Source organism: Streptomyces sp. NPDC051677 (genome assembly GCF_044453465.1).
GTDB lineage: Bacteria > Actinomycetota > Actinomycetes > Streptomycetales > Streptomycetaceae > Streptomyces.
The window spans coordinates 1-57,671 of record NZ_JBITCT010000028.1 but is presented as its reverse complement, the minus strand read 5'-3'; the positions used below and the strand labels follow the sequence as shown (position 1 = coordinate 57,671).

At 69.7% G+C, this 57,671-nt stretch carries 41 protein-coding genes and 1 pseudogene (1 of these 42 running past the window's edge); 18 read left to right on the top strand and 24 right to left on the bottom strand.

Going from position 1 to position 57,671, the window contains the following annotated elements:
• From ACIBAF_RS29175 to ACIBAF_RS29120, 12 genes are all read right to left on the bottom strand, one after another.
• Positions 1 to 411, bottom strand: the 5' portion of a protein-coding gene (locus ACIBAF_RS29175; protein ID WP_399466954.1) for an acyl-CoA dehydrogenase family protein. 732 nt of this gene lie to the left of the window's left edge; the window shows 411 of its 1,143 coding nt (coding positions 1-411); it begins with the start codon at positions 409 to 411; the stop codon falls past the left edge of the window.
• Complete coding sequence (locus ACIBAF_RS29170) at positions 404 to 898, bottom strand: PaaI family thioesterase (protein ID WP_399466952.1); 495 nt, start codon at positions 896 to 898, stop codon at positions 404 to 406. Before ACIBAF_RS29170 ends, ACIBAF_RS29175 begins: the two co-directional genes overlap by 8 nt.
• A 294-nt stretch (positions 899 to 1,192) precedes the next feature.
• Positions 1,193 to 2,347 (bottom strand): ferritin-like domain-containing protein, encoded by a 1,155-nt coding sequence (locus ACIBAF_RS29165; RefSeq protein WP_399466951.1) that lies wholly within the window; start codon positions 2,345 to 2,347, stop codon positions 1,193 to 1,195.
• Complete coding sequence (locus ACIBAF_RS29160) at positions 2,344 to 3,861, bottom strand: class I adenylate-forming enzyme family protein (RefSeq protein ID WP_399466949.1); 1,518 nt, start codon at positions 3,859 to 3,861, stop codon at positions 2,344 to 2,346. Before ACIBAF_RS29160 ends, ACIBAF_RS29165 begins: the two co-directional genes overlap by 4 nt.
• Before the next feature lies 1 nt (position 3,862).
• Positions 3,863 to 4,099 (bottom strand): acyl carrier protein, encoded by a 237-nt coding sequence (locus ACIBAF_RS29155; RefSeq protein ID WP_399466947.1) that lies wholly within the window; start codon positions 4,097 to 4,099, stop codon positions 3,863 to 3,865.
• Complete coding sequence (locus ACIBAF_RS29150; protein ID WP_399466945.1) at positions 4,096 to 5,139, bottom strand: hypothetical protein; 1,044 nt, start codon at positions 5,137 to 5,139, stop codon at positions 4,096 to 4,098. The genes ACIBAF_RS29155 and ACIBAF_RS29150 overlap by 4 nt, the downstream gene beginning before the upstream one ends.
• A gap of 2 nt (positions 5,140 to 5,141) precedes the next feature.
• Positions 5,142 to 5,417: an acyl carrier protein gene (locus ACIBAF_RS29145; protein WP_399466943.1), complete on the bottom strand. Its 276-nt coding sequence runs from the start codon at positions 5,415 to 5,417 to the stop codon at positions 5,142 to 5,144.
• Positions 5,414 to 7,108 (bottom strand): AMP-binding protein, encoded by a 1,695-nt coding sequence (locus ACIBAF_RS29140; RefSeq protein WP_399466941.1) that lies wholly within the window; start codon positions 7,106 to 7,108, stop codon positions 5,414 to 5,416. The genes ACIBAF_RS29145 and ACIBAF_RS29140 overlap by 4 nt, the downstream gene beginning before the upstream one ends.
• A 5-nt stretch (positions 7,109 to 7,113) precedes the next feature.
• Positions 7,114 to 8,712 (bottom strand): class I adenylate-forming enzyme family protein, encoded by a 1,599-nt coding sequence (locus ACIBAF_RS29135; RefSeq protein WP_399466940.1) that lies wholly within the window; start codon positions 8,710 to 8,712, stop codon positions 7,114 to 7,116.
• 257 nt (positions 8,713 to 8,969) lie between these two features.
• Positions 8,970 to 9,872, bottom strand: coding sequence for an alpha/beta fold hydrolase (locus ACIBAF_RS29130; RefSeq protein WP_399466938.1), 903 nt, complete (start codon positions 9,870 to 9,872; stop codon positions 8,970 to 8,972).
• A 102-nt stretch (positions 9,873 to 9,974) separates the two neighbouring features.
• Positions 9,975 to 11,231: a 3-deoxy-7-phosphoheptulonate synthase gene (locus tag ACIBAF_RS29125; RefSeq protein ID WP_399466936.1), complete on the bottom strand. Its 1,257-nt coding sequence runs from the start codon at positions 11,229 to 11,231 to the stop codon at positions 9,975 to 9,977.
• Positions 11,232 to 11,529: 298 nt separating this feature from the next.
• Positions 11,530 to 12,108, bottom strand: a complete 579-nt coding sequence (locus tag ACIBAF_RS29120) for a 4'-phosphopantetheinyl transferase superfamily protein (protein ID WP_399466934.1) — start codon at positions 12,106 to 12,108, stop codon at positions 11,530 to 11,532.
• Positions 12,109 to 12,420: 312 nt separating this feature from the next.
• On the opposite strand from ACIBAF_RS29120, the gene ACIBAF_RS29115 reads away from it, so the two are divergent.
• On the top strand, positions 12,421 to 12,948 hold the full coding sequence (locus tag ACIBAF_RS29115; protein WP_399466932.1) for a hypothetical protein: 528 nt from the start codon (positions 12,421 to 12,423) through the stop codon (positions 12,946 to 12,948).
• On the opposite strand, the gene ACIBAF_RS29110 is transcribed toward ACIBAF_RS29115, so the two are convergent.
• Positions 12,901 to 13,437, bottom strand: a complete 537-nt coding sequence (locus ACIBAF_RS29110; RefSeq protein ID WP_399466931.1) for an RNA polymerase sigma factor — start codon at positions 13,435 to 13,437, stop codon at positions 12,901 to 12,903. The genes ACIBAF_RS29115 and ACIBAF_RS29110 overlap by 48 nt on opposite strands.
• Before the next feature lie 522 nt (positions 13,438 to 13,959).
• On the opposite strand from ACIBAF_RS29110, the gene ACIBAF_RS29105 reads away from it, so the two are divergent.
• A complete protein-coding gene (locus ACIBAF_RS29105; protein ID WP_399466930.1) occupies positions 13,960 to 14,541 on the top strand; it encodes an RNA polymerase sigma factor in 582 nt (193 codons plus the stop codon).
• A complete protein-coding gene (locus ACIBAF_RS29100) occupies positions 14,538 to 15,044 on the top strand; it encodes a hypothetical protein (protein ID WP_399466929.1) in 507 nt (168 codons plus the stop codon). The genes ACIBAF_RS29105 and ACIBAF_RS29100 overlap by 4 nt, the downstream gene beginning before the upstream one ends.
• 165 nt (positions 15,045 to 15,209) lie before the next feature.
• Here ACIBAF_RS29100 and ACIBAF_RS29095 read toward each other — a convergent pair whose 3' ends face one another.
• Positions 15,210 to 16,199, bottom strand: coding sequence for a helix-turn-helix transcriptional regulator (locus ACIBAF_RS29095; protein ID WP_399466928.1), 990 nt, complete (start codon positions 16,197 to 16,199; stop codon positions 15,210 to 15,212).
• Positions 16,200 to 16,292: 93 nt separating this feature from the next.
• Here ACIBAF_RS29095 and ACIBAF_RS29090 point away from each other — a divergent pair, with 93 nt between their 5' ends.
• Positions 16,293 to 16,691: a VOC family protein gene (locus tag ACIBAF_RS29090; protein ID WP_399466927.1), complete on the top strand. Its 399-nt coding sequence runs from the start codon at positions 16,293 to 16,295 to the stop codon at positions 16,689 to 16,691.
• Positions 16,692 to 16,708: 17 nt separating this feature from the next.
• Here the strand turns inward: ACIBAF_RS29090 and ACIBAF_RS29085 are convergent, their stop codons facing one another.
• Positions 16,709 to 17,503, bottom strand: a complete 795-nt coding sequence (locus ACIBAF_RS29085) for a lysostaphin resistance A-like protein (protein WP_399466926.1) — start codon at positions 17,501 to 17,503, stop codon at positions 16,709 to 16,711.
• 347 nt (positions 17,504 to 17,850) lie between these two features.
• On the opposite strand from ACIBAF_RS29085, the gene ACIBAF_RS29080 reads away from it, so the two are divergent.
• Both ACIBAF_RS29080 and ACIBAF_RS29075 read left to right on the top strand, forming a co-directional pair.
• Complete coding sequence (locus ACIBAF_RS29080; RefSeq protein WP_399466925.1) at positions 17,851 to 18,456, top strand: RNA polymerase sigma factor; 606 nt, start codon at positions 17,851 to 17,853, stop codon at positions 18,454 to 18,456.
• An 82-nt stretch (positions 18,457 to 18,538) separates the two neighbouring features.
• A complete protein-coding gene (locus tag ACIBAF_RS29075) occupies positions 18,539 to 19,297 on the top strand; it encodes a hypothetical protein (protein ID WP_399466924.1) in 759 nt (252 codons plus the stop codon).
• 18 nt (positions 19,298 to 19,315) lie between these two features.
• Here the strand turns inward: ACIBAF_RS29075 and ACIBAF_RS29070 are convergent.
• Positions 19,316 to 19,456 (bottom strand): annotated as a pseudogene (locus ACIBAF_RS29070) (FMN-binding protein); the annotation flags it as partial.
• 18 nt (positions 19,457 to 19,474) lie between these two features.
• Positions 19,475 to 22,531 (bottom strand): ATP-binding protein, encoded by a 3,057-nt coding sequence (locus tag ACIBAF_RS29065; protein ID WP_399466922.1) that lies wholly within the window; start codon positions 22,529 to 22,531, stop codon positions 19,475 to 19,477.
• Positions 22,532 to 23,453: 922 nt separating this feature from the next.
• Here ACIBAF_RS29065 and ACIBAF_RS29060 point away from each other — a divergent pair.
• The 7 genes from ACIBAF_RS29060 (at position 23,454) to ACIBAF_RS29030 (ending at position 38,682) form a co-directional block, all read left to right on the top strand.
• On the top strand, positions 23,454 to 26,987 hold the full coding sequence (locus tag ACIBAF_RS29060; protein ID WP_399466920.1) for a hypothetical protein: 3,534 nt from the start codon (positions 23,454 to 23,456) through the stop codon (positions 26,985 to 26,987).
• Entirely contained in the window at positions 26,984 to 27,133 is a 150-nt protein-coding gene (locus tag ACIBAF_RS29055; protein ID WP_399466918.1) for a hypothetical protein, read from the top strand. Before ACIBAF_RS29060 ends, ACIBAF_RS29055 begins: the two co-directional genes overlap by 4 nt.
• Positions 27,130 to 29,724, top strand: a complete 2,595-nt coding sequence (locus ACIBAF_RS29050) for a LamG-like jellyroll fold domain-containing protein (protein ID WP_399466917.1) — start codon at positions 27,130 to 27,132, stop codon at positions 29,722 to 29,724. The genes ACIBAF_RS29055 and ACIBAF_RS29050 overlap by 4 nt, the downstream gene beginning before the upstream one ends.
• An 8-nt stretch (positions 29,725 to 29,732) precedes the next feature.
• Entirely contained in the window at positions 29,733 to 31,004 is a 1,272-nt protein-coding gene (locus ACIBAF_RS29045; protein WP_399466915.1) for a ComEC/Rec2 family competence protein, read from the top strand.
• Positions 31,004 to 35,362 (top strand): DUF6603 domain-containing protein, encoded by a 4,359-nt coding sequence (locus ACIBAF_RS29040; RefSeq protein WP_399466914.1) that lies wholly within the window; start codon positions 31,004 to 31,006, stop codon positions 35,360 to 35,362. Before ACIBAF_RS29045 ends, ACIBAF_RS29040 begins: the two co-directional genes overlap by 1 nt.
• A complete protein-coding gene (locus ACIBAF_RS29035; RefSeq protein ID WP_399466913.1) occupies positions 35,355 to 37,127 on the top strand; it encodes a hypothetical protein in 1,773 nt (590 codons plus the stop codon). The genes ACIBAF_RS29040 and ACIBAF_RS29035 overlap by 8 nt, the downstream gene beginning before the upstream one ends.
• A gap of 184 nt (positions 37,128 to 37,311) precedes the next feature.
• Complete coding sequence (locus ACIBAF_RS29030; RefSeq protein WP_399466912.1) at positions 37,312 to 38,682, top strand: peptidoglycan-binding protein; 1,371 nt, start codon at positions 37,312 to 37,314, stop codon at positions 38,680 to 38,682.
• Between the two features lie 1,292 nt (positions 38,683 to 39,974).
• Here the strand turns inward: ACIBAF_RS29030 and ACIBAF_RS29025 are convergent.
• On the bottom strand, positions 39,975 to 40,133 hold the full coding sequence (locus ACIBAF_RS29025) for a hypothetical protein (RefSeq protein ID WP_399466910.1): 159 nt from the start codon (positions 40,131 to 40,133) through the stop codon (positions 39,975 to 39,977).
• 1 nt (position 40,134) lies between these two features.
• On the opposite strand from ACIBAF_RS29025, the gene ACIBAF_RS29020 reads away from it, so the two are divergent.
• Complete coding sequence (locus ACIBAF_RS29020) at positions 40,135 to 40,455, top strand: hypothetical protein (protein ID WP_399466908.1); 321 nt, start codon at positions 40,135 to 40,137, stop codon at positions 40,453 to 40,455.
• A gap of 137 nt (positions 40,456 to 40,592) precedes the next feature.
• On the opposite strand, the gene ACIBAF_RS29015 is transcribed toward ACIBAF_RS29020, so the two are convergent.
• The 4 genes from ACIBAF_RS29015 to ACIBAF_RS29000 all read right to left on the bottom strand — a co-directional run bounded on the left by ACIBAF_RS29015 (position 40,593) and on the right by ACIBAF_RS29000 (position 46,093).
• Positions 40,593 to 40,949, bottom strand: coding sequence for an ankyrin repeat domain-containing protein (locus tag ACIBAF_RS29015; RefSeq protein ID WP_399466907.1), 357 nt, complete (start codon positions 40,947 to 40,949; stop codon positions 40,593 to 40,595).
• Between the two features lie 138 nt (positions 40,950 to 41,087).
• Positions 41,088 to 45,476 carry a DUF6531 domain-containing protein gene (locus tag ACIBAF_RS29010; RefSeq protein ID WP_399466905.1) on the bottom strand — a complete coding sequence of 1,463 codons (4,389 nt, stop codon included), beginning with the start codon at positions 45,474 to 45,476 and terminating at the stop codon, positions 41,088 to 41,090.
• Positions 45,477 to 45,495: 19 nt separating this feature from the next.
• Positions 45,496 to 45,792: a WXG100 family type VII secretion target gene (locus tag ACIBAF_RS29005; RefSeq protein WP_383009129.1), complete on the bottom strand. Its 297-nt coding sequence runs from the start codon at positions 45,790 to 45,792 to the stop codon at positions 45,496 to 45,498.
• A 10-nt stretch (positions 45,793 to 45,802) separates the two neighbouring features.
• Complete coding sequence (locus tag ACIBAF_RS29000; protein ID WP_399466903.1) at positions 45,803 to 46,093, bottom strand: hypothetical protein; 291 nt, start codon at positions 46,091 to 46,093, stop codon at positions 45,803 to 45,805.
• Positions 46,094 to 46,203: 110 nt separating this feature from the next.
• Between ACIBAF_RS29000 and ACIBAF_RS28995 the strand changes: the two genes are divergently transcribed.
• The 4 genes from ACIBAF_RS28995 (at position 46,204) to ACIBAF_RS28980 (ending at position 55,328) form a co-directional block, all read left to right on the top strand.
• Positions 46,204 to 48,939, top strand: coding sequence for a protein kinase (locus ACIBAF_RS28995; protein ID WP_399466901.1), 2,736 nt, complete (start codon positions 46,204 to 46,206; stop codon positions 48,937 to 48,939).
• 239 nt (positions 48,940 to 49,178) lie between these two features.
• Positions 49,179 to 53,453 carry an FtsK/SpoIIIE domain-containing protein gene (locus ACIBAF_RS28990; RefSeq protein WP_399466899.1) on the top strand — a complete coding sequence of 1,425 codons (4,275 nt, stop codon included), beginning with the start codon at positions 49,179 to 49,181 and terminating at the stop codon, positions 53,451 to 53,453.
• A gap of 80 nt (positions 53,454 to 53,533) precedes the next feature.
• Positions 53,534 to 53,821, top strand: coding sequence for a phospholipase D-like domain-containing protein (locus ACIBAF_RS28985; RefSeq protein WP_399466898.1), 288 nt, complete (start codon positions 53,534 to 53,536; stop codon positions 53,819 to 53,821).
• Between the two features lie 568 nt (positions 53,822 to 54,389).
• Entirely contained in the window at positions 54,390 to 55,328 is a 939-nt protein-coding gene (locus ACIBAF_RS28980) for a hypothetical protein (protein WP_399466897.1), read from the top strand.
• 308 nt (positions 55,329 to 55,636) lie between these two features.
• Here the strand turns inward: ACIBAF_RS28980 and ACIBAF_RS28975 are convergent, their stop codons facing one another.
• Entirely contained in the window at positions 55,637 to 56,725 is a 1,089-nt protein-coding gene (locus ACIBAF_RS28975) for a tyrosine-type recombinase/integrase (RefSeq protein WP_399466896.1), read from the bottom strand.
• 61 nt (positions 56,726 to 56,786) lie between these two features.
• Positions 56,787 to 56,993: a helix-turn-helix domain-containing protein gene (locus tag ACIBAF_RS28970; RefSeq protein WP_399466894.1), complete on the bottom strand. Its 207-nt coding sequence runs from the start codon at positions 56,991 to 56,993 to the stop codon at positions 56,787 to 56,789.
• Positions 56,994 to 57,671 lie beyond the last annotated feature (678 nt).

Here is a 57,671-nt window from a genome sequence, read left to right as displayed (position 1 = left end):
CGCCTGGAGGTCGCTGCCGGCCTCGGGCTCGGTCATCGCGATGGCGGTGACGGTCTCGCCCGAGCAGAAGCCGGGCAGCCAGCGCTGTCGCTGCTCCTCGGTGGCGAGGTCGAGCAGGTAGGGGGCGACGACGTCGTTGTGCAGGGCGAAGCCGATGCCGGTGGCGCCGACCCGCATGATCTCCTCGCTGATGAGGACCTGGTAGCGGAAGTCGCGGACGCCTCCGCCGCCGTACTGCTCGGGCACGTCGATGCCGAGCAGGCCGTGCTTGCCCGCGGTGCGCCAGACCTGACGGTCGACGAGGCCCGCGCGCTCCCAGGCATCGTGGTGCGGGACGATCTCCCGCTCCACGAACTCCCGCACCATGACCTGGAAGTCCCGGTGTTCCTGGGTCAGTTCGCTGTCACGCATCGCGCTCTCCCGTGCGGTGGATGATCTGCTCGACGGTGCCGGTGCAGACCCGGCGGCCTCCCTGCGTGAAGCGGACCTCGGCGACGGCCCGCCGGGTCGAGCAGCGGACCAGCTCGGTCTCGACGGTGCCGGGGCCCGGCACCAGCGGGGCGTGGTACTCGACGCCCAGACCGGCCGTGAGGAAGCCGGTTCCGTCCGGCAGCGCAGAGAGCATCACCAGGCCCGCGAAGTGGTCGACGAGACAGGCGATCCAGCCGCCGAAGACGACCCCGGGGGTGAGGGTGACAGCCTCGTCGAACTCCGTCTCGCAGGTGACCAGGCCCGGCAGCCAGGAGGTCAGGGGCGGCAGCGCGAGCGTACGGGCGGCCGCCGGCCCCGGATCCGTGCCGTCCGCGAGACCGTCCAGCATCCGACGCCCGCGCGTGACCGCCCCGACCGGGGCGAGCCCGCGCAGCCGGGGGGCGGCGGCCGGTGTGGTGTCCAGCATCTGCTTCTCCGTGCTTCGGTGAGGTGCGGGTGGCGGGGCGGGTGCGGTGGGAGCAGGTCGGGTCCCGTCGGTGTGCCCCGGCCTTGTGGGCCGGGACACACCGACCGGCGCGCCCTGACGTCGTGCGCAGGACACTCCGACGGGACGGACCCGTCGCCGCGTCTGGAGCCGGGGGACGTACTCCGACACGGCAACGGCTCCGCTCCTCGGCGGCGCCCCCGATTCAAAGAACCGAGAACACCCCGCACAGGGGCCCGGGGCGCGCTCGGGGGGCGGCCGCGGGGGTGTGCCGGTTCAGGAGGCCTGGGGACCGTCCAGAGGAGTTCCGCCCAGGTCGACGACCGACTGGATGTCGCGTCTGCGGAGTTCCATCTCGTGGCGGGTCAGGGCGTCTACGGCCGCCTGGTCGTCGAGTTCGCGCAGGGCGGCCTCGTCGACCTCCTGGAAGCCCAGGACGCCCATCTTGGCCAGGGCCTCCTGGACCCTCGGTCCGAACATGCCGATCTCCTTGAGGCCCGGCACGATCCGCATGAAGACCAGGCGGCGGAACTCCCGCTTGGCGGGCGAGCGCCGGGACGCCTTGATCGCCTCCTCGCCGTAGCCGAGGGTCTGCCAGATGTCGTCGTCGACGTACCGGTCGCGCAGCGCCCAGCACCCCTCGACGACGAAGTCCTCGCGCTCGGTCAACTCCGCCTCGGACAGCTGCGGGTAGTAGTTCCGCAGCAGCAGCCGGCCGAAGGCGACGTGGCGGGCCTCGTCCCGGGCGACGTACGCGCTGAACGCCTTCGCGAGAGGGTCCTTCAGCCGTTCCCGGTGCACGCCGAACGTCGCCAGGCCCATGTTCTCGACGAGGATGTGGGCGGCCAGCACACCGAAGTCCCACCTCGGCTCGCGCATCGCGTGCTCGAACATCGCGGCGATGGACGGGGAAAGGCCGTACCGCATGCCGATCTTGGTGTGCAGGAAGCGGTTGAAGCCCTCCACGTGGCGCGCCTCGTCCATCAGCTGGGTGGCCGCGTACAGCTTGGAGTCCAGGTCCTCGACGGTGAGCAGGATCTTGCCGACGGCGATCAGCGCGGCCTGCTCGGAGTGCAGGAACTGCGAGTACAGCCAGCCGCTGCTGTGCCGGCGCACGATGCGCCGCTCGCTCTCCGGCAGCCGGTCCCAGAGCTTGGAGCCGGCGATGGAGATGAAGTCGTCGGGCAGCCCGAGCGGGTCGTCGGGATCGACCTCGTGGTCCCAGTCGAGCCGCTCGTCCATGTCCCACTGCCGCTGCTTGCCCTGCTTGTACAGCCGGACCATCTTGTCGTTGCGCTGGTCGTAGTCCCACTGGATGACGGCCCTGCCGTGCACCGGGACGGCCCACTCGCCGGCCAGCGCGGTGAGGATCTCCGGGCGCGTGTAGTCGGCGGCGCCCGTCCGTCCGGCGCTCACGTTCTCGGCGCTCATGCGGTCTGCTCCCTGCCGGATTCGAGCAACTGACGGGCCGTCTCGCGCAGTTGGGTGCGCAGCGCCTTGCCCGCGGGGTTGCGCGGCACGCGCTCCACGGACACGAAGTGGCTGGGCCTCTTGTAGGGGGCGAGTGCTCCGACGCAGAGCAGGAGCAGCTCGGCCTCGTCGAACGCCTCCGGGGACACCGGCTGGACGAACGCCACCGGGGTCTGCCCCCACAGCTGCGACTCCAGCGGTACGACGACGACGTCCACGACGTGCGGGGACTGCCGCAGGACGTGCTCGATCTCGGCCGGGTAGACGTTCTGGCCGCCGCGCAGGATGAGGTCGTTGCGCCGGTCGACGACCCAGACCCGGCCCTCCTCGTCGAGGCAGCCCAGGTCACGGGTGCCGAGCCAGCCGTCGCGCAGCACGTCGGCGGCGGCCTCCGGGTTCTTCCAGTACGTCTGCATCAGCCCGTCGCCGCTGACCTGGATCTCGCCGATGACACCGGCCGGTACGACCTGCCCCTCCCCGTCGACGATCCTGAGCCCCGCGCCGAGCATCGGCACGCCGACGCAGACCGCTCCGGGGACCGGGGGCCGTCCTTGGGGGGCGCCGGGGCGCAGGGTGAGGACGGGGCCGCCGCCCTCGGTGATCCCGAAGATCGTCTGCAGCTCGACGCCGAGTTCCCGCCGGGCCCGCGCGGCGAGCTCCGCCGGCATGGGCGCGGCGCCGTGCAGCAGCAGCCGCAGCCGGCCGAGGTCGGTGTCGGCCAGGCTCCTGGTCTCCAGCAGGAGGCGGACCATGGACGGGACGAGGAAGGCGTGCTCGATCTCCCAGCGTTCCAGGGCCGCGAGGCAGCCCTGCGGGGTGAAGCGGTCGAGGACGCAGACGGTGCCGCCCGCGGCGAGGTGGTCGAGCGCGATGACGACGCTGCCGTGGAACAGCGGCCCCGCGTTGAGGAACGCGGTGTCCGCGGTGGGGCGTACGTCGGCGAGCCAGGACAGCGCGTTGATCTGCAGGGAGCGCTGGTCGACCACGACTCCCTTGGCGCGGCCGGTCGTCGCGGACGTGTGCAGGATGAGGACCGGGTCGGTCATGCCGGCGGCGTCGGAGTCGGTGATCTCCGCGCCCGCGTCCGGCAGTTCGGCCAGTTCGGCGATGTCGGTGCACGGCAGTCCCGGGTAGAGGTCGCCCAGCCGCGCCAGGCATCCGGCCTCCGCGACGGCGGCGGACGGCTCCACCGACTCCATGATCGCGCCGAGTTCGGGGTCGGTGAGCGCCGGGTTGACCGGGACCGCGACCAGTCCGGCGGCGGCGCAGGCGAGATACGTCTCCAGTACCTCGACCCGGTTGCCGCTCAGGACGAGGATGCGGCTGCCGGGCAGGGTGTCGTGCCGCAGCCGGGCCGCGAGGGCGCGGACGTCGCGGTGCAGCGCGCGCCAGGTGACGTCGCGGTGCGCGTCCCGCAGGGCGAGGGCGTCCGGGTTCCGGTCGAGCCCGCGACGCACAACGTGGTTGAGCCACATGTCAGTTCACCTCCGCGAGCAGCTGCGCGACGGCGCGTACGGAGGTCAGAGCGAGCAGCTCCTCGTCGCCCAGGGCCCTGCCGAGGCGCTCCTCCAGGCTGAGCGCGAGCCGGATGAGCTCGCCCGAGCTGATGCCGGCGGCGGCGAAGTCGTCCTCGTCGCCGACGCGGTCCAGCAGCGCCGGGTGCTCCAGGCTCTGCCTCACCAGGGTGCGTACGGCCAGGTCGTCGCTGTTCATGAGCTCCTCCTCGGCCGGGCGCCGACGCCGACCATGGCCCAGTAGGGGGCGGGCTCGCCGTCGAAGTACACGAGGGGTTCGGCGCTGTCCGTGCGGCACGGCAACAGGCGGTTGAAGCGGCTGCCGAAGCAGGCGGCGGCGAAGTCCGGCGCCTTGGCCACGCCGCGTTCGTCGCCGACGGTGGCGACGAACGCGAAGACCGGGTCGAGGGACTTGTGCACGCCGTCCTCGACGACGTCGCACCAGGCGTGGTCGCTGCCGAACAGGCCCAGCAGGTAGCCGCGCCGTGCGGTCGCCTCCAGGCCCGCGGCGCGCAGCCGGTCGGCGAGCAGCCGCGAGGCGACGACGCAGTCGGCGACGCCCAGGTCCCAGGCGCGGCGGTGGTCGGCGCGCAGCGGCTCGGGCACGGTCTGGTAGGTGACACGGCGCGAGGCGAGAGCGTCGACGACGTCGTTCCACACCTCGTGGATCCGCGGGTCGCGCACCGTGTTCTCGGCGCCGGTCAGCCGGACGGCGGCCTCGTAGCCGGAGTGGCGCAGCGGCGCGGTGAAGTCGTCACCGGATCCGGATCCATGCCCGGGTGCGGGTCCGGGTCCGTCGAGGAGCTCCACGCCGGGGGCGCTCAGGTCGGGCACCCGGACCGTGATCCGCGGTCCGCCCACGTCGTCGGTGCCCTCGCGCCGCCCGCCGGCCGTCGTGGAGGGGTGCACACCGATCTCCCACTCGCGCGGCGCGTACCAGCTGGCCGGCGGGGAGACGGCGAAGCGCATCAGGAAACGCAGGCCGAGTTCCGGGACGGTCTGGCCGGTGCCGCAGAACATGCCGACGTTCATCAGGTCGTCGTAGTCGAAGAGCGGCCCGCGCTCGCGGTCCACCACGTGCGGCAGACCGGTGTCTGCCAGGCGGGCCACCTGCGCGGAGCTGGCCCTCAGCGCCTGCGCCGCGGTCTCGGTGTCGGTGTCGTAGCGCCCGACGTCGATCGGGACGACGGTGAACCGGTCGAGTGCCGCGAGCAGGGCGCCGGCGGCTGCTGTCTCCACCGTCACAGGGAGCTGCCCTCCCGTGCCAGACCGGCCACGAACGCGGCGAGTTCCCGCACGGTCGCGGTCTCGAAGAGGAAGTCGTCCGGGATGACGACGTCGCACTCGTCCTCGATCTCGGTGATCGCCCGCAGCGCCTTCACGGACTCGATGCCGGGCACGGCCGACAGGGGCTTGTCGACGTCGATGCCGGTGGGCGCGACGGAGCCTTGCGCGGCGAGGGCCCGTACGACGATGTCCAGGGTCTTGGCGTCGTCCATGGTCTTGTCGTCGCTCACTGGTGCTGTCCTTCCGATGCGGATGCGGATGCGGTGGGTGCGGCAGACGTGGCGGCGGTCTGCTCCCGGTAGAGGTCGGCGGCGCCGGAGCGCTTGACCTTGCCGGAGCTGGTGAACGGCAGGCTCTGCGGGGAGACGGCGACCGTCTCCACGGCGCCCAGGCCGAGGTGCTGTGCCAGACGGGTGCGGATCGCCTCGCCCACGGCGGCGGCCGCGTCCGCGTCGAGTTTGGTTTCCCAGATCACGACCATGCGTTCCTCTCCGTCCGTGTCCCAGGCGAAGGCCGCGCAGTGCCTGCGGTCGACTCCGGGCGTGGATTTGACGATCTCCTCGACGTCCTCCGCGTAGTAGTTCTGGCCGCGCACGACGATCATGGCCTTGAGCCGGCCCATGACGTAGAGCTCGCCGTCGTGCAGGAAGCCGATGTCGCCGGTGCGCAGCATCCCGTCGGGGGTGAAGGGCTGTTCGTGGGCGGGCAGTCCGAGGTAGCCGCCGGTGACGGGGGCGCCCCCGATCTGCACCTCCCCCACGACGCCGGCCGGCTGCGGGGCGCCGGCCGCGTCGCCGATCCTGACGTCGACGCCCTCGACGGGCGGGCCGCAGGAGACGACGGTGCGGGTGGTGGGTCCGGCGTGCTCCGCCTCGGTGACCCGGCTGCCGACGGACAGGTCGGAGCGGTCGAGCAGCAGACTGCGGTAGGGCGACTGCGGCACGCCGGAGGTGACGATCAGCGTGGCTTCGGCGAGGCCGTAGTTGGGCTGGACGACCTGGGGCCGCAGACCGTAGGGCTCGAAGGTCCGCTGGAACGCCTCGAGGCTGCTGCGGCGCACGGGCTCCGAGCCGTTGCCCGCGTAGCGCCAGGCTGACAGGTCCAGTTCGGCGGGGACGCCCTTGGCGGCGGCGCCGACCAGGTAGTCGTAGAAGAAGTTCGGGGCGGGCAGGATCGTCGAGCGGGAGGCCGCGAACTCGGTGAGCCACTGCATGGGGCGCCGCACGAAGTCGCCGGGCTGCCACAGGGTGGTGGTGGTGCCCTGCCGGAGGGAGGCGAGCAGGGTGAACAGGCCCATGTCGTGGAAGAGCGGCAGCCACTGACCGAGCCGGTCCGCGCCGCTCCAGCGGGTGCCGGCGTCGATGGCGTCGAGGCCCGCGGACACGTTGTCGTGGGTGACGACGACGCCCTTGGGCGCCGAGGTGCTGCCCGAGGTGTACTGGATGACCGCGGGGGCCCGTCCGCCGGCCCCGACGGGCGGCAACTCCGCTTTCCGGTCCGGGGGTTCGGCGACGTCGACGAACGGCAGCAGCGGTACGGCCCCGGCGACGCGGGCGACGATACGGCTGCCCACGCTGCCGTCGACGAGCATGGCGTCGAGGCCGGCGTCGGCGGCGATCCTCCGGAGGTGCGCGGCGTAGGCGTCGGCTCCGCCGAAGGCCACCGGCAGCGCCAGCGGCACGGCGGCCGCGTCGAGCCGCAGCAGGGCGAGCAGGCCGCGCACCCAGGGCTCGCCGTTGGCCATGAGCAGGCCCACTCTGCGCGGGGCGACGCCGCCGCAGGCGTCGAGTATCGCGCCCGCGGTGCGCTCGGCCCGGGCGAACAGGGCGGCGCCGGAGACCGGTTCGTCGCTGCGGGTGGGGGTGTGCAGCCGGGTGTCCTCGTGGACGGCGCGGGAGAGTTCGTGCCAGAGCTGGGCCACGGGTCTCAGCGCTCCTTCGGAGACGCGGCGGCGCGCTGGATCCGGCCGGCGAGCTTGCGGCGCAGGACGGACCTGCGGACCTTGTACGAGCCGGTGACGGGCATGGCCTCCCACTCCCAGAAGCGCACCTGGAGGTCGGGCAGTCCGGCCTCGGCGGCGACGGCCGCGAAGCGGGCCGGGTCGGGGGTGACACCGGGGCGGGGGCAGGCGACGGCGAAGACGGAGGCGTCGTCCTCGTCCTTGACCAGGACCAGTTCGACGAGCTCGGGCAGGGCCTCCAGCAGGTGGTCCTCCTTCTCCAGGAGGCTGCCGACGCCGTCGACGTGCTCGACGATGCGGTCGAGGAGTTCGAGGGAGCCGTCCTCCAGCTGTCGTCCGATGTCGCCCATGGGCCACCAGGCGTCGTCGGCCGGCATCGGGCCGCCGCCGACGTAGCCGCGCATGCGGCCGGGCGAGCGGGTCTCGATGAGACCGGGCGTGTTGGCCGGCTGGGGCGCGCCGTGCTCGTCGACGATGCGGATCTCCATGCCGCCGCCGGGGTGTCCGACGTTGCGCGGCGAGTAGTCGGCGGACTCCTCGCGGGTGACGATGCGCAGGCAGATCGGCCCGGACTCGGTCTGGCCGTAGGCCTGGAAGTAGTGGGCGCCGGGGTGCTCGGAGGAGGTCAGCAGGGCGCGCACGGTGCGCGGGTGCATCGCGTCGAAGGTGGAGATGAACCGCTCGACGTGCTGGAAGGGCCGGTCGGGGTCGGTGGCGAGGGACTCCCACTGGATGTAGACGTTCGGGTGCGTCTCCAGGGAGGTCGGGCGGTGCCGGAGCATCAGCCGCTTGACGTTGGCGGGATCCGGGTCGGCGATGGCCAGGGCGGGCATCGCGGTCTCCAGGGAGGCGAGCGTGCCGGCGCAGGTGCGGGCGTGCACGAAGGAGAGGTGCTTGGCGTTGAGGTCGTTCGACGAGTACTGGTCCCGGAAGATCATGATCATCGGTGCGACCATGCCGAACAGGGACCGGGTCGAGTGGGCGGCCATCTTCGGGGCGCCGGTGGTGCCCGACGAGTGGGTGATGACGAACCACTCGTCCTCGTCCCTCGGGTTCACGGTGTGCGGCAGCCGCTCCTGCATCGGCACCGTCCACGTCTCGTCCGACTCCTCGAGGCACAGGACGTTTCGCGTCAGCAGGCGAAGCGCGTGCCGGTGCTCCACCAGCCGGGACAGGCCGAAGGAGTCGACAAGGAGGTAAGGATTTTCCAGCCGTGCGAAACACTCGAGGAGTTCGCCGCTTTCCATCGCGGAGGAAAGCAGCGCGGGCAGCGCGCCGATTTTCCCGAGCGCGCACATCACCGCCTCGACCTCGATGTGGTTGCGCTGTACGACGGCCACGACGTCCCCGTGGCGAATGCCCGCGGCCCACATCCGGTCAGCGTAGTCGTCGATGGCCAGCGCGAAGCCCGCGAAGTCGCGCACCTCACCGTCGTACGTACGCCAGGGCGTATCGGAGAGGAACGGCGTTTCGGGGTGTTTTTCCGCGGCGACCGACGGAAGGATTCCGAGGGATGCGGTGGGCTGGGGTATCGCGTCGAGATTCAGTGCGGATACGTCTGGCATACAAATTCCCTCTGTGCGTAACGATGACGAGGAAACGTTCAACGGGTGCTCGTCGCCAGTTGGCCTGAAGCAGCCGACACCAGATAAGAGTCGCCGCCCCGCTCGCACACTCCACCGAGTTTCGAGAATTTTTTCGGAGCGGGACGTTCCGGGATTCCGGGATTCCGGGGGCGATTCCGGAGTGTGTGATTCATATAAGGCCGTTCGTCGGGTACGGGCTCCCGCGCCGCAAGGCCGGCGCGGGAGCCCGGGTGACCTCACCGCCCGAACAGCTCGCGCGCCGCCTTCGCCACCAGGTCGGGCCGTTCCTCGTGGACGTAGTGCCCGCACCCGGCCAGCACCTCGACCGTCAGGTCGCTCGCGTGCCCGCCGGCCCCCGTGAGGACGGCCGGCGGCAGCATGAAGTCCCGCTCCCCCGCCAGGATCACCGTCGGCGTGCTGAGCCGGAGTTTCTTGTAGTGGCCCAGGACCAGGCGGGCGATGTCGCGCAGCGCGAAGGCCCGGTGCAGAGCCTCCCCCGCCCGCGCCCGGTCCGGTTCCCGGCTGGAGCGGACGAACTCGTCCATCGCGTCGGGCGTCCACACCCGGCCGTCCACCACCCCCTTGCGCATGAGGTAGCGGGTGAACGCGGGCCTGCGGCGCAGCATCCACCGCCCCAACAGGGGCTGTTCGAGCAGCGCCGTGTACCAGAAGCGCCAGGCCTGCGGCATCAGACGGCGGTGCAGAGGCCAGGGATGCAGCATGTTCAGCGCCAGGTAGTGCGTGAACCGCTCGGGCGCGCGCAGACACAGCTGGAAGCCGGTCCAGGCGCCCCAGTCGTGTCCGACGAGGCGGACCCGGTCCAGGCCGAGCGCGTCCATGAGGGCGAGCACATCGCTCACCCGGCTGTCGGTGTCGTAGCCCTTGGCCGGGGCGTCGGACCAGCCGAAGCCCCGCTGGTCCACGCAGATCAGCCGGTACTCCCCCGCCAGCAGGGGGATCAGCCGCCGCCAGCCGTACCAGTGCTGCGGGAAGCCGTGCAGCAGCACCACGGGCTCCCCGCTGCCGGCCTCCGCGACATGCAGCCGCACCCCCCTGACCTCGACGAAGCGGTGTTGGACGCCCGCCAGTTCGGGCAGCGGCGGGGGACGGTTCTCCACGGGTTCCACGTCGGGTTCCACGGCGACTCCTGATCGGTCCGGCTTGTTGGTCGTTCTGTCAGGAGGAAGACGATCGTCAAAACGTTCCCAGGGATTCACCGTGGTCTGCGCGAACGGGGGCCGTCATGGCCGATCCGCGCACAACCGCGCGGTGAGGGCGGCCAGTTCGGCCGTCTGGGACGCGTTGAGCCGTGGGTCGCAGGCTGTCTCGTACCGCAACGGCAGGTCCTGCTCCGTGACGCCGGCGACGCCGCCCACGCACTCGGTGACATCCTCCGGGGCGGCCTCCAGATGGATGCCGCCGGGTGAGCCGCCCGCCGCACGGACCGCCGCGAAGAACCCACTGATCTCGGCGCCCACCGTGTCCACGTGCCGGGTCTTGTGCCCGCTGCCGCTGGTGTACGTGTTGCCGTGCACGGGGTCGCAGACCCACACCACCGGATGTCCCAGGGCCGCCACCCGCTCGACGAGGGGCGGCAGCGCGGCGCGCACCCGAGCCGCGCCCATCCGCGAGATCAGCACCAGCCGCCCCGGCTGCCGGTCCGGGTCGAGCCGTGCGCACAGCCGGGCCAGCCGCGCCGGATCCGTGCCGGGCCCGACCTTCAGGCCCACCGGATTGGCCACACCGGACAGGAACCGCACGTGCGCACCGTCGGGTTCGCAGGTGCGCGCGCCGATCCAGGGCAGGTGGGTCGAGGTCAGACACACCACGCCGCTCACCGGGTCGCGGCGCACGAGGGGTTCCTCGTAGTCGAGCAGCAGGGCTTCATGGCTGGTCCACACGGCCGGGGCGCCGGCGGACGTCCCCGGGCCCGGCAACGGCATCCCGGACTGGGCGAGTTCACGCAGCAGCGCGAGGACGTCGCGGGCGTGGGCCTGCCCTTCGAGCAGCCGCATCGCGTCCGGCACACGGGCCGCCGGGGTGGGCGCGGGATCGTTCACGAGGTGGCCGCGGAACGAGGGCAGGACGAGGTCCCCGACCTGCTCGGTGGGCGAGGAGCGGGGCTTGGCGTACTGACCCGCGATCCGGCCGATCGGGATCACGGGATGCCCCAGGGCCTGCGAGACGGTCCGGGCGGTGGTGTGCAGCAGCCCGGCCCTGGCCGCGATCCCGGCGAACGTCGGCGTGTCGAACGTCTCGGCGCAGTCGCCGAGTTGGACCACGAACGCCTCCCCGTGCGCGGCCGCGGACAGCGCCCTGCGCAGATCGAGGATCTCGTGGGGGCGGACGAGCGGCGCCGTGCCCGCCAGCCGCGCCCGGACCCGGCGCAGCGCCGCGAGATCGGGCCAGTCGGGCTGTTGGGCGGCAACCCGGCGACGCCAGTCCGAGGGCGTCCAGTCCGGCGGCGCGACGGGCGCGAGCAGGGAGACGGGCAACATGAGGGATCAGCCTCCATCTGTACGGCGGGGTACGGGCAGGACGGGGGGTACGGGCGGGACGGGCGGGATGGGGGGGACGAGGGGACCGGGGGGACGGGGGGCGAGGGGACCGGGGGGCGAGCGGACCGGGGGACGGGGAGGGACCGGGAGGGACGGCGGACCGAGAGGGACGGTGAGGAACCGGAGGGACGGGGAGGGACGGCGGACCGAGAGGGACGGCGGACCGAGAGGGACGGGGAGGGACGGCGGACCGAGAGGGAAGGTGAGGGACCGGAGGGACGGGGGTGGTCGGGCGGGGTCAGAAAGGTCGGTCCGCGGCGTGCGCCCAGCACAGGACGCCGCGCCGGAGGCGTCGTACGCTCACCCGCACTCGGGGCGCACCCGGCAGGGAACCGACGAGGTAGCCGTCGGCGTGCGCCTGGAGGCTCAGGGCGCGCAGGCCCGGCAGTTCGGCGCCCAGCACAGGACTGAGCGCCTTGAAGGCGGCCTCCTTGGCGGAGTACATGGCGCACAGTCGGCGCCGCGCCTCGGCTCCGCCGCCGAGCAGCCCCTCCTCTCGGGCGCTGAGCACCAGATGGCTCGCCTCCAGGGGCAGTCCGGCCAGTTCCAGGTCGACGCCGAGGAGGGGGAAGCGGTCCGACGGCCCGGCCACGGCGACGGCGACGCCCTCGGAGTGGCTGAGGGACGCCGAGACGCCCTCGGGCAGCCGGGGCCGCGGCCCGTCGTGCAGCACGGCGCCCGCCCTCAGACCCGCGGCGCGCACCGCGCGGTGCAGGGCGCTGCGGCCGACGAGGAAGTCGGCCCGGCGTCGCTGTGGCATTCCGTCGGCCAGTCGGCGCTCCTCCTCGGCGACCGCCACGGGCGGCCCTTCGTGCACGGAGGCCGATGCGAAACCGAGCCCCGGTGTCCTCGGCCCGATCTGTGTGAGGGCGCGCGGCAGCACATGGAGCGTCCCACTCGAATACACGATGTTCTTTCCCCATCCCCGGATATGACGTCGTCCCCGCGTATGACGTCGCAACTCTTCGGGCCGAAACTTTCGGGCCGAGTCGTAATTCAGCGAAGTCTTGGGAAGCCTCGTGAAGTAAGAGGCGGCAGCGGCCGCGTACACTCCATGTTTTTGCCTGGACTTGACCGCTCAGTACGATGGTGCGAATCTCTCGCATACGACACAGAGGGAGAGCGAACCATGACGGGTGCCGCACACAGTGGCTGGCCGACGGCCGATCTCGATCCGCTGCGGCGGCTGCGGGTGCTCGCCTCGACCACCAAGCACCCCACCTACGCCGAGCGCCACTTCGACGTCCCGTTCGCCGAGCTGTGGTCCGTGGCGTCCGATCTGGAGCACGAACTGCCGTACATCATCCCCGGGTTGCGCTCCTTCACCGTCATCGCCTCCGAGGGCGAGCGTCTCGAGGGCGAGGCGGTCAGCGCCCTCGGGCACCGGGAGCGCTTCGAGGTGGTGCTGCGCCCTGGGTGGTGCCTGATGCAGAGCCGGATCCTGGTCAGCGGAATGGCCGCCGCACCGGACGAGAACGGGTGCGCGTTCGCCTTCTTCAGCAGCCCGCGCTTCCCCGGGGGCGAGTTGGTCGGCCGGCTGCGCGGTCCCGGAGCCGAGCGGCGGTCGGCCCGGCTCCTCGACCGGCTTGAGCAGCGCTTGGCGGACCGGTCAGTCCCAGGCGGTCCGGAAGGACTTCCGGGCCCGGAACAGTCGTGATCTGACCGTGCCGACAGGTATCTCGAGCGCCTGCGCGACCTCCTGCTCACTCAGCCCCTCGACATGACGTAACGTCAGAACGGCGCGGTGCTCCGGCGCGAGACGCCCCATGGCGTCAGCGATGTCGGAGGCCAGCAGTACGTCCTCGGGGACGGGTTTTTCCTCCCATTCCACCGGCACGGTGTGCTGACCCTGCCTGCGCTTGGCGAACTTCACCGCCTCGCGCACCGCGATCACCCGCACCCAACCGAACAGTGCCGCCGGGGACTTGAGCTGCCGGATGCTGCAGAAGACGGCGATGAGCGCTTCCTGCGCCGCGTCCGGCCCGTCCTGCAGCGCGACCGGTCCGCAGATGCGGCCCACATACGGTTCGAGTACGCCGAGCAGCTCGTCCATCGCCAGCACGTCGCCGTGCTGCGCACCCTCCACCAGCCGGGCCAGGACCTCCGGGTCCCGGTCCGTCGCGTACGACCCGCCCGCTTCGGTCACAGCGCCCCCATCGCCCTCTTACCAGGACGCACGGGGAGAACAGCGGTAATGGGCGGAAGAGCAGCTTTCTTACGGAACTCGCGAGTTATGAAATCGCGAGGAGACCTTTGCTCCACGATTAATCGACCCCCGTCGATGGCGAATTCATCTCGATACACGCCCGCACAACCCTAGCAGGATGTGAAGAATCCCGGGAGTTTCGTGCGCGGGGATCAGGACGCGACCGGCATCGTCAAAGGATCAATTGTCAACCACCCTTCCTGTCGTCCGTGCGCGCCCGACGCCGTCCACCGTCCACCGGCCGGCGCCCGGTCGGCCCACGACGGTGGCGAAGCTGTCTCCTCATGCCATAGAGAGACCACCCGAGGCCGGAACACTCCCTCGGAACCATCATTTGAAGCCAGTTGCGGTCCGCAAGGAGTACCAGCCCACTGCCTCACCTCTGTCCATCTGAGACTCGGCATCGACCTCAGGATGCCGAGGACACCCCCAAGCAGGGCAGTTGAGGGAGGAGAACCGTGGATGAACCCGACCGACATCGGCACGCTCAGGCGTGAACCGGTCCCCCGGCCGCCGTCCCAGGAGGAGGACCCGTGGAACGCCGCGGCCCCCCTCGTACGGGCCGCGCAGTCGGGCGACCTGATGGCCCTCAATGATCTGCTCGACCTGCTCACGCCCTACGTCAGCAGGCTCTGCCGCCCCATCGCGCTGACCGACAGCGCCGACGCGGTGCAGGAGTCGCTCATCGCGGTCTTCCAGGGACTGCCCCGGCTGAAGGACCCGCGTGCCCTGTACGCGTGGGTCCGCACCATCACCGTCCGGGAGGCGGTCCGTATCGCCCGGCGCACCGAACACGAGACGCCGGTCGGCGAGTTCGCCGACCTCGCCTTCTCCGGCGGCCGCGACAGCGGTCCCGAGATCGCCGCCGACGTACGCGACGTGCTGCGCCGCCTGCCGAGCGAGCACCGCGCGGTGCTGGTCCTGCGCGAGCTGGAAGGACTCGACGAGAGTTCGGCGAGCCGGCTGCTGAACGTTTCCCGTGGCACGGTGAAGTCCCGGCTGCACCGTGCCCGTCACAACTTCCGAAAGGCGTGGGCACGATGACCGACGACTGGCCTGTCACCGAGCTCGACCCCGTACGCCGACTGCGCGTCCTGGCCGCGGGCCTGAACGCCGCCATGTACGCCGACGCCCACCTGGACCTGCCCTTCGCCGACGTGTGGGCGGTGGTGAGCGACCTCGAGGGCGAACTCCCCCACCTGCTTCCGACCTTGCGCGCGTTCCGCACGTCGCCCACGACGCCGACCCGAAGCAGCGCCTGGGCCTACGGCCCGTTCGGGCACAGCGCCCGGTTCGACGTCCTGCTGCAACCGGGCTGGTGCCTGATGCAGAGCGGGTGCGTGGTCGGCGGCATGGCGGCCGTCCCGGAGGGCGCCGGCACCCGCTTCGCGGTCCTCGGCGGACTGCGCCAGGGCTGGGCGGGCCCGGCCCAACGCGCCCTGCGCCCCCTCGGCACGGCCCGCGGCCACCGCATGATCGCCCGAGCCCAGCACCGCACCGCCCTCCGCTACCCACCGGACCGCCGGCCCATGGAACCGACGGGTTGACCACCGACGCCACAGGAGGGCGACCCCCACCACACCACTAGAGACGGGACCCCGACGCCCTGTCGAGGGCGCCGGGGGCGCCGGGGGCGCCGGGGGCGCCGGGGGCTGCCGAGGCCCTGGGATCAACCGCTAGGTGTGCCGTCTCATGACAGTGGTTCCTCACTGTCAGGCTTGGCGGGCGTGGGACGTGAGGCGATCGGCGAGCGCGATGACGAGCTCGCGCAGCTCAGCGGGGCGCTCGATGACGAACGGCCGGTCGAGTGAGGCGAGTGTCCGAGGCAACCAGTCGAGCCGCTGCGCCCGCAGCTCGACGCGCAGCCAGTGCTCGGCCGCCGGGTCCTGGCCGGCCGCGGGCTCGTGCTCCGCCAGGCTCGCGACGCCGGCGGGGAGGTGGGCGCGGATCTGCTCGGCTGTCCCGTGGATCCGCAAGGTCACCTCATGCCGGTACTCGGCCGTGGCGAATCCCGACAACACGCGCTGTGCCGGACCGGGTCCTGCGGGCGCTTCGAATGAGCCGGGCAGGGTCCGCGCGTCCGCGATGCGGTCGAGCCGAAAGGTTCGGTCCTCGCCGACCTGGGCGTCCTTGCCCGTGACGTACCACCGGCCCGCATGGGCGACGATCCCGTACGCGTGCAGTGTGCGCTCGCTGCGCCGGCCGTCGCGGTCGGTGTAGCGGATCGAGACCGGCCGACGGTGGCGCACCGCGTCGGCGAGGGTGAGCAGGAGCCCGGCGTCCGGGTGATCCGACTCGCCGGGCTGATCCGTGAAGGCGAGAGCTTCCAGGAGGCTGTCGAGCCGGCGGGCGATGTGCTGGGGCAGCACCCGCCGGATCTTTGCCGACGCCGTCTCGTTTGCCGTGCGCTCCGTCGTCGTCAGCCCTGCCCGGCGGCCGGCGACCAGGCCGAGCAGCACGGCCAGCGCCTCGTCGTCGGTGAGCATGAGCGGAGGCAGGCGGTACCCGGGAGCCAGCCGGTAGCCGCCGTAGCGGCCGCGCACCGACTCCACGGGCACGTCCAGGTCGATCAGCTGGTCCACATACCGCCGCACCGTGCGCCCTTCGACGCCGAGACGGTCGGCGAGCTCGGCCACAGTCCGGGTGCCGCCCGACTGCAGCAGCTCCAGGAGTGTCAGCACGCGGCCGGTGGGTCGAGGCATGTTCGCAGCCTAACGCGAATACAGGACCGATTCTGTCCACTATTTCTCCTAGCCTGCGACGTGCACGCCTCCAGCACAGCCAAGGAGATCCCCATGGACTTCGTCTCGATCCGCATCATCACCAGCGACGTCGCACGCCTCGTCGAGTTCTACGAGCGCGCCACCGGGGCGCGGGCGACGTGGGCCACCGAGGACTTCGCCGAACTCAGGACCGCGGGCGCCACCCTCGCGATCGCCGGCACCCGCACCGTCCCGCTGTTCGCCCCGGGCTCTGCCCGCCCGGCGGACAACCACAGCGTGATCACCGAGTTCCTCGTCGACGACGTGGACCGCGTTCACCAGAACCTGACCGGCTTCGTCACCGACTTCGTCGCCGGGCCCACCACGATGCCCTGGGGCAACCGGTCGCTGCTGTTCCGCGACCCCGACGGCAACCTCGTCAACTTCTTCACCCCCGTCACCTCGGCGGCCATCGAAAAGTTCGCACGCTGACGCCACGCGGCTGGTTGTCAGTCGAGCGCTCCGGCCTGTTCGGGGCGCTCGCCGGGGTCCGCGCGGACGACGCCCCGCGTCGGCAGGGCGCCCCCCGTGCCGTAGTGGCGCAGCAGCCACGCGCCGTATGCGGCGTGGAAGACGTACACGGACACCTGCCACCAGTCCGGGGCCGAGCCCGGCGAGCGGATCTGGAAGAAGTCGTCCAGCCCGTGGACGGCGACCATCGGCCAGACCGAGCCGATCGCGTACCGCAGCCCCACGCAGGTGAAGCCGAACAGGCCGGCGGACAGCATCTGCCACAGCGTGTCATCCAACGGGGCGCCGAGGAACAGGTAGTTCTGGACGTGGCCGGCGCCGAACAGGAAACCGACGCCGATCGCCGCCCGCATCGGGCCGAGCGGGGTGAGGACCTGCTGTACGAGGCCGCGACTGTAGATCTCCTCGTCGATGCTCACCCACAGCAGCGAGACCATGCCGCTGACCAGCAAGGTCGTACTTCCCTCAAGGCCTGCCACGGCGTACGCGCAGGCCACGACGAGCATCGGCAGGGCCAGCCACCAACGCCGCAGTTCTCCGAGCACGGCGACCCCACTCGCGCGCAGCCATCCCCACCGCCGCAGGACGAACCAGACGCCCGCGAAGCAAAGCGCGTTGACCACGGTGGCTCCCAGGTCGGGAAACCAGGACGGGGCCAGGGGAGGAAGGATCACCTTGGCGAGCAGCACCAGCACCACATGCCAGCCGAGCGTGAACTCGACGGCACCCCACAGGGGATGGCGGCCTACGTGGCTTTTCCACCGGGGTATCACGCGGCGAGCGTAGCCGCGGACGCCCTCTCACCGCCCTGCGCCTTCACAAACACGGCGGGTTCTGTTCCTTGAGCGCCTCGGCTGCCAGTAGTCGGCGGTGGCCACGACGGCGAGCCCGATGACCAGGCTCATGTGCGCCGGCCGGGATCCCGGCCGGCCGGCCCCTCTCCGTACCGCTCACGGGGGGGGGAGAACAAGAACGGTACGGAGAGTGGCCCTGGCCGGGCTGTGGTGCCGACGTCGGCGGACGGTCGCCTCCGCCTGCGGCGGTACCGAGCCCGGCCTACTCCTCCAGCGCGCGACCTCCGGGAAACGTCACCCCGGGCCAGGTACGGCAACCCCGGCGTGTGCAGGAGTACGACGGGGAACTGGGCGCGGCGGTCGCGCGGGCCCAGGAGGGCGACGAGGCCGCCTTCGCGGTCGCCTACCGGATCGTGCAGCCGGGCCTGCTCGGCTACCTCCACGGCATCGTCGGCGCCGACGCGGAGGACGTGGCATCCGACGCCTGGTTGGAGATAGCCCGCGACATCGGACGTTTCCAGGGCGACGGGCCCGGCTTCCGCGGCTGGACCGCGACCATCGCCCGGCACCGGGCGCTGGACCATCTGCGCCGACGGCGCGTGCGGCCGCAGGCGGGCGGGATCGTCCAGGACGCACTGAGTCTTGCCGGCCCGCACGACAGCCATGAGGAGGCCCTGGAGTCCATCTCCACCGAGCGGGCCCTGGACCTGGTCCGTGGCCTGCCGCGGGACCAGGCCGAGGCCGTGCTCCTGCGGGTCGTCGTCGGCCTGGACGGACCCGCCGCCGCACGAGTCCTGGGCAAGCGCCCGGGAGCGGTGCGCACGGCCGCCCACCGGGGCCTGAAACGCCTCGCCGCTCAGCTCGGCATCGGCGGCGAGGCGGAGGCGAGAGTGACGGATGAGGCCTCCCGCACGCTGGGGGAGTCGAAATGAACGACAGTTGTGGCAGTTGTCGACGGAAATTCATCAGATCCAGCACACCGAACCAAACGGTCGGACAGGGACGGAAACGGACATGGGCGAGCGGCTGAGCGGCGAAGGAGTACCAGGCCGTCAGCATGTGCCGTCCGGTGGTGTCCTGTCCGGCCCTACCGGCGTGCGGCACACGGACGCCCTGGAAACACTCCTCGCCGCCGCGCTACGCGCCGACGAGCTCGCGCCCGGGGCCGAACAGCAGGCCGTGGACGCCTTCCGGACCGCTCGCACCGCAGGCGCGCACCGGGCACGCACCCGGCGCGGGGACGACTGGCGATCGGCGGCGCAGCGGCGGCGCAGACGCCCGCTGAAGCTGACGTTCGGCGTGGCGTTCGCCGGTGTCGCCCTGGGCGGTGTGGCGGTCGCGGCCATCGGTTCCACCGGCTCCTCCACCGACGACGCCGGCGGCGGCCCGGTCAGCACGCACCCCTCGGCGGTCGCCCCTGACCGGTCGGACGGCGCCACCTCGTCGCCGTCCGTCGGCAGTGCACGGCCGACAGCCGGACCCAGCCGCGCCCAGGACACCGAAGCCCACTGCCGCGCCTACGAGCAGGTCCAGGGCCACGGCAAGGCGCTCGACGCGACGGCGTGGCGGCAACTCGTCGCGGCCGCCGGGGGCGAGGACAGGGTCACCGCCTACTGCGCCGAGCAACTGGCCGCCGCGACGGCCACACCGAGCAGGTCGACCGGCGCGGGCAACTCCGGCAAGGCTGCCGCGAACTCCAACGGCCCCTCCGGCGCAAGCACGTCCGGAAACGGCCAGGCGAACGCCGGCCAGGACAACGGCAAGCGCAGGTAGTGCCTCAGGTTGATGTGTTCAGACGCCGGCCTGGTCCAGGGCGCTCTGCAGGGACTGTCTGTAGCCCGCGCTGGTGTATGTGGCGCCGGACACCGTGTCGATGCGCGCGCTCTGCGCTTGCAGCGTCTCCTGGTTGAGCTCGGGGACGGCCGTCGAGTTCCACTTTCACGGCAGACCCTAGGCCGGGGACGCCAGCTCCGCCCTGCTGGTCACCCCCAGTTTGCGGCCTGCTTGCTCGATCAGTCCGGTCACGTCGTGCGGGGTCAGGAGCAGGGCCTGGGCGATCTGACGGTCACTGTGACCTGCGCGGAGCAGCTCGACCAGCCGGTGTTCGGTCGGGGAGACGCTCGGGGGCGCCGGGGGTGCCGGTTTCGGGCGCACTCCTGCCGTGGCGAGTGCTCCGCGTACCTGGCCGGCCAGCAGGACGCTGCCGCAGGTGTCCGCGAGGTGGAGCGCCTGGGTGAGGGCCTGGCGGGCCTCGTCGGCCTCGCCGCCGCGCATGAGGGCGGTTCCCAGCCCGTAGTGGGCGCGGGCCAGTTCCAGTCGGGCGGGGGACCGTTTCAGCAGGGCCACGGCCTCGCGCAGGAGGGCCTGTCCTCTGCGTCCGCCGTGGATGACGCCCAGACAGCGTGAGGCCATCCCGATCGCTCGCTCGGTGCCCCACTGGTGGGCCAGCTCCAGTTCCTCGGTGGCCAGTTGGAGCGCGTCCGTCCGCTGGCCGAGCGTGAGGTGCAGCAAGGCCGCCCGCGACCGCCACGGCACCCCGGTCAGGTTCATGACCCGTGCCCGGTTCTCCTCCGCGCCGTACTCATGCAGGACGGCGAGGGCGGCGGACGGATTGCCCCGCGCCGCGTGCAGGCGGCTGCGCGCGAGGAGCGCCGGGCCCTGCCAGGTCCAGCCCACCCGGTCGAAGTCGGCGTCCGCGGTGAGCACCGCCGTCGCCGAGGTCAGGTCGCACCGCTCGATGAACGACTCGCCCACCTGGGTTGTCATCGCCAGCCTGACCCGAGGCTCCAAGCCCTGGTCGGCCGTGGTGGCGGGGTGTCCGAAGTCAGCGGTGAGCGGGAGCAGTCGGCCACGGCGGGCCTGAACGAGCAGCTGCCAGGTCATCGCGGACGAGACCATCAAGAACGAGCCCCATCGACCGCCCATGTCGCCGATGCGGTCGAACAGCGCGACCGCGTCGTCGAGCCGGTCGGTGGTCACGAAGGCCAGCCCGGCGAGGGCCACGAGCATGTGGGACGCGTCCGCCGCGACCAGGCCGCCTCGCAGGGCCCGGTCCAGGAGGTCGTTGGCCACCTGGGCATTGGCCTCCCCTGTGGTGGCCGAGGCGGACAGCGCGGCCAGGACCATGCACTCACCAGGGGTGTCACCAGCCAGCTTGTGGTCCCACAGCCGTCGCGCGTGCCGGCGTGCGGCGGGGAGCGTGGACAGCTGGTCGTAACCGATCAACAGCATCTGCGCCTGAAGGAACCACGACACCTCACGAGCGAGGCCGATGCCGTCGTCGGTCTGCCCCAGATCGTCCACCGCACGGGCGAGGACATCGACGGCGCGCTCGTGCTCATGGCTGAGGAACAGCGCGCTGGCCAGCAGAGAGGCCGCCTCGGCCAGCGCGTAGGGGTCGGCTAACGCCTTCGAGGCCTGCGTCAGGTGGTGCCTGGCCGCGCCGACATCGATCTGTATCTCGTCCTTGCCCAACTCCAGCAGCAAGGGACCACGCTCTTCGACGGACACCGGCTCGCGCAGAGCCCGGCGCACATAGGCGGCGGTGACCTCCGGAGCCCCTCGGCCACGAGTCGCGCGCGCCGCCTCCCGCAGGGTGTCCACCCACCAGCTCTCACCGCCCGGTTCGGCCAGCAGCAGATGGGCCGCCACCAGATCGTCGGCCGCGCCGTCGCTCCGCAGCAGTTCGGCTGCCCGCGCGTGACCGGCGGCCAGTTCCACCGGCCCCAGGACGGCTTCGGCGACAGCAGTGCGGACCAGCGCATGCCCGAACCGCACCGGCTCACCCGGCGCCAGCACACCGATCTGCCGCAGCCTGCCGCCGAGCTCCCGTGCCGTCGACTCGCCCAGCCCCGCCAGCTCGGCCGCGACCTTCCAGGGGGCCTCGTCCCCCAGCACCACCAGGGCCCGCGCCAGGCAAAGGACCGGCTCCGGCTCGTCGGCCAGCCGCTTGACCACGGTTCCGGCCAGGATCCGGCCCCGGAACTCCTCCACCAGATGGGCCTGATCGTCGGTGGCCCCGACCTGGTTGTCGGCCAGGGTCCGCAGCAACTCGTGCAGCAGCAGCGGGTTGCTCTCGGTGGCCGAGGCACACGCGGCGACGAACCGTGGTTCGCCGGGCCCCAGGCTCGCCCGCACCAGGTGGGTCACACTGTCGATGTCCAGCCCGGGCAGGTCGACCGGACGGCAGTACGGCTGTCCGACGATCCGCTCCAGCATCGGCTCGACCCCGGCCCCGTTGTCCGGCCGCCCCGCCAGCACCAGCAGCAGCGGCAGACCCCGCAGACGTCGCGCCAGGTACTCGATCCACCGCACCGACGGGGCATCCGCCCAGTGCACGTCATCGACCACCAGGGCGACCGGCCCCTCGTCGGCGACATGCACCATCAGCCAGTACAGACTGTGCAGAAGGCCCACAGACGCCTCGGGCGACAACTCACCGGTCCCCTCCACCCGCAGCGCGTGCGACGCCAACTCCGCCGGACCCGACAACAACCGCGCCCGCTCCTCGTCACCGGCTCGGGCCAGCAAAGGCTCGACCAGCTGCCGCAGCACCGCGAAGGCGAAGCCCTGCTCCAGCTCCGCCCCGCTCGCGGACAGCACCAGGATCTCCCGTGGCTGCTGGGCGCCCGCCCACGTATCCAGCAGCGCGGTCTTCCCCATCCCCGCGCCCGCCCGTACCAGCACCACGCCGCCCCGGCCCGCCCGTGCCTCGCCGGCCGCACGCTCCAGGACCAGCAGCTGGTCCTGACGACCGAGCAGGCCGGACGGCGCCGTGCCGTCGTCGGCAGGAGGAATCGTCCGCCGGCCGGGGCGGCCCGCCGCGAGCAACGCGGCGGCGTCGGCGTCACCCAGCCCCAGCGCCGACACCAGCAGCTGCGCCGTGCGGCGCTGCGGACGCGCCCGCCGGCCGCGCTCCAGATCCCGGATGGACCGGGCCGCCATCCCGGCGGCCTCGGCCAGCTCCTCCTGTGTCAACCCCGCGGCCCGGCGAAAGACCAACAGCATCTCACCGAACGTCGCCAACTCCCCCGCCCCCCACCGCCCCGCCTCACGGGACGATCCCCTTCGGGGTCTGCCCGAAGCATCCGGGCGAGGACTTCTACGCCTCGCCGTTCAGCGGATGGTACTCACAGTCGATCACTGCTTGCAGGCAGTCCTCCCTTTCGACCGGGCGGGTCGACGAGGTGCTGGTGGGGTGGACGTGGGCGACGCTGCTGCCGTCCGCCGGCCGGAACCCGGACGGGGAGTGCGGCCGACAGGCGCCTCGCCGGAAGAACACGGGTGATCCGCCGACGAACGCCTCGGCGCCCCCGGACCGCCTCCAAGGCGGTCGGCGGTCGGTCTGAAGAGCACGGAGGCGGACGGGGGCACCAGGAAGAACAACGGGACGGATCACCGGAAGGACCGCGCGGGAACCTTCCGGTGCCGGAGCCGGTCCCCATCGCCCACGCCGGCCGGAGCGGAGGCGGCGGTCCGCCCGAGGGACAGGGATCGGACCGCCCTCGTTGTGCGAAGGGGGAACTTCACCACGCCAGGAACGACGGCCCTGCCCATGGTCCCGCCCAAGGCCCTGTCCAAGGCTCTCGTCGCGCTCGATCGCGTCGGCGTTCACGAGGAACTCACGTGGTGATCCCGCTGCTGGAGCAGCTGCGGCGAGCTGCCGGCTCTCGTCCCGACAGCAGCCTCCAGCGAGCCGGACAGCCCCTTTTCCTACGGTCGTTGCGGTCGCACAGTCGTGAAGGCACGCGTCGGCCCGAGTTCCCGTGGGGAGGCCCGGAACACGCCGTCTCCAGTACTGCCGCTTCCCGTCAACTGCGCTCTAAACACGGCTGCTTGCCGATTACGGTGACGCTCGCTGAGCTGGGAGAGACACCGTTCGACCAGCAGCTGGACTTGGGGGAACCGTGTCGCAAGGGATAGCCGTCGCATGTCCGACCTCATCGGCGGAAGACCGGTGAGCGTTGGCGGATCGTTGGTCGTACCGGTCCACCTCGACGCGCTGTGCCTGACCGACGATCTTGACGTGCGGGGACCGGACAACGACTTCAGCCGGCTCCCCTACCGCGACACGGCCACCGGTCTGGATCAGAACGGGGATCTCCCGTACGTCAGCGAGATCATGGTGCGGACCCCCTTCCAGGACGAGGACTTCCGGCTCAGGGCCGGCGTCCATCTTCACTGGGCGCTGCCCGACGGCCTGACCCGGATGGTCCAGCGCGCGGACGGCACCACCGCCGTCCCGGCGGTGCCGAACCGCTGGCTGGTGACCCGGAGCAGGGACGGGAAGGTGGAGGAGGAGTGGGTCGTCGAGAGCGACTACCTGTCCGACGACAATCCCGCCGCCATCCTCTATCCGGTACCCGGAGCGGGCCGGCCGTACAAGCGGCTCGGCCGGAGGTTGCCGCTCGACGTCTGGAGCCGCTCCACCGACCGCTCGCGGTATCTCCCCGAGCTGACCGCGGTCGGATACGGGGAGCCCACCTTCGCGGCGCAGTACGCCAACTGCCACAGCGTCTTCGGCTTCCACGACCCGGACTACCCGGGCGCCCCGCCGAAGGGCCTGCGCTACGAGGTGCTCGGCTGGTTCGACGACCACGGCCAGGATCCCGCCGCCGCGCTGGGTGACGGCTCAGCGGCGCCGGACGCGCGGAGTTGGCAGGAGGCGGCCCGACTGCGGTTCGGCTGGACGGCGTCCTCGGCCGGCCCCGACGCCCCGCCGCCGGGCCGGGTGGTCTGCTACGCACAACTGACCTTCGCGGCCACCGGCATCGAGCCGAGTCCACTGCTGTCCGACGCGGACGACGAGACCGGCGTCTGCGTGGGGAACACCGCCACCGAGGCGCTGTCCGCACACCTCGGAAGCGTCCTGCCCGCTGTGCCTGCCGACCAGGTGGAAGAACTCCTGGAGGCGCTGGCCTTCGCGGACGAACTGGAGTCGAAGCCGCTCGACCTCGGCTTCGGCCTGAGCGAGTCCCGGCACTCCGCCACCTTCCACGACGTGCCCTCCGGCATCCTGTGGACACTCCGGCGGCAGGACGACACCGAGAAGATCAGCGCCGAGGACAAGCAGGCACGCGAACGGCTCACCGTGCCCCACGCGTTGAGCGACCTGCTGAATCTGCTGAACGTCGCCCAGGCCGAGGTGGACCGGACGCGCCACCAACTGACCTCGGCACGGGAGCAGTTGTTCGCGGACTGGTACAAGTACCAGCTCTGCGCCTATCCGTACGACGCCCTGGTGGACTCGTATCCGAACCAGGACCAGGTGGCGTTCTTTCTCCGACGCACGATGGGCCTGCTCGACCAGGACTCCGGCAGGGCCGAGCTCCTGGCCCAGCGGCTGCGCGACGCGCGCAAGGCCGTCGACATCTCTCTGAAGGATTTCAACGCCGTCGCCCTGCGCGCCCGCAGCACCTTCGTCCTGCACGAGATTCCCGCACCGTCGTACCAACTCCCCAATGATCCCGTGGTGCTGCTCACCGGGCAGGCGGCCACTCCCGGTGACCGCCACGGCCAGGACGGGGCGCTGCACCCGCAGGGGCTGCTGGAGTGCGCCCTGTCCGCCGAGGGCCACCCGGACCTGAGCACGCCGAAAGCCGTGCGGGCCCTGCGGGCGAGTGCCGTCGCCGCGGTGGCGGAGCTGCCGGTGCCGAACTTCGCGGTCACCGAGTGGACCGGCGCGCCCTGGCATCCCACGGTGCTGGAGTGGGAAGTGGAGTTCTTCCCCGCGACGGTCGGCAACAACAACGACCCGCGTGACCGCAGCTACAGCGAGGACTTCGTCACCGGCAACTACGTCCTGCCGCCCCGTGACGTGGAACTTCAGCCGATCCGGCAGATACCGGACAAGGGCGCCAACGTCTACACCGGTACGACGATCCTCTCACCGGGGGCCCGGCCCCTGCTGTCCTCCCGGGTGCTGCGCTACCTGCAGGGCGCCCTGCTGCCGCTGTACAACGCGTCGGGGCAGCCGAAGGTGACCCGTGAGGCGTTCCTTTCCGACCCTGCCCCCGTGCTCGACTGGTCCGACTCCCACGGGACGGACCAGCGGCTGGCCCTGCTGGTCCGTGTCTACCGGCATCTCGCGGAGCACGAGGACAGCAACCTGTCAGCCGTCCTGAGCGGATTCAACGACGCCCTGCTGATGCGCAAGCTCACCCGGCAGCTTCCCGTGGCCGATCCGCTGGGCTTCCCCGACCACCAGCGGTTCGCCGCCGACCTCGCGCAGGCGGTGGGAGCGGAGACCCGGCACGCGCCACAGCCGCTCAGCGGCTTCAACCCGATCCGCGCCGGTGCGCTGCGGGTACTGCGGCTGCGGATGCTGGACAACTTCGGCACCGCCCAGGACGTCGATGTCAGCCGGATCCGGACCACCACACAGTTGCGGATGCCCGAGCACCCGGACTGGGTGGCGCTGCCGCCCCGGCTGGCCCAGCCCGCACAGCTGTCGTTCGAGTGGCTCGACGCGGAGGACGACGTCCGGCAGACCAACGGTCTGCCGGACACCTCCCCGATCTGCGGCTGGCTGGTACCCGACCACCTCGACGCCGGTCTCGCGGTGTACGCCGCCGACGGTTCGGCACTCGGCAAACTGCTCGCCCTGCCGGACCCCGAGCAGCCGCAGTTCGCCCAGTGGCGGGAACTTCCCGGAGGCGCCTCCGGCCCGATCGAGGCGATCGCCAACTCCCGTCTGCGGGCGGTGGTGCAGCGTCTGCGCGACACCAGGCTGACGGTTCTGGGCACGTTCCTGGAGGACCTGGACACCACCCTTGAGTACATCGAGCCGGAGGACTACGCCCAGCACCGGGGCCGGTCCGTGCTGATGGGCCGGCCGCTGGCGGTGGTCCGCGCGCGGGTGTCGCTGGAGCTGATGGGCCGTCCGGCCACCCACCAGGACTGGAACGTCTTCCGGCAGGACATGGGCCGCACCCACCGGGAGACCAACGACTTCCCGTCGGTCCGCTTCCCGGTCAGGATCGGCGAGCACCAGGTCCTCGACGACGGAGTCCTCGGGTTCTGGCTGGAGGACTCGGCGCAGCGCCTCGGCCCCCTCTGGCACGACGTACGTTCCGACGCGGACCCGCTGGTCCAGGCACTCGACGCGCCTCCGCAGCACCTGACCATGCTGATCGACCCGCGGGGCACGGTGCACGCGACGGCGGGGATCCTGCCGACCCGTTCGCTGCGGATCCCGTCCGGGATGTTCCGGGACGCGCTGGAAGGCATGGCCATCAGCTTCCGCACCGCGCCGGTCCTCACCGACGCGGACCGGATCGCCGTACCGCTGCCGGACGAGCCCGGTTACGCCTGGTCCTGGCAGGAGCGGGGACAGACCGGCGAGGTGGAACAGGCCGATCCGCCGCGCCCCGACGCACGGTTCCCGGCCCGGGCGACCCTGCGCGAAGGCTGGCTGACGCTGCGTCCCGTGTCCGACCCACAGACCGACCAAGGAGCCCGATGATCACCCTTGAGCTGACGCTCGCCGAGACGAACCTCCTTCTGGAGGCGCTCGGCAACCAGCCGTACGCGCAGGTGTACGAACTGATAACCAAGATCCACCAGCAGGCGGAGAAGTCCGCCGAGTCCCAGGACGGAACCGCGGAATGACGGCCAACCTGGTGCTGCACTGGCACCTGGACGCCCTGACCTCGAAGAACCAGGTCACGGACAGCTCCGACAACCATCTGGCCGGTACCGTCTCCGGGCAACCGGGGACACGCCCCGACGACCGGTTCGGCAGCGTGCTGGCGTTCGACGGCACCACCGTCCAGGTCAGCGGCGCCGACACACCGCTGCTGCGACTCGGCTCGTACACGGTCGAGGCATGGGTCAACCCGTCGGCCAAGAGGGCCAAACAGGTGGGCATCGTGGCGAAGGCGAAGGGCGACTTCGCCGTCGCACTCGACGCGGACGGCACCCTCAGGCACCGGTTCGACACCACGGCGAAGGCCGGCGACGGTCACGCCACCGCGCCCGGGGCCGTACCGACGGACACGTGGCACCACGTGGCATGCGTCAACGACGGGCACACCGCCCGTATCTACGTCGACGGGGTCAAGGCGAGCGAGTACGCGTTCGCCGGCGACCGGGCCGCCGCCCAGAGCCCGCTGCTGGTCGGCACGGACGGGACGGGCCGGTACACCGGGCTGCTGGCCCACGTACGGATCTACGACAACGCGCTCAGCCAGGCCGAGATCCAGCGGGACATGGCCGACGACGAGGCGTCGCTGGCCGCGTTCGTACGGGCGCATCCGCTGGACTTCGCCCTGCTCGACGTGGACCAGCAGCCGGTGCTGTTCATCGACGACGCCCCCGCAGGGCAGCCGATGACCCTGCGGCTCACCAACACCTCCCGCCAGGACATTGAACTCCGGACCCTGACGGGCCCCGTGTCGGCCACCGAGTACCACGTCGCGCTGCGGCTGCGCCCGGGAACCATCACGGTCCCGCCCGAACCGGCCGTCGCCACCTCCGGGTGGGCGCTGCTACGGGCCCCGGACCCGGCGACCGGCGGAACGGTGCTGTACCTGGGGGCGCCCAAGTCCATGGTCATCGGGCGGGGCGCGTCCTTCGACCTGTCGCTGCAGGGGCTGACGGCCGACGGGAGCCGCGGAACCCGAGGCACCCGGGTCGAGCTGACGCACCAGCGGATGCGGTACGCGGGTGAGCAGAGCGAACTGACCGGGCAGCGCACCGCGTTCCTCGACATCGTCAACCGGCGGGGCCGCCGTGACATCCCTCTCACCATCGGGTTCGTCGGCGGAAACCGGGTACTGAGCGACGGCGTCACACCGAACACCCTGAGTTTCCGGATCGCCAACCGGTCGCGGGACACCGCGCTCTCCCTGGCCGGCGCCTCGTTCACCCTCTCGTACGACCTTCAGGAGGCCGGCGAGACCCACGAGTGGGCGCTGGTGAACGCGGCCGCGGCGGCGGGCGCGGCGCTGGGCGGTCTGCGGGCGAACGGGGTCGGTTCCGACTGGGCGATCGCCTCGGAGAGACTCGGGCAGCGTGTCGAATGGACGCTGACCCCCCGGTCGGCCACTGCGTTCGGGCCCGACGGGACGCTGGTGGTGACCCTGTCCCAGGTGATCGCGGTTGCATCACTAGGCCAGGCTCCGATCGTCATCGGCTACCGCAACGTACCGGGATATCAGGACGGCTCGGTGACGCTGTTCGCCGAGAAGTCGCCGCTGCTGTACGGCCCCGTGAACACCGGTGTCGGCACCGTCGCCCCCCAGGCCAAGCTGCACATCGTCAACGCCAACCAGGACGCGAACGGAAACACGCTGGTCCTCGGCCCCACCAACCAGTCGAACCTGCGGCTCGGTTACCACCAGGACTACAGCTGGGTGCAGTCGCACGGCTCGAAACCGCTGGCCGTCAACCCGCTCAACAACAACGTCGGCATCGGCACCACGACGCCGGGCGCCCGGCTCACCGTGAGTGCCGACTCCTCCCACCTGCAACTGCGCAGAGAGCCGAACGCGGGCGGCGGCAAGCAGCTCTATCTCGAACTGTTCCAGGACAACAGCCCGAACCCGACCTACCCCGCGCTGCGCTTCCATCACGCCGGCGTCTTCTGGCACCGCATCGAGGGCAGGCCCGAAGGGCTCATGTTCAAGACCGGCGATCTCAACAGCGACGGTCTCAGCGACGTGTACGCGAACGTCGCCGTCGTGAACGGCCTGCGCAGCGGGACGGCCGCGAACACGCCGCTGGTGACCGACACCGGCGCCGGGCACCTTCAGCTGCGGCGGCAGAGCGGGACGGCCGACACCGTCTCCGGGAAGACCCTGCACCTGGAGCTGTTCCAGGACAGCAACGTCGGCGCGGCCTACCCCTCGCTGCGCTTCCACCACGGCAACCACTTCTGGCACCGCATCGAGGGCAGGCCCGAAGGGCTCATGTTCAAGACGGGCGACCTCAACAGCGACGGTCTCGTCGACGTGTACGCCAACACCGCGGTGCTGAACGGCCTGCGGATCGGAGACGTCACCATCGGCTCCGGCGAACTGCAGATCCTGCAGAAACTGGCGTCCGGACAGCTCCAGTTCGACCTGCGGAACGTGGTGCACGACGAATACGCCTTCGCCGGCTTCAACTTCATCGGCGACAACCGGCGTGCCATGGCCACCTGGGCCTCCAAGGGCGAGCGGGTGACCCAAGGACGCTGGCAGATCTCTTTCCCGGGATGAGGTGACCGATGACCCCGAAAACGCGAACACCCATAAAAGACATCCCGGTCTACTCGACCAGGCGCGAGACCCGTTCCGCCACCAAGGACAAGCGGGACGCGGATCTGAGAAAAATTCGCAGAGAAGCCGAGAAGAGGGCGAGAGACCTGAAAAGAAGGCGCGAACAGGCCACGGCGAGTCGCAAGCCCGGAGCGCCCGGAGAGCGGAAAGACGGCAGCCTGCATATCGCCTTCATCCAGATGGGCCAGGGCGACTGCATCGTGCTGTGCACACCCGAGGGCCGGGTCATCCTGTTCGACTGCGGCTCGCTCGGCACAGAGAAATCGGACGAGAACCTCACTGACGAACAGGCCGACCAGGTGCTCGTGGACCGGGCGCTGGACACTCTGAAAAATCCCAAGTTTCTCGGCAAGGTGAACGAGATCGACATCCTGATTCTCACTCACCCTGATGGCGACCACTGCAACAAGCTCAAGAAAGTAATCCCGGACGGATGCAAGATTTACAAGTGCTATCACAGTGCCCAGTTCGGCGAGTACACCGGAGGGGGGGCGAGCACCTTCCTGCGCAAGAAGGTGCGTGACCCCGCGATACTGCGCGTCGTGAAGAACCATGACCCGAACCATGGCGTGAACGGCCAGGTCACTCTCAACGGAACCCCCGTGAAGGCAGCGACCGACAAGGAAAAAGTCGACCGGCTGGACGGAAAAGGCTCAAAAGACGGAAAAGGCGATCAGCACGGCATTCTGATCGTGGACGAAAAGGACTGCAAGGTGTCGATCCTGGCCGCCGGCGTCGAGAAAGACTACGCGAAAGACCATGCTACCGACCCCAACCGGGCAAGCATCGTGACGCTCGTCGAGGCCTTCGGTGAAAAGCTGCTGCTGTGCGGCGACGCGACCACCAGCACCGAAGAATTCCTCCTGAACACGGCCAAGGGCCGGCTGAAGGACCTGACCGTCGTGCAGGCCGCCCACCACGGCAGCATCACGACCTCGTCCTCCCCGGATTTCGTCGAATGGGTGAACCCGAAAGTTGTCGTCGCCAGCGCTGGAATGGAAATCAAAAAGCATCATCACCCGAGTCATGAGGTGATCCAGGGCTACGTGGACAAACTCGAAAAAGAAAAGCGCACCGACAGACTGAAGGACGAACACGAGACGTTCGTCTGGGAACTCAACAAAGGGGGAAACCGCTCCCGCGGCAGCGTCTGGAGCAGACGAAAGGTGTACACCACCGGTTCCTATGGGGCCGTCACACTCGACTACCCGGAAAGCTGATGACTCCCGACGAGATCAGGAACGCGGTGCGCCTGACCGGCACCGGGATCGATGTCGCGGTCGGCGCGCTGACCGGCGTGGGCGACCTCTTCGCCTCGTTCTTCCCCGACGGGCACCTCGTCCTGTCCTCCGTGACCGACCGTACGGAGACCGCCGGCGGGGTCAGGGCGATGGGCACCGGTGCCTCCGGACCGTTCACCGGCATGGCGCTGGAGGTGTCCTTCACCAGCGCGCCGAACTCCGTACGGGTCGTGGTACGGGCCGCCGGTGCCCCTGACTGGACGTTCTCGCAGGCGTTCCCACCCCTGCGAGACTCGGTCTTCGACACTCTGCGGTTCCAGTCACCGGTCCTGGTCCTGGACTCGGCCGCCACCGCCATGACCTTCGGCGGTGTCCTGGTCGTCACCACGCCGATGGCGGCCCTGGACCTGCTGATGCCAGGGGTCACCCACACCCTGGCCGGTGAGATCACCATGGTGAGCGGCCCGGCGGCACTGGACTTCCCGACGACTCCCGTCCCGGACATCCTGCTGTACGGGCCGGAGAAACTGACCCTCGACCTGGGCCTGTTCACCCTCACCGAGCTTCGCTACGAGATCACCTCGGACCCCGTCTTCAATTACCACGACGTCGACTGGACGGCACGCGGCTCGATCACCGTGACCGCGGCCGTACCGGTCACCGTGGCCGGAACGCGGCGGAACGTGCTCGTCTCCACAGGGATCGCCGGCTGGGGCGACAGCCTGCTGTTCTCGGGGGACTTCAGCGAACTCGGCGACCTCAGCCTCGCGGACGTGACCGGCTTCGTCGGCCAGTCCGCCCTGCCGGTCCCCTTCGACTTCTCCGTCACCAGCCCGGTGGTGCTCAGCGACGTCGAGATGCGGGTGACCCCGGCCACCCTGTCCGTCGACTACATCAGCGTGACCCTGGAGACCCGGGAACAGTGGACGGTCGTCCCGAACCTGCTGGATCTCCAGGCGATCGACCTGCACTTCCGGATCGACAGCCCGCTGTCGTCACCGAAGACATCCGGAATCCTCACGGGGCTGTTCGGCATCGGCGAGAGCGGCACCTTGCAGATCAGCGCCGACTTCGGCGCCGGCACGCTGGGCGGATCCCTGCGCGAGGGTGACGGCCCCCTGAGCATGCGCGAGGTCTACACAGCCCTCACCGGCGCCGACCCCACCACGGTCCCGGACCTGTCGGTGGACAAGTTCGACCTCGGCCTGACGATGCCCACCGAGGAACGCACCGCCGTCTACCGCGCCTTCCTGGAACTGACCGGTGACTGGCATCTGACGGATTCGCTCTCCCTGACCGACGTGATGTTCTCCGTCAAGCACGACCAGGGCACCACGTTCGAGGCGCTGGCGCTGTTCCTCATCGGCGGAGTCGAAGCCAAGATCACCGCGGCGTACGATCCCGCGCCCAAAAAGCAGTGGCAGTTCACCGGCGGGACCGGCTCCGGCCAGCGGATCCCGATCGGCAGGCTGTTCGAGGACCTCGCCAACCGGTTCGGCGCGATCGCCCTGCCCGCGCCGATCGCCCAGCTCGTCATCCAGAACCTCGGTATGGAGGTGTCCACCGGAACCGGGCTCCTCTTCCTCACCGGCGAGGCGCTGTTCCCCCTCGACACCGCCGAGGTGGACGTGACGCTCGCGATCGACACCGGGCAGCGCAGCCTCACCGCCGCGCTCGCCGCGACGGTACCGACAGCCCACGGGCCCTTCACTCCCCGCTTCGACCTGAGGTTCGCCCAACAGCCGACGGCGACCCTGTTCACCGCCGCCTACAGCCATGCGGCCGGTGACCCCGTTCCCGCGCTGAAGGACCTGGTCGCAGCCCTGCTGCCGTCCGCGGCGGCGTTCGTCCCGGACGGGCTGACCGTGGACCTGAAGGACGCCTTCCTCGCCGTGGACGGGCCGGCGTACCTGTTCGGCGCCGACCTGGCGGTCACGGTCGACCTGTCGCACCTGCCGGTCGTCGGCGACCATCTCGGCGCGGGCGAGATGGGCTTCGACCCGCTCCGGCTGGTCGCGGCCTCCGCCGCCCTGACCGGGGCCGAGGTCACGGCCGTCAACGGGATGCTGCCGAATGCCGTGGCCAAGCTGCCCGACGGGGACCTGCCCGCCGGATTCCTGGTCAGCGGGCTGCTGAAGCTCGGCGCCCTGGAACAGGGCCTGGTCCTGCCGGTCGCGGGCGCCCAGCCCGCCGCACCGGACGTGCCGACCACCGACAACCCGCCGCAGAGCGCCGACAACGCCCTCTGGTACAACGTGCAGCGGTCCTTCGGGCCGATCCACGTCCAGCGGGTGGGCATGCGGTACGATCATCCGCCCGGCGAGGGCGCCGAACTCGCCGTACTGCTGGACGCCTCGATCTCGGCGGCCGGGCTGACGCTCACCCTGACCGGCCTGGAGGCCGGGGTCGCACTGTCCGACCCGACCGCGATGCCGACCTTCGGGCTGGCGGGACTCGACCTCGCCTACGCCTCGGGGCCGGTCGAGATCGGCGGCTCGTTCCTGAAGAACACCGTCGAGTTCGAGGGCGCGACCTACCCGGCGTACGGCGGGGCGGCGACCATCCGCACCGCCGACCTGTCCATCGGCGCCATCGGCTCCTACCTCCAACTCCCTCAGGGCCCCTCCCTGTTCGTGTACGCCTTCCTCGACAAGCCGATCGGCGGACCGGCGTTCTTCTTCGTCCGCGGGCTGGCCGCGGGCTTCGGCTACAACCGCAGGCTGATACCTCCCGCGCTGGACCAGCTCGCCGACTTCCCGCTGATCGCCGACGTGGTCAAGGGCAGTTCGCCCGCCGCCGACGTGGGCGGTCAGCTGCAGCGGCTGAACGACTCGCTGCCACCGTCCCCCGGTGACGTCTTCCTGATGTTCGGGATCCGGTTCACCTCGTTCGAGATGGTCGACTCCTTCCTGCTGCTGTCGGCAGGCTTCGGCCACCGGTTCGAGCTGAACATGATGGGGCTGTCGACGCTGATCCTGCCCGCGGCGGACGCGGGCGCGGCGGACGTCACACCGGTCGCCGAGGTGCAACTGGCGCTGCGCGGCACCTTCGTCCCCGACGACGGGTTCTTCGCGATCGCCGCCCAGCTCACCCCGAACTCCTATCTGCTGTCCCGGGACTGCAAGTTGACCGGCGGCTTCGCGTTCAGCACCTGGTTCGCGGGGCCCAACAGCGGTGACTTCGTCCTGAGCGTCGGCGGTTACCACCCGCACTTCACCGTGCCCGCGCACTACCCGGTGGTGCCGCGGCTCGGCTTCAACTGGCAGGTCAACTCACATCTGCAGCTCACCGGCAGCGCCTACTACGCGCTGACCCCCTCGGCACTGATGGCGGGCGGCAGCCTCAGCGCGACCTGGCACGACGGCTCGCTGCAGGCCTGGTTCGACGCCTCGATGGACTTCCTCATCGCGTGGCAGCCGTATCACTACGAGGCCTCCGCGCACGTCTCGATCGGCGCCTCGTACACGTTCTCGTTCTTCGGCAGCCACACCATCAGCGCCCATGTGGGCGCGGACGTCGAGTTCTGGGGCCCGGACTTCGGCGGTCGAGCCCACATCGACCTGAGCATCATCTCCTTCACCATCTCCTTCGGCGCGTCGGGCTCCGCCGGGCCCGCCCCGATCCCGTGGAGCACGTTCCAGGCGACCCTGCTCCCGCCCCACGAGGAGATCACCACCGTCGCGCTGGGTGGCGGAGCGCTGGCCCCGGGCGGCGGCACGGACCTCGGCGTGGTGGACCCGCACGGCCTGGTGCTGGTCACCGACTCGGTCATCCCCAGCACCGGCGCGGTGCGCGGCCCGGCCAAGCAGGACGTGGCGTTGCCGACGGGCACCGCCGGTACGGCCTTCGGGGTGAGCCCGATGGACGTGGCGTCCGCGACCTCGACGCACCGGATCGAGATCACCAAAGACGGCAAACGGATGGACCAGCTGTTCGACTTCACGCCGGTCGGCAAGCAACTCCCGTCGGCGCTCTGGGGAAGTGAGTTCGGAGCCTCGCTCAACCGGCCGCAGCTCGTAGGGGACCTGCTCACCGGTTACACGGTGCGACCGTTGCCGCCGAAGGAACCGACCGTCTCGGCGACCCTGCCGAGCGCCGCACTCCAGAGCGCGACCCCGCTGTTCACCGAACCGGACGCGATCCGCTGGGCGACCGCCGAACCGGCCCGCCACACCGCGCAGGACGCCGGCACGATCACCGCCGCGCTGCGGGACCCCGCCGTCGCCGCGGCCCGCACGACCCTCGTCGACGCGGTGCTCGGGGACGTCCCGATCGACCTCGCCGGATTCGGCGTCGACCAGTTCCTGGAGGTACCGCAGGTGGTCACTCATGGCTGACACCATCACGTTCGTCGATCACTCCCAGCCGGTCCTGCCGCCCGGGGAGTACGTGATCACCACCACCCAGACGATCACCGAAAGCCCGGAGCCGTTTCCGGCGACCCGTCAGTTCACCGTCAGCGCGGACCGCTTCTCCCTTCCTGCGGCCCGGGTGACGGCGGTCTTCCCGCCGGACGGCAGCCTCGGCGACCATCGCAACGTGCTGCCGCACGTCATGCTGGACCGGCCGACGCTGCCCTGGGAACGCTCGTCCGGCGTGGACGGCCCCTGGCTGGCGCTGCTGCTGTTCACCCAGTCGCAGCGGCCCGACCCGAAGGTGGTCCGGCTCGCCGACCTCGGCGCCGGGTCGGCGCACTTTCCCGCCACCCCTCTGGAGGCACACCAGTCACCCGACGACCAGGCCACCGTCATCGACGTCCGCAGACAAGTGCTGGAGGAGATCCTGCCGTCGGCGGCGGAACTGCCCTACCTGGCGCATCTTCGGCGTACCGAGGACGCCCCGGACGTCGCGGTGGTCCTGGGGAACAGGCTGCCGTCGGCGGACGAGCCGAGCACCGTGCACCTGGTGTCGGTGGAAGGGCGTTACCGGGCCGACGGGTTCGACCTGGGTCCCGGTGAGCCCGACTCACTCGTACGTCTGGTGAGCCTGGCCTCCTGGAAGTTCGCCTGCGTGGCCGAGAACCAGAACTTCGCCGCCCTCGTCCGGGACCTGGCTCAGCACGGCAGCCCCCTGCGGCTGCCCGACAGCGGCAACGCCGCCGCGGACGACCTGCTGCGCCAGGGACAGGTTCCCGTGCGGCACACCCTGCGGCAGGGCGGGAGCACCGTGTCGTGGTACCGGGGCCCCTTGACGACCGGACCGGTGGCCAAGTCGTCGCTCCCGGCGCCCCGTAGCTCCGACGGGCTGCTGCGTTTCCACCCGGACATCGGCATGTTCGAGGCCGGCTACGCCGCCGCCTGGGAACTGGGCAGACTGCTCGCGTTGCAGAGCACCGACTACGCCACCGCGTTGTACGACTGGAAGCGGCGCCGCAGTCAGAAGCGGCTGCGGGCGGCCCTGGAACCCGCCTCGGGCTACCCGCTCGACGTCCCGGACATCGACGACACGCTGCCGGAGACGGTACGGACATGGCTGACGGGCCTGGCCGGTCTGGCGGGGGTCCCGTTGATGTACCTCGTGCCCGACGAGCGGCTGCTGCCGGTGGAGAGCATCCGGTTCGTCAGCCTCGACCAGGGGTGGATACGCCATCTGCTGGACGGCGCCTTCAGCATCGGCAGACTGACCGCGGCGGACGCCGAACTCGACCGGGCAGGACCGCCGGTGCACAGGGCCGCGGTGGTGACCGGGGCGCTGATCCGATCCGGTGTCGTGTCCGGCTACCCCGGACTGGTCGTCGAGGCGTTCGCCGAGGGGCACGACAGTCCGCTGGAAGAGGTCGGGACGATCCGTCTCACCCCGGACGTCATGCTCTGTCTCTTCGCCGGCACACTGACCCGGCTCGACGTCCGACAGCGGCCCGAGGCGGTTCACTTCGCGGTGGAACTCCCTGCCCGCGGACAGTTCGGCAAGTCACTGCGCAACGCCGACGGGACCGACGGCCCGGTGCTGGCGCCGCTACCCCTGGGGCCGGGCGGCCGGCTGCCCATCGGCGATTTCACCAGGAGCATCGCCGCGACGCTGGGCGTCGAGACGCTCAGCTCCGGCGACTTCGCACGGCAGATGATCGAGACGGCCGAGCGAGTGACCTTTCTGAGCTCCTGACCCATTCCCCGACCGCGCCCCCCTCACTTCCCCTTGCCTCTCCCCCTGACCCTGCCGCCCGAACCGTCCTGACCTGCGCCCGGAGCGGGCAGAGCGTGCACCTCACGTCCCCCGCCCGAGCACCCGCGTCGCCCCCGCCCGAGCGGGCAGACCTCCGCCGGCCCTGAGAACGGAGCTCCGACACATGACCACCTTCCATGTCGCGGTCGACCACCCGGACCCCGACACCCACGACATCACCACCACCTATCTGGGCACCGTCGACCAGGCCCACATCGACCGCGTACGCGCCATCGCCGCCCTTCCGGGCTCCGCGCGCCACGTCAAGGAACACCCCCGGCACGAGGGCGCCTTCATGGTCCTGCGCGACGACGGCGACCTGGACGTCTACGAGCCCACCGGCCCGGCCGGGCGCCTCGCACCCGAACCCGACCCGCTGCCGGAGACCCCCGACGAAACCGGCGACCGGCACGAAGGGTTCCTGAGCAGCGACAGCCGCGCCCTGGGCGATGCGCCGCACAGCGCCTCAGGCCCGGCTTACATCGATGGCGCGACCCGGCTCGGCGCGCAGCGCATCGGGGGAGCGATGGACACCCCGCTCGAGCCGCCGCGGGCCGTGTGGCACACCACCGAGTCCCCGGCCGGCGGCGACTACTTCACGTCCGTGGCGGCCTACCTGATCCGTGCCGGGGTGGAACCGCAGGTGATCTACTGCCCTGTCACCGACCGGCTGGGCCAGTTCGGGCCCCTGAACCTGTCGTCGAGGGCGCTGAAGAACGACGGCACGCGCCGCACGAACCGCACCGGCAAGGTCTGCATCCAGGTCGAGGTGCTGGGACGTGCCAGCGCTCCGTGGACGAAGGGTTTCGACCCGAAGGCCAAGCCGAACTTCCAGAGGCTGCTCTCCGCGATACGCGCGCACGGCATCCCGGACGTGTGGCCCGTCGGGGCCCCGCCGGCCACCGCGGCCGCCGCGACGGAGCGTCCCAGAACCACCTGGGAGAACAAGGGCGGCCACTACGGACACTCCCAGATCCCCGGCCAGGACCACTGGGACCCGGGGGCGCTGGACACCGAGATCGTACCGGGCAAGCCCCACTCCACCGGCGGGGCAACCACTCCCGACACCGGTTCCGGTACCTACACCGTGAAGGCGGGCGACACCCTGACGTCCATCGCGGCCGCGCACCGAACCACCGTGGCTGCTCTGCTGTCCCTCAACGGCATCAAGGACGCCGACGAAATCTCCGTGGGGCAGAGACTGCTTCTGCCGACGGCGGGCCCGGCAAAGCCGCCCGCACCGCGGTACGAGCCGTTTCCCGGAACGGCGTTCTTCCATGTCGGCCGCCGCAGCCCCCTCGTCACCGCCCTCGGAAGGCGCCTGGTGGAACTCGGCTTCGGCAAGCACTACACCTCTGGTCCCGGCCCTGAATGGACGGAGGCGGACAGGCTCAACATCGCCGACTTCCAGCGCTCCCGGCCCGAACTGGCCGGCGACGCGGACGGGATCCCGGGCCCGAGGACCTGGGCCGCGCTGAAGATCCCGAAGGTCTGAAGCGTGCTCGGCCCGAGGCGCCGACAGCCGAGGCCGAAGGGTGCAGTGACGCGGTCACGGCGACCGCGACACTGTACTGTCCGACCCGGATGACCGGCGACGGCCGGTCCGTTCATGAACGACACCGGCAACTTCGCCAGGAAGCAATAGCCGACGGAACCTCCACCAGCGACCCTGCTCCAACCTCAGCCGGAAACAGACATCACCTCACGAACCGCCCACTAAGGCCCTTCCTCGGGCATTGGAGCCCTTACGGACCGACCTCTTGAGCGCCCGCTCCACCAACGACCGGCCCGCCGAACTACGGCATGCAGGGACTCGGCTTATTGGCTTCAAGTTTCTGCAAAGACAGCCCGCGGGAACGCGCCCTCCAACTGGCACGACCTGCACGATCAGTCAGGTGACACCCCGTCAGAACGGGCGTCACGAGCGTCATTTCATTTCAGCGTCAAGATATCGCCCGTAACGCCCGCAACGCGCATCATGCACACGCACGAAACCGCAGGTCAGGAGCCCTTCGCGGCGGGTTCGAGGATGGCAACGCACTCCACGTGATGCGTCATCGGAAACATGTCGGACTGAGCATGCCTCGGAAAAGCCCAGGTCAGAGCACATTTTTTGGCTCGCGGTACCGCGTGCTGGCACCCAGAGCGTCAAACGAGCGTCATGACCAATAGTCCGTCCTTCCTCTTCGGGGCGGAACAGGCTTCCACGACCAGCTCCCTGCACGAGCCCGCTCCGCTCACTCCGGGCACCGGCTCGGACAGCACACCCCGCACCACTTCTCCGGCCGTCATAGTGGAGCCATGCCCTCCAGCCCACAACACCCGGCACCCATGCCGAAGAGCCTCTCGGGAGCGGATGCCGAGGACCTCGCGCTGTACAGCGCATGGGCCTGTACTGCCCCGCTACCTCAACCAGGACCTGCTCCTCCGGGGCCGGCATCACCCACACTTCCGAACGGATCACGGCTCTGGGGCAAGCACTGGCCTCGGCGCAGTCCACGTACAGGCCGGCCCTGAACCTCGTGGCCGCCCGCCGCGAGGAAACCACCCGGCTGGAACAGGCCGTCGTCCGCGCCCTAGACGCCGCGGAACTCTCCGCCCGCGCCGAGCAGTAGGACTGCCCCTCCTGCCACCCCCGCGCTGGAGGAAAAGTTCCAGCAGGACGAGCGGACGATGAAGATCGGCAGCCTCAACTCCTGTCCCACCCGTGGACCCGCGACGTCATCGTGACGACGCGCGGCGGCCACTTCGCCCGCAAGCTCCTGGAGCACGAACACGCCAAGCTGTTCACCCGCCCGCCGATACGCGCGGGCTTTCCGGCGTGTCCGGCACCGGCAGGTGTGGTTCGTCGACGCCCTCTACCGCGATCACGCCGAGGTCGAGGACCGAGTGAAAGCGATCAAGCGGGTCCGCCCGACTGCTGCCCGCGAAGTCCTCGGATCTCAATGTGGCCTGGGTACTGGCCACGATCGCCGCCGACCTCGACGCCTGGACCCGGCTACTCCTCCTGCACGACAAGCCCGAACTCGCTGCCGCCGAGCCGGAGACCATCCGCATGAAGCTGTACCACCTTCCCGCCCGGCTCACCGCCCACGCCCGCAGGCGCACCCTGCACCTGGACCGCACCTGGCCCTGGACCCGACGCTCCCAGCGTCACGCGACGGCCCACCTCGACACGGCACGGGACATACCGGGCAACCAGCCGCTCACGACGTCGCCGTCAGCCCTTGGAAGAATCGAGGTCAATGGGTCGCTGGCCGGTGCCTGACTGCAGGTAGACGGTGAGCCGGTACTACAGTGCCACGCGCTTGGCGATCAGTGAGAACCAGCGGACGCCACAAAAAGGCTAAGGATGGCGCTCAAAGCGTGCCCGCATTAGCGGCCACCGCAACGCGCCACGCGCCCCTACTTCTTGACATCCAGGAATCGCTGGAGCAAACGTTGCGCCGACTCGTGATGATAATTTTCCGCTATCAGCATCGGCGTTTCTCCATCAGCTGCCGGCAATTCAGGGTCCGCCCCGTAGGCCAGCAAAATAGCGGTCGCAGCGGTGTTTAGCGGATAGCCGGATTGCAGGTGCCCATCACCTTCCACGTCAATGGCGTGAGTAAGTAGCGTGTGCCCGAAGCACATCTCATTCGGGTCGGCCCCGGCGTCCAAAAATATGGCCAAAGCTTCATAATTGCTTCCCTCGACAGCCTTATGCGCAGGCGACCATTCGTCACCATCGCTAACTACTGGCTCAGTCGGCGACTCACTCATACCAAACTCCGTCACTCAGACGTAGAGAACTCGACGCCAGTGAAACACGCCACAGGGCATCAAATGCTATCATGTGTGCAATATATTGACTTGAACTCGCCGCGTCGAACCCGGCTTCGAGGCGCACAGACCCTTGACTTAAATGCCCGATCCATAGTTAATGCGGATGTTTGGAAATTCTTGCGCGAATTGCCCGATGATGTGCGAGCATGAGAAGCAGGCTGATTGAGTTGAGAACAGGGTAAGGCTCCCGCTAACATTCGACGGTGCGCCCAGCCTGTTGGCAATATGTGTGAGCATCTTGTACTCGGTGTCGTTGTCCCGCGGGTTGTTGCCAGTAGACGTCGGAACATAACGAGCAGGGTTCCCAGGACTCCCCGCATCGGAAACCCATCCCTTTCGCCCTCCCGGACTCCTATCCTGGCCGCTGAACGCTTTCAGTAGCTCCGGCTCGCCATCTCTCAGACGCAGAACGCCACCTAAACCCGCTTTCTTCCTGCTGAGTTCATTGGCAGCAATGGCACCTTCTATCAGTTTTCTGGCGGTCGCTCTGTCCGCTGAAACCCGCGCCCGAATAGCAAGTAACTCTTGCGCAGCGTGGCCGAAGACGCGCCCGCCTCCACTGCTCCCGCACCCCTCTCTGACGCCGCTAAGTCCAAGTGGATCCACCCATCCAGTCGGGTTCGAGACGTAGGTGGAGGGGTTGGGGGCCGGGGTGAGTCCGAATGGGTCCGCGCTGGTGTAGCGTGCGGTTTCGGGGTCATAGTAGCGGTATAAATTGTAATGAAATCCCGTTTCTGGGTCGACGTATTGCCCAGGAAAGCGGAGGGGAGTGCTGGCCGCAGAATGCAAAGAACGGGAGGATGCACCCCAGACAGTGGAGCGTTTTCCCCAGGCAATGTGGCCTCCGTCGTCAACCAGTTCGGTTGGGGTGCCTACTAGGTCAGTGATGATGACGTAGAAGCGCTTGTCCGCCTCGTGCCGGGGGGGCTCAGTACGGCTTATACGTTCGGTCTGGGCGAGCGGGTATACCCCGTCGTGGTCCCAGGTAAGGGTGGTCTGGGTCGGAAAGAGCTGAGAAGAAGTGAAGGTCTGTTCGGCGAGGGTGGTGCCGTCCCAAGTGAAGTCCGTTTGCTCCCGGACAGTTCCGTCATCGGCGAGGCGCTGTTTTGCGATGCGGCGGCCGAAGGGATCGTAAAGGTACTGCCAGACCGTGCCGTCTGGGGTGATTACCGACGTGAGTCGGTCGTCAGCGTCCCACTCGTAGCGCCAGGTGTCGGGTTTCCGGGACAGGCGGGTCTTCTGGCGAAGGGCGAGGCGGCCTTGGGCATCATGTTCGTAGCGGATGGAGCCGGCGCGGGTGATGCGAGTTCCGGTGTACGTCCGGATGCCGACGGCATCCGACACGGGATGCGTCGACGGCCACTGGGCCCTTGTCTGATTGCCAGCCTCGTCGTAGGCGTACCGCTCCGTCCAGTCGCGGGCGTGGACCGCGGTCACCCTGCCAGTGATGTCGAGGTCGAAGGTGCGTGGGCCGTTGAGGTGATCTTCGATGGCGGTGAGGTAGCCGTCAGCGCGGTAGGCGTACGCGCGGTGCTGGAGAGTGCGAGCGTCGCGGCCAGTAACGGTCTGCGTGGTCACTCGGCCAGCGGGGTCCCGCGTGTGTGTCAGGGTGAGGGTCTCGCCGAGGCTGCGTGTGACCTCGCGGCCCGTGACGTCGTGCTCGAAACTGAAGGTGCGATCTGCTGTGGTGAGTGCGGTGGGGTGGCCTGCTGCGTCATAGGTCCAGGTGCTAGTGGCGCCAACGGGCGTGGTACGGCTGGTGCGGTTGCCCACGGAGTCGTACGTGAAGCTGATGGTTCGCCCATTGCAGGTCTCGGATGCCACACGGCCCAGTCGGTCTCGCCGATACGTGATGGTCGCGTCAGGGCCGGTGGCTTCCAGCAGGCGGCCTGCGGGGTCGTAGGCGTACATCGTGACGGCGCCGTGGGCGTTCTTGGTAAGTACCTGGCCGAGTACGTCATACGTGTAGGTGACGGTCTGACCGAGTGCGTTGGTGCGGGCGGTGAGTTGGCCGACTGCGTCATAGGAGTAGGTCAGCGTCCGGGCATCGAAGTCGGTTTCCGAGGTGAGACAGCCTGCTGGGTCGTACTCGTACGCCCAGGCCAGCCCTTGCGGGCTGGTGACCTTGCGTAGTTGCAGCTCGGTGTCGTGCTCAAACTCGTATCGCTCGCCGTCGGGGCCGGTGCGGGCGGTGAGCAGGTCGAAGTGGGTGTACTCAAAGTGGGTAGTGCCGCCGATTGCGTCGGTGTGGCTGGTGCAGTTGCCTTCGCCATCGTAGGTCCAGAATTCTTCGGCCCCGTCCGGATCAATCCGGCGCTCCAGCTTGCCTTCGACTGTCCACGACAGACGTGTCGTGGCACCCAAGGGGTCGGTGATCGTGACGATTTGACCGAAGGCGTCACGCTCGTATCGGGTAACCGCTCCCAGCGGGTCGGTGACCGCGATGGGCAGGCCGGCGATATTGCACTCGACGTGGGTCGTGTTGCCCAAGGCGTCAGTGGCGGATGCGAGGTTGCCTCGGTTGTCGTAGGTGTAGCGGGTGGTCTCCCCCGCTGCATCGGTGACCGACGTGAGGTTGCCGCTCTCGTCGAAATCCCGGCGGATTTGCGTTCCATCCGGTTCGGTCACCGTTACAGGCACGCCCTGGTCGTTGTAGGCCACGCTGACCGAGCGGCCGTCGGGGTGCACGATCCTCAGCGGGCGGCCTGCCTGGTCGTAGGAGTAGGCGACGGTGCGGCCGAGGGGGTCCGCGATGGTGAGGGCCCGGTGGACCGGGTCGTAGGTGGTGTGGGTAGCAGCGCCGTCCGGGCGGATCTCGGTGACCACCTGCAGCTTGTCGTTGACCAGGTACCGGCTGGTGTGTCCGAACGAGTTGGTCGCCGTGGTGACCTTGAGACCCGTCGCCGAGTCGGTGTCGCCGTAGGTGTAGGTGTTCCGCAGGTGTCCGGCTTCGCCGGTCTGGAAGGTGCAGCGGTCCTCGTCGTCGTACACGTAGCGGTACGACGAGCCGTTGGTGTCCGTCCAAGCGGTGATCCGACCCACTCCGTCGTTGGTCAATCGGGTCGGGACGCCGCAGGAGTTCGTCACCGAGGACAGGTGGCCGTGTTCGTCGTAGCCGAAGCGGAGCAGTTCCTGGTCTCCGCCGTCCTCGGCTGTGTCCGCCAGGTGGAGGGCGCTGATGCGTTCGCTCTCGGTGGTGATCTTCAGGTGGTAGCCGGCCGAGTGCCGGATCGCGGTGGGGGCGCCGTTCGTGTCATAGGCGAACGTCAGCCGCTGGGTGCCTGCGCGGTCGGTGACGTGCGCTAGGAGCGCGATGCCGTGACCATCACCGCCAGGGGCCGCGAAATCCCATCTTTGGCCCGTGACAGGATCGGTGACGGTGTAATCGCCGTCGGCGTCGACCGCCAGCGGGTACGGGTCACCCTCGGCGGGCAGCGAGGCGGCTTCCGGAGTCGGGTGGGGATAGGAGAGCATCGACCCGTCCTCGCGTACGAAGATGACGCCCTCGGTGTCGATCTCGAGCCGCTGGTCTGCCGTCGAGGTCCATGTAGGGCCGAACCAGCGCCCCGCCCGGTAGGACGACTCGAAGTGGCGGGAGAACATCAGGGGGAGTCGAGCCGGCAGCGTCAGATCCGTCTGCGGAAGGGTCATCCGCCCGGTGGCCACGTCGACCGGGTCGCCGCAGAACAACTTGCTCTCGTGTTTCCTGGCCACATCGCCGAGCGCGGACCTGACGCCCCGTCGGGCCAACCCCGTAGCGGCGCCGCGCGCTGCCCCACGTGCTGCCTGCAGGGCTGGGGTCCGGGCAGTTGTGCCACCGCCCCGGCCGAGCGCAGCCGCCGCACTCGAACGGGGCGCGGGTATCGCGGCGCGTATGGCCTGCGCACACCGCATCTCCGCTTCGGCCGCGAGCCGGGCCACCTGACGGGCCACCTTGGCCGCCGTCTGCCGCTCCCGTTCGGCCTGGGCGGCATAGGCGCCGACCCGTGCGGCGGCTGCGCGGACCTCGGGGCGTTGGTACTGGGTGTACCTGAGCGCGAACGACTCATCGAGGTCACGCCAGTTGCCGGTGTACCAGAACCCCGGGGCGAGCGTGCAGAACTGCTGTAACGCGGCCTTGTACTGGGCGTCCGCCTGCAGGCCCCGGCTCAGCGCGGCGCGGGACTCGATCTTGGCCTGCTCAAGGGTCTGTGCGTACGCAATGAGCGCCCTGCCGCAGCTTTCGTGAGCTGGCCCCAGAGCGTCTGCCTGCTGTGGGAGTTGGGCAAGCCGTTGCTGGAACAGCGGCGCGAAGTCGCCCTGCATGCGTAGGTCCGCGCTGTTGGCGGCGACCTGCCCGAGGCGGCTGGCGTGCTGCTCGGCGTACTGCGCCTCGCGCAACAGCCGTGCCGCCAGGGTCTGGATCTGGGCGGGGTCGCCCGGGACCGGGTCCTGTGCCAGGTCCAGAACGCTCCAGTCCTCCATCGCTCAGGCGCCCCGTCGGTCAGCTGCCCGCGCCGCCCGCCAGTCGTGTGTCGAGTTCCTGGTGGCCGCTGACGACGTTGTTGAGGAAGCCCGCCATCCCCTCCAAGCCCTGGATCATGTTCTGGGCGCCGGTCGTCCACTGCTGGTACGACTCCTGGAATCTGGGCGACGCCATCTGGGTGCGGAACTCGCCGGCCACCAGCTGGTCGACCATGCTCTTGAGGGACTGCAGCTTCTCGCTCATCTCGGTCTGGCCGCTGATCAGCCGCGACGCCGCCTGCTGCACGCCGTCGTAGCCGACACTGACATCCGCCATCGGTTTCTCCTCACATTTCCATGGTTTGGTCGGCGAGGACCTGGTCGAGGTCGAGCGTTCCTTCCACCAGGCCCGCGAAGAGTCCCGCGGCCGTATCCACCGACGCGATGAGGCTGGTTCGGGCTGTGGTTACGGCATTGAGGAATTCGGCGAGAGCCTGTGCGGCCGGCCCGCCGGTCATCGTGCTGACGGCATCGGCCATGGGGTGCGGCGTCGAGAGTTGGAGGTCGGAGCGCATGCGGGTCAACTCCCGCGCGACTAAGTCCGCTTCCTGTGGATCGCAGGTGAACTTTTGAGCCATCGGCTCGGATCTCCCCCGTGAGACCTCAACTGCGCGTCAGTAGTGGCTAATCTGCTGTCAGGTTAGCGTACGGGGCGCCGACCGGTAAGCGATCCGACAGGAGCGCGGTGGTGACGGGGACGAACTCCTCCCAGATGGGACCGAGACTGGTCGCAGGGCGCTACCGGCTGACGGAGGTGCTCGGGCGGGGCGGCATGGGCGTCGTCTGGCAGGCCGCGGACGAACTGATCGGCCGCACCGTCGCGGTCAAGGAGCTCCGCATACCGCATGGGCTGTCCGAGAGAGAGCGCGCAGCGTTCGGCGAGCGGGCGTTGCGCGAAGCCCGCACCGCTGGGCGCATCCGCCATCCCGGAGTGATCGCCATCCATGACCTGATTCCGGACACGGCGCAGGACTCCGTGGTCTACGTGGTGATGGAGTTCGTGGAGGCGCCCTCGCTGGCAGCGGTTCTGGAGCAGGACGGCGCCCTGCCCGAGCGGCGCGTGGCACGTCTGGGAGTCCGATTACTGGAGGCGCTGGACGCCGCACACGCCATCGGCCTGATACACCGGGACGTCAAGCCCAGCAACATCCTGGTCCTGGCCGACGACGAGGTGAAGCTGGTCGACTTCGGCATCGCCCACGCCGTCGACGACACCCGCCTCACCCGCACCGGCGTCGCCGGCTCCATCGGATACATCGCCCCGGAGCTCTTCGAGGGCGAGTCCCCCACTCCCGCGGCCGACCTGTGGTCCGTCGGCGTCACGCTGCACCACGCGGCCACCGGCCGCAGCCCCTTCGAGCGCGGGTCCACCGCGGCTACCATCCGAGCGGTCCTCCACGAGGACCCACCGCCGCTGGACCGTCATCCTTCGCTGTCCCCTGTGATCGAGGGCCTGCTCGTCCGGGACCCGGCCCGACGCCTGGGCGGCGGGGAAGCGGCCGAGGGTCTTCGCTCTGCCGTCACCTCAGCCCGGAACCCGGCCCCCGAACCAGTGAGACAGGCCCCCCGGCCCGACGAAGCCACCGGCCGACCCGCCACATGGCAGAACCGCCCCACCGGCGTGCACCCCCGCCTCACCAGCGCCCGGAGACCGAGAGCCAGAGCGGACACGACGGGCCAGGCATCCGCCACGGGCAGAGACACGGCCACCGGATCACCGAGGCAGCCCGGGCTGGCGGACCGTTCCGCTGCCGCCCTGCGTCACCAGGGGGAACAGCGGAACAACGGTGGCAGCGGACCGGCCACATGGGCAGACCAGCCCACCACTGTCCGGAATACGGCGCCACCGAGACCAACGGCGCGATCGCGGGCGGCTGGATGGTCGGACGACGAGACGGATGGGGGCACCGAACGCTACGCGATCTCTCCGTCGCAAGCCGTGCGGCAGTTCAGGCGTTCTTCCCTCGTCGTCCTGGCCGGACTGAGCTGGTGGACCGGCTGGAGACTCTGCAACGACGTGTTGCAGCTTCCGTTCTTCCTCGTCGTCGTGGTGGCCGGTTGCCTGTTCTTCGTGACGCAGCTGACCGTGGTCGGCAGTTCAGGGTTAGACAGCTTCGTCCTCGATAGCCAAGGCATCACCCTGCTCTGGAGGAAGGAACCCTGGTGGCGGCTCCTTTCGCCGCCGAACGGCAAGGCCCTGGTGCCGTGGAACCTCATCGACGAAGTCGTCCTGCTCCCTCGGTCCCCTGCCGAGACCACCAGCCGGGACAGCCGGACCGCCATCGCGCTGCATGTCTCCCTGAGCAAACGACGCCCCGTACTCGGCGTCGATCGCACGGATGACGGGCGCGGCTTCATCTGGAGCTTGGGGGAAGCGGATCACCCAGCTGCCGAGCTGAACGTATCGATCCGCGCCGCCGCACCTCCACAGGCCACCGTCCGATGTCCGTCTGAGCCGAACGCCAAGGATCTGTTGCATCACCGTCCTCGTCGTCTCGGGCCGGTACTGGCGTCCCTCTCGCTTGCCGGGATTCTCGCGGCCACGTATGTCTTCCACCATGAGGGAGGGCCGGTTCAGCTCGAGAAGGCCGGATGGGACGGTGAAGTGGAGTTCAGTCCCGACGGGGCGACACTGGCAAGCAGCAGTACCGACCACACCGTCAAGCTGTGGGACGTCGGTACCCGCAAGAACACCGGTGTCCTTTCCGGACACATGGGCGCCATCTCGGCAATGCGGTTCACTCCGGACGGGAGCCTGCTGGCCGCTGCCGCCGACGACATCGACGAGCACACCATCAGTCTATGGGATGTGTCCACGCACACCGAGCGCAGGACCCTGACCGTGGGCGAAGACACCTCGGTGGTGTCGCTGGCCTTCAGCCCCGACAACCACACCCTTGCCAGCGTGGACGAGGACGGCACCATCCTGGTGTGGGACGTCCGATCGGGCCGGAAGACCGCCACGATACGCGAGAACACGTCCGACGCCTTCCCGGTCGAATTCAGTGTGACCAGCCTGTTTCTCGGCGGTTTCGACAGCGGGAACCGGCCACACCGGTGGGATGTCGTAACTGGCCGCCCTGTGTCCGTAGCCGCCCGCGACGGGAACTGGGCCACCATCTCAGGCTCCACCGTCTCCATACGGGACGGTTCCGGATCGTCCAGACTCCTGCTGATCGGCCACGAAGGCAAGATCACCGACATGGACTGGTCGGGGGGCACTGCGAAACTCCTGGCCACCGGCAGCACGGACGGCACGATCCGCATCTGGCGCACCGATACCGGCAAGATGGCGCGGAAACTGACCCTGGACCGGGACAGCGGCTCCACGGCCGATGCTGTCGCCCTCAGCCCCATCGGAAGGACTCTCGTCTACGGGAGTGGCACGGCCCTGTGGATATGGGAGACGGGGGTCAAGCCGTAGGTCGCCCCAACTCGCGACGTTTCCATAGGGGTTCACCGCAGACGACTCCTGGTTAACCTGTTGTCATGCTGGCGTGCGGGGCGCCGGCCGGTGAGCGATTCCGACAGGAGCGCGACGTTGGCGGGGACGGACTCCCAGGCGGCACGGCGGCTGGTGCACCGGGATGGCAAACCCAGCAACATCCTGGTCGTACCTTCTGACGACGAGGTGAAGCTGGGAGGCGGAGCATGATTCTCCGGTTGACCGTTCAGGACGCTGACACGGGCACCCGCCAGGACGTCGAAGTGGCCGCCGGTCTCAACAGCAGTACGGCCTCGCTGCTCGCGGCATTACCGGTGGCCGTGGGCGACAGGCGGTGTTTCGTCGGATCGGTCCCGCTGGATCCCGAGGCCGGCCTGGCCGACAGCCCATTGATGCCAGGTGCGGTGATCAGCGTGGGGGCGCCGGGGCCGGCTTACCGCTTCCCCTCGGGGGACGGGGTCGGCGTGCTTCGGGTGACCGTCGGCCCGGACGCCGGGCTGACGGTGGCGCTCGGCCCCGGAACCCACACCGTGGCGAGGAACTCGACGGCAGCGGTGTGTCTGCGGGATTCGGACGTCTCCCGCCGCGATCACGTCCGACTGGAGGTCTCGCCGGACGGCCGGGTCTTCGTCGTGGACCGGGGCTCGACCAATGGGACGTACATCAACGGCCGCAGGGTAACCGGCCGGATCGCGCTCGCTCCGGGCAGGACCCTCCAGGTGGGCGCCGACGAGTTGCAGTGGACGGCCCGGCCGACGGGAACCCCGCAGACCACGCGCAGTGCGGACGGACGCCTGGACTTCGACCGGGCGTTCAGCCCGGCCCCGGCGGTCCCCCGTACGGAGGTGACGTTGCCGGTGCAGCAGACCGTGACGAGCAATGCGGGACTCACGGTGCTGGCGGTGGGTGTGATCGGCGCCTTGGCCCTGGCCATCGTGACGCACCAGCCGAGGATGATGTTCTTCGCCTTACTGGGCCTCGTGGGCTACCTGATCACGGACAACAATCAGGACAAGCAGCAACAACAGCGCGAGGCCGGCTACGGGGCGGCGAAGACCACCGTCCAGGAGAAGATCGACGCCCACGTCACGGAAGAGCTGCGCGTACGTCGACTCCTGGCCCCCGATCCGGCCAAGATCACCAGCATGGCCATGGGCGCCGGGCCGGACCTGTGGTCCCGGAGAGCGGACTCGCCGCATGGACTGGTGCTGCGCGTGGGAACCGCCGATCTGCCGGCGTCAGTGGAACTGCGGGGCGAACCGTGGGAGGGCTTCGAGCCCCCGTTGCTGCGCAAGGCGCCGGTCACACTGGACCTGCGATCCACAGGCGTGCTGGGGGTGGTCGGTTCCCGCCGGCACGTGCAGGCGCTGACGGATTGGCTGGTGTTGCAGCTGGCCGCCCTGCGCGGGCCAGCCGATCTGCGCATCGTGGTGATCGCAGCGGAGGGGCACGATGGACTGGCCTGGACCCGGTGGCTGCCGCACGTGGACGCCGGGCCGGCGGCCGATGTTGCGTGCGTCATCGGCAACACCGGCACGACGCGCGCCGCGCGCGTGAAGGAACTGCGGCAGCTCGTCGGCGCGCGCCGCGAGCAGCGCACCCGTGACTCACGCGCATGGTTCGGTGACGAGATCGTGGTCGTCCTGGACGGAGCCCTCGCCCTGCGCGAACTGCCCGGCCTGGACGAGGTGCTGCGAGACGGGCCGTCGGTCGGTGTCTATCTCGTGTGCGCCGATCGGCGCGGCATGAACGAATGCCGCGGCCTGTGCGAGATGACCGGCACCACGCTCCGGCTCACCCGCACGCCCGAAGAGCACCCCATCACCGTGACGCCTCACACCCTCGACGAAGCCGCCGCCGAGCCGCTCGCCCGGGCGCTGGCCCCGATGAGGGACCGGCTCACGCTCGGCTCAGCGAGCAACGCCATACCCGGCTACGTACGCTTCCTGGATCTGCTCGGCATCGGAAGACCCACCGCCGACGACGTCATAGCCCTGTGGGGGCACGGGCAAGGACCGCGTACCCGGGTGGTGCTCGGCGCGGACGCCGCAGGCCCGGTGGCCGTGGATCTGGCCGCTCAGGGACCGCACACCATGCTCGGCGGCGCCACCGGAGCGGGAAAGAGCATTCTGCTGCAGACCCTGGTGACCTCGTTACTGCTGGCCAACCGGCCCGACGAACTCAACCTGGTGCTCGTGGACTTCAAAGGAGGCAGCGCCTTCCTGCCCTTCCAGCACTGCCCCCATGTGGTCGCCCTGATCCGCTCCACCGGAGAAACCCCCGCCGACGTCTTCGACGCCGCCGCCGCGACCCGGGTGCTGGCCTCCGTACGCGCCGAGGTCAGCCGCCGCGAGTCCCTGCTCGCCCGGTACGACGGAGAGATCGACCGGTACTGGAAGAAGCGCCGCACCGACGCCTCTCTGCCGCCGCTTCCGCGCCTGGTGATGGTCTTCGACGAGTTCGCCCGCGTCCTGGAGACGTCACCGGACCTCCTCAAGGAACTGGTCAACGTCGCCGCCAAGGGCCGCTCGCTGGGCATGCACCTGGTTCTGGCCACCCAGTCCCTGCAAGGGAAGTTGTCTCCGGAGCTGAAGAACAACATCTCACTGCGCGTCAGCCTGCGGCAGAACGAGGCCGCCGACAGCACCGAGGTTCTCGGTGTGCCCGACGCCGCTGCCATCCCCGGCTCGCTGCGCGGACGCGGCCTGATCCTGTGCACCACCAACGAGGCGCGCATCTCTCAGGTGTTCCAGTCCGGGTACCTGGGCTCGCCGCCGCCCTCCGGAGCGGCGCAGCCCGTCACCGTCCGCACCCTGCGGTGGCCCCAGTTCGGAACGCCACGCCCGGCCGAACATCTGACCCTCGTGGAGGCGCCCACCGACCAGGAGCTGGCAGTGACCTCCATCGAGGAAGCAGCACGCCGCCGGGGGCTCGTCGCCCCCTTCCGGCCCCTGCTGCCGCCCCTACCCCTGACGTTGACGCCAGAGGAACTCGCCGCCCGCCAGACCACCGCCCCGCCCGCCACAGCCGTGCCCTTCGGCCTGGCAGACGAGCCCGCGGAGCAGGCCCAGCCCGCCCAGTACCTCGACCTGGCCGGTACGGACCGGCTCATGGTCGCGGGCGGTCCCCAGTCGGGCCGCACCACCTTCGCCCGGACGCTCATCACCGGCCTCGTCACCCGGTTCCGGCCCGATCAGGCTCATCTCTACGTCATCGAACACCACCCTGCCGGTCTGGCGGACTTCGCCGAACTGCCCCACTGCGGCGGCGTCTTCTCCCCTGCCGAACCCGACCGCATCCGGCGCCTGGTCGCCTGGCTGGACGAAGAAGTCCAGCGCCGGTCCACGAGTGACCCCTCCCAGGGCTCAGACAGGCCCCACGTTGTCGTCGTCATCGACGGCTGGGAGCACTTCGAGGACCACGGCGCCCACACCTTCACCGAGACCTCACTGCTGACCACGCTACGCGGCATCATCGCGGCCGGCGCTCCGCTCGGGATGCACATCGTGCCGCTCGGTGGTCACGACATGCTCAACCACAAGCTTCCCACCTACTACACCCGCCGCCTGCTGCTCCCCTTCCCCAAGGAGGAGACCCGTCGAGCCCACCTGACCTCTCGCATGACCAGCCCGCCCGCCCTGCCCGGACGGGCGATCGACGCCGCGAGCGGCCGCCACGTACAGATCTGCCGATCGGACGCGCTCCCCGCCGATCTGCCATCCCGCTTCACCGACCTCGACCCCGCCCGTCTGCCCCGGAAATTCCCGGCGCTGCCCACCCGGATCACCCTGGACGAGCTGCCCCTGCACGAGCCGTCGGCCTCACCGACCTGGATCCCCCTCGGCATCGGCGGATCCGACCACAGCACGGTGGGCATCGACCTCATCGAGGGAGCCCACATGCTGCTCCTCTCAGGGCCGCCCGGCTCCGGCCGCACCACCGCGACGGCTGCACTCGCCCACTCGCTATGCCGAGCCGGCATCGGCGTGCTCGCCGTCGCCCCGCCCCGCTCCCCGCTGCCCGGCCTGCTTCCCGACAACCCGGGCGTACGCATCCTCACCGGCATCTCCCACAAGGACGCCGACCTCCGAGAGGCCGCCCAGGTCTTCGGTGACGACCCCTATGCCCTGATCCTCGACGACGCGGACCACATCACGGTGCTCCCCACCCAGCAAGGGTTCGCCGACGCGCCCACTCTGCTGGACGACATCGCCCGCCTCTCCGCACGCGGCCGCCAAGCCCTCGTCCTCAGCGCCGACGCCACCCCCGTGCTCACCGGCTTCCCCAACCCACTCACCCGCCTGATCAACACCATCCTGGCGACGGGCCACCGGCTCCTGCTGACCCCGGCCGGCCGCCCCGCTGCCGTGGCGCACAGCATGACCCTGGAACCGGACCAGTACTTCGCCGCGCCACCTGGCCGGGGGTATCTCTCCTCAGGCCGGGCACCGATCCTGCTCCACCTGGCCACGGCCCCCGAACACCTACTCTGACCACGACAGCGCCTGTCGGGCAGCACCCGCAGCCGCTGCCCGACAGGGTGCAAGCGTCTGCGCGCTCAGGGCCGCTCTCCGTGCCCGACCTGCGGCCTCGGCAGCCGCCGTGGGTCGCGAACCGGGTGCGCGGCATCCTGCCACCGCTGCACGAGGCGGCCGGACGCGGCGTCCGCGTGACCGTGTTCATCCACGACGACACGGACCAGCTCCATGCTCGCCCGGACAGCCAGAGCCTCATCGCGGACCTCCGGACCGTCGTCCCCGTCAACGTCATGCACCAGAAGATCGCGGTGATCGACGAGCGGACGGTGATGATCGGCAGCCTCAACTCCCTGTCCCAGTCGTGGACCGAGACGTCATGGTGACGATGCGCGGGAGCCACTTCGCCCGCAAGCTCCTGGAGCATGAGCACGCCGAGCTTTTCACCCGCCCGCCAAAGTGCGCCCGCTGTGGCGGCACGAGCATCGAGCTGCGCCGCCGCACGAACGGCGTCTGGTTCTGGCGCTGCTACGACACGGTCTGCGAGAAAGGAACGGCCGGAGCAATGCCTGGAACCAGGACATCAGGGTGGGTGGGGGCAGGAGTTGAGGGATCGAGCAGCGCTCGCGCCAGCTCAGGATTTCGTGGACTCACTGGCGGTCCCGGCACGTCATGTGGCAGGCTCCCTCGTGCCAGCAACGGGGTCTCGCTCGTAGCCAGACCACCAGCTGCGCTTCGGCCAAGGAGTCTGCGGACGTACCCGGACCACCGGCTTGTCTCTCACCTCATCTTTCGCGCAGTAGGCACTTGCCTGCGGCGGCATTCCCTATACATGCCCGCACTCGATGCCCGCGCACCACTCGGAGGCCCAGATACATGCCCGCACTCGATGCCCGCGCACCACTCGGAGGCCCAGCCATGCCGGCACATCCCGCACCGTCGCATCTCTTCTTCTTGACCCAGCCCAAGGGCGACGGCGCCGTTCTCTTCAGCATGCGGGGGACGCCCCGTGGACCGGAGCTCTCGAAGATCGGAACCTTCGACAACCGTGACGCACCCCAACTGCTCGCTGCCGCGCTCAACGCAGCTCTCCAAGGCGGAGCGAGCGCGCTTTCGAAGGTTTACCAGTGCTCAGCTTCCCTGTCGGGCCCCCTCAGGAAGAGGATCACCGACCTCGCAGGGGAGATCGAGGAGACCTACCGTGATGCTCCACGATCCCAGGCGGCTCGCAAGACCGCGCGGGCAGTCACGGAGAACCTGGAGCGGCCCTATGTGGCCCTGTTCTCCCTCTTCAGCACCACCGCTTGTGGAAACTGCCCGGACTGTGTCTGTGCTGCGGACGAGGACTGCGCGAAGTGCTCCGTCTGCGGCCCCGATGGCCGTGGCTGCGAGAACTGCGGCACGGTCGGGGTGACGCCCAGGACCTCTTTCGTCCTCCACCACGTTCTGCGAGACCTCGCGGACAGGACGTATTTCACCGTCCGATCCAACTTCTGGGAGCACAGCGTTCCGGACAGTGTGGAAACCCAGACGGACTGGTTCCTTCTCCACTGCGCCCGCGCTTACGACGACCTCGCGGCGGATCTGCTCGTCGGTCAGGTCCCGGAACCGCGCTGCCTGGCCGAGAGCGTGGCACTCGGCTACGCCCTGTCCACCATCGGTGGGCTCCGTACCGAATCGATCCGTGTGGACGAGTCGTACTGGACCCTTCCCGCCTCCCGGTTCGACGACGACTGGGAGTTCCTCGCTGATGGGGTTGGGGTGTTCGACGTGGGCGACAGGGCGCGTACGTTCCTGACGTCGGACGTGATCGAGGAAGATCTGTGGGACGAATGGTTCAAGCCCTACCCAGGCATCAAGCCTCGGGACAAGACCCGTGGATTCCGCAGCTGACATTCACCCCGACTCAGCTATTGCCAGGACAGCGTCCAGCCTGCTCGGCTGGAGAGCGAAGTGTTGCATTGGGCTGAGGCGATACGCAGACCGGATTGATCCACTGTTTTGCGCCGCTGGCCACTCCGCCGGATCCCTCAGCCAGCCGTGAGGCCCTGCGCGAACTCCTTCAGAGCGATCTCTACCCCCACCTCTGGCCGTTCGACAGCAAGGGGGCGCTGGACACCGTCCGAAGAGGAGGTCGCACAGCGCCCCTGATCAGGCAAGCGCCTCCGCCCTGTCCATGAAGGGATAGGGCGGAGGATCATTCATGCGGCGATGGTGAGCGGAACGTCCAGGCGCTCCCAGGCACCAAGAACGGCCTTGTGCGCGTCCGGTTGAAGGTGCGCGTAGCGCTGGGTGGTCTGAAAGCTCTCGTGCCCAAGGAGGTGCTGGACCTCGTAGAGCGACACCCCCTTCTGGACCAGCCACGAGGCGCAGGTGTGGCGCATGGAGTGCGGCGGGTAGTGCGGGACGAGGTGCTGCTCGCCGTCGGTGTCGAAGTAGTAGGCGCCTTCGACGGTGGGCCACCAGGTCTGCCGACGCCAGTTGCTGTCGGCAAGGAGGCGGCCGGCACGGCCCTTGGTGATGGTGGTGAACACCACGGCGTCCCGGTCGAGCCGGTGGATGTGGCGGTCGAGGGCTTCCAGGACGTGAGGCGGGAGCGGGACCTCTCTACGGCTCTTGGAGCTCTTGGGGTACTCCTTGATGCCGCTCTTGCTGTTGACCTCCACCACGAACAGTCGCGAGCGGCGCTGGTCGATGCGGTGGCGGTGCAGGCCGGAGAGTTCTCCCCAGCGCAGTCCGGTGTAGAAGCCGAGCAGGCACATCGTCCGCCACGCGGCGGGGAGTTCGTCCAGGATGCTCTGCGCCTGGTCGAGCGTGAACCACCGCGGCGGCTTGACCGCGATCTGGGGCAAGTCGATGTTGCGGCACGGGGTCACCGCCAGGACATCGTCGTCGACGGCCGCGCGCATCGTAGAGGACGTCAGGTTGTAGGCGCGCTTGATCGCAGCGGCCCCCGCCCCCTTCTCGACCAGGGTCCGGATCCAGCTCTGGACGTCCATGCGAGTTATGGCCCGCATCTCCCAGTCCGCCCAGTAGGGCATGACGTGGTGCTTGATGTTGGAGGCGTCGCCGCGAAGCGTGTGGGGCTCAACGATTCGGGCATTCCACCACCGATCGTGCCACTCGCGGAACGACATTTCACCGGCCCGCGGGTCGCGCATGCCTCCGCGGGCGAACTGAGTCTCCATCTCGATGCCCCAGGCGCGCGCCTGCGCCTTGAGGGGGAACGACTCGCTGAACCGGTCTCCTGCCCGGTTGCGTACGGTCGCCTGCCACTTGCCGGACTTCAACTTACGGAGGTACGAGGCTCTACTCCTTGATCAACGGGGGCGGGGCCGGGGTGGGCCAGGGTCAGCGGCGGACCGCCGGCGGTACGACGGCGCGGCGGCTGATGAACTCGTCGAGGCCGGCCGCGGGGACCCGTACACGTGACCGGCCTGATCCGGTACGGAGGTCGACGACAGGCAGGTCGCCGGCAGCAATGAAGCGGTAGACGGTGCGGCGGTCGACGTCCAAGGCGGCGGCGACGGTCGGGATGGACAGCAGGCGTGCAGGCATGGAGGAGAACCTTGAGGTGGGGATGGACTGGGGATTCGGCGTGTCAGCAACCGGGGTATCGGCGGGCCGACCGGGAGATCTGCAGCTCGGCACAGACCTCATCGACCGTCAGCTTTTGCCCAAGCCGAACGGCTACCGCCATGACGCCGCTCCGCGATTACGGGTAGACGCGGAGTCAGCAAGCAAAACGGATGGGCCCGCCAGGCCAGGGTGAAAAAGGGCAGGGGGTATCGCGGATCGGCACATCAGGTGAAGTTCCTTGAGAGGGAGCGCACTTGCGACAGAACGGGATCAGCAACGCCAGAGCGTCCACGCAAACTCGACGTGGGTATCGCTGCTTTGACCAAACCGGCGCTGCAAAATCAGGGATGCCGCAGGCGGGGGCCGCTCATTACCTCCTTGCGTCTTGCGGCACTACCGACTGCATCCCGCAGCAGCTCCACCGCCAAGCACAGCCGCTGCGAACACCCTCAATGGTCATCACGATCGCCGGTTTGGCTAACCGGCGATCGTCGGCTATGTTGCGCCCCGCATAGGCAGGGGAGCGGAGGAACCCCCACGGACGTTCCTAACGACCAAGCTCAGTGGACGTTAAGTCCGATCTTCCCCGGTTCGTGATCGCTCGATCGTGGGACTGATACTCGTCCGGGGCGACTGCTCGTCATGCCCATGCTGGGA

Coding starts and splice junctions, on each gene's coding strand:
- ACIBAF_RS29015 (WP_399466907.1), bottom strand. CDS start 40,949: ATGAGTGAGTCGCCGACTGAGCCAGTAGTTAGCGATGGTGACGAATGG.
- ACIBAF_RS29000 (WP_399466903.1), bottom strand. CDS start 46,093: ATGGCTCAAAAGTTCACCTGCGATCCACAGGAAGCGGACTTAGTCGCG.
- ACIBAF_RS29065 (WP_399466922.1), bottom strand. CDS start 22,531: ATGCTGTTGGTCTTTCGCCGGGCCGCGGGGTTGACACAGGAGGAGCTG.
- ACIBAF_RS29125 (WP_399466936.1), bottom strand. CDS start 11,231: ATGTTGCCCGTCTCCCTGCTCGCGCCCGTCGCGCCGCCGGACTGGACG.
- ACIBAF_RS29055 (WP_399466918.1), top strand. CDS start 26,984: ATGATCACCCTTGAGCTGACGCTCGCCGAGACGAACCTCCTTCTGGAG.
- ACIBAF_RS29060 (WP_399466920.1), top strand. CDS start 23,454: ATGTCCGACCTCATCGGCGGAAGACCGGTGAGCGTTGGCGGATCGTTG.
- ACIBAF_RS29115 (WP_399466932.1), top strand. CDS start 12,421: ATGACGGGTGCCGCACACAGTGGCTGGCCGACGGCCGATCTCGATCCG.
- ACIBAF_RS29010 (WP_399466905.1), bottom strand. CDS start 45,476: ATGGAGGACTGGAGCGTTCTGGACCTGGCACAGGACCCGGTCCCGGGC.
- ACIBAF_RS29050 (WP_399466917.1), top strand. CDS start 27,130: ATGACGGCCAACCTGGTGCTGCACTGGCACCTGGACGCCCTGACCTCG.
- ACIBAF_RS29045 (WP_399466915.1), top strand. CDS start 29,733: ATGACCCCGAAAACGCGAACACCCATAAAAGACATCCCGGTCTACTCG.
- ACIBAF_RS29090 (WP_399466927.1), top strand. CDS start 16,293: ATGGACTTCGTCTCGATCCGCATCATCACCAGCGACGTCGCACGCCTC.
- ACIBAF_RS29040 (WP_399466914.1), top strand. CDS start 31,004: ATGACTCCCGACGAGATCAGGAACGCGGTGCGCCTGACCGGCACCGGG.
- ACIBAF_RS29135 (WP_399466940.1), bottom strand. CDS start 8,712: ATGCCAGACGTATCCGCACTGAATCTCGACGCGATACCCCAGCCCACC.
- ACIBAF_RS29005 (WP_383009129.1), bottom strand. CDS start 45,792: ATGGCGGATGTCAGTGTCGGCTACGACGGCGTGCAGCAGGCGGCGTCG.
- ACIBAF_RS29075 (WP_399466924.1), top strand. CDS start 18,539: ATGGGCGAGCGGCTGAGCGGCGAAGGAGTACCAGGCCGTCAGCATGTG.
- ACIBAF_RS28970 (WP_399466894.1), bottom strand. CDS start 56,993: ATGCCTGCACGCCTGCTGTCCATCCCGACCGTCGCCGCCGCCTTGGAC.
- ACIBAF_RS29035 (WP_399466913.1), top strand. CDS start 35,355: ATGGCTGACACCATCACGTTCGTCGATCACTCCCAGCCGGTCCTGCCG.
- ACIBAF_RS29095 (WP_399466928.1), bottom strand. CDS start 16,199: ATGCCTCGACCCACCGGCCGCGTGCTGACACTCCTGGAGCTGCTGCAG.
- ACIBAF_RS29030 (WP_399466912.1), top strand. CDS start 37,312: ATGACCACCTTCCATGTCGCGGTCGACCACCCGGACCCCGACACCCAC.
- ACIBAF_RS29160 (WP_399466949.1), bottom strand. CDS start 3,861: ATGTGGCTCAACCACGTTGTGCGTCGCGGGCTCGACCGGAACCCGGAC.
- ACIBAF_RS29105 (WP_399466930.1), top strand. CDS start 13,960: ATGAACCCGACCGACATCGGCACGCTCAGGCGTGAACCGGTCCCCCGG.
- ACIBAF_RS29165 (WP_399466951.1), bottom strand. CDS start 2,347: ATGAGCGCCGAGAACGTGAGCGCCGGACGGACGGGCGCCGCCGACTAC.
- ACIBAF_RS29170 (WP_399466952.1), bottom strand. CDS start 898: ATGCTGGACACCACACCGGCCGCCGCCCCCCGGCTGCGCGGGCTCGCC.
- ACIBAF_RS29100 (WP_399466929.1), top strand. CDS start 14,538: ATGACCGACGACTGGCCTGTCACCGAGCTCGACCCCGTACGCCGACTG.
- ACIBAF_RS29155 (WP_399466947.1), bottom strand. CDS start 4,099: ATGAACAGCGACGACCTGGCCGTACGCACCCTGGTGAGGCAGAGCCTG.